The organism is Sphingomonas sp. PAMC 26621, assembly GCF_000251145.1.
Lineage (GTDB): Bacteria > Pseudomonadota > Alphaproteobacteria > Sphingomonadales > Sphingomonadaceae > Sphingomonas.
Window position 1 is genome coordinate 1 of the sequence record NZ_AIDW01000023.1, and the last position, 57,210, is coordinate 57,210.

Annotated in this window: 52 protein-coding genes (1 of these 52 only partly in view); 27 read left to right on the forward strand and 25 right to left on the reverse strand. The window is 64.9% G+C overall.

Annotated features, from left to right (window positions below; all coding sequences use genetic code 11):
* Positions 1–294: helix-turn-helix domain-containing protein (locus RI03_RS13300; protein WP_443208556.1), on the reverse strand; the 294-nt coding region annotated here is incomplete at its 3' end.
* Positions 295–742: 448 nt separating this feature from the next.
* Between RI03_RS13300 and RI03_RS13305 the strand changes: the two genes are divergently transcribed.
* Positions 743–2,623: a methyl-accepting chemotaxis protein gene (locus RI03_RS13305; RefSeq protein WP_026046715.1), complete on the forward strand. Its 1,881-nt coding sequence runs from the start codon at positions 743–745 to the stop codon at positions 2,621–2,623.
* A gap of 311 nt (positions 2,624–2,934) precedes the next feature.
* Here the strand turns inward: RI03_RS13305 and RI03_RS13310 are convergent, their stop codons facing one another.
* From RI03_RS13310 to RI03_RS13320, 3 genes are all read right to left on the reverse strand, one after another.
* Positions 2,935–4,479: an AsmA family protein gene (locus RI03_RS13310; protein ID WP_010217914.1), complete on the reverse strand. Its 1,545-nt coding sequence runs from the start codon at positions 4,477–4,479 to the stop codon at positions 2,935–2,937.
* Positions 4,389–4,808, reverse strand: coding sequence for a hypothetical protein (locus RI03_RS24660; RefSeq protein ID WP_238542363.1), 420 nt, complete (start codon positions 4,806–4,808; stop codon positions 4,389–4,391). The genes RI03_RS13310 and RI03_RS24660 overlap by 91 nt, the downstream gene beginning before the upstream one ends.
* A gap of 159 nt (positions 4,809–4,967) precedes the next feature.
* The gene (locus tag RI03_RS13320) at positions 4,968–6,137 is read right to left on the reverse strand and encodes a pyridoxal phosphate-dependent aminotransferase (RefSeq protein WP_037515304.1); all 1,170 of its coding nucleotides are present in this window, start codon (positions 6,135–6,137) and stop codon (positions 4,968–4,970) included.
* Positions 6,138–6,716: 579 nt separating this feature from the next.
* Between RI03_RS13320 and rplJ the strand changes: the two genes are divergently transcribed.
* The 4 genes from rplJ to RI03_RS13345 all read left to right on the forward strand — a co-directional run bounded on the left by rplJ (position 6,717) and on the right by RI03_RS13345 (position 10,396).
* Entirely contained in the window at positions 6,717–7,250 is a 534-nt protein-coding gene (rplJ, locus tag RI03_RS13325; protein ID WP_010217917.1) for a 50S ribosomal protein L10, read from the forward strand.
* Positions 7,251–7,320: 70 nt separating this feature from the next.
* Complete coding sequence (rplL, locus tag RI03_RS13330; protein WP_010217918.1) at positions 7,321–7,698, forward strand: 50S ribosomal protein L7/L12; 378 nt, start codon at positions 7,321–7,323, stop codon at positions 7,696–7,698.
* Positions 7,699–8,111: 413 nt separating this feature from the next.
* The gene (locus RI03_RS22280) at positions 8,112–10,016 is read left to right on the forward strand and encodes a sensor histidine kinase (protein ID WP_170318379.1); all 1,905 of its coding nucleotides are present in this window, start codon (positions 8,112–8,114) and stop codon (positions 10,014–10,016) included.
* On the forward strand, positions 10,013–10,396 hold the full coding sequence (locus tag RI03_RS13345) for a response regulator (RefSeq protein WP_010217920.1): 384 nt from the start codon (positions 10,013–10,015) through the stop codon (positions 10,394–10,396). Before RI03_RS22280 ends, RI03_RS13345 begins: the two co-directional genes overlap by 4 nt.
* 131 nt (positions 10,397–10,527) lie before the next feature.
* Here the strand turns inward: RI03_RS13345 and RI03_RS13350 are convergent, their stop codons facing one another.
* From RI03_RS13350 to RI03_RS24665, 4 genes are read right to left on the reverse strand one after another with little or no spacing between them, the layout of a single operon-like run.
* On the reverse strand, positions 10,528–11,304 hold the full coding sequence (locus RI03_RS13350) for a hypothetical protein (protein WP_010217921.1): 777 nt from the start codon (positions 11,302–11,304) through the stop codon (positions 10,528–10,530).
* Positions 11,301–11,516, reverse strand: a complete 216-nt coding sequence (locus RI03_RS13355) for a helix-turn-helix domain-containing protein (RefSeq protein WP_010217922.1) — start codon at positions 11,514–11,516, stop codon at positions 11,301–11,303. The genes RI03_RS13350 and RI03_RS13355 overlap by 4 nt, the downstream gene beginning before the upstream one ends.
* Positions 11,516–12,040, reverse strand: coding sequence for a DUF2975 domain-containing protein (locus RI03_RS13360; RefSeq protein ID WP_010217923.1), 525 nt, complete (start codon positions 12,038–12,040; stop codon positions 11,516–11,518). The genes RI03_RS13355 and RI03_RS13360 overlap by 1 nt, the downstream gene beginning before the upstream one ends.
* Before the next feature lie 52 nt (positions 12,041–12,092).
* Entirely contained in the window at positions 12,093–13,304 is a 1,212-nt protein-coding gene (locus RI03_RS24665) for a hypothetical protein (protein WP_238542364.1), read from the reverse strand.
* Between the two features lie 350 nt (positions 13,305–13,654).
* On the opposite strand from RI03_RS24665, the gene rpoB reads away from it, so the two are divergent.
* The 3 genes from rpoB (at position 13,655) to RI03_RS13380 (ending at position 22,952) form a co-directional block, all read left to right on the forward strand.
* On the forward strand, positions 13,655–17,839 hold the full coding sequence (rpoB, locus tag RI03_RS13370; RefSeq protein WP_010160433.1) for a DNA-directed RNA polymerase subunit beta: 4,185 nt from the start codon (positions 13,655–13,657) through the stop codon (positions 17,837–17,839).
* 169 nt (positions 17,840–18,008) lie between these two features.
* On the forward strand, positions 18,009–22,301 hold the full coding sequence (gene rpoC / locus RI03_RS13375) for a DNA-directed RNA polymerase subunit beta' (RefSeq protein ID WP_010217925.1): 4,293 nt from the start codon (positions 18,009–18,011) through the stop codon (positions 22,299–22,301).
* Between the two features lie 102 nt (positions 22,302–22,403).
* Entirely contained in the window at positions 22,404–22,952 is a 549-nt protein-coding gene (locus RI03_RS13380) for a pseudouridine synthase (RefSeq protein WP_010217926.1), read from the forward strand.
* Between the two features lie 155 nt (positions 22,953–23,107).
* Here the strand turns inward: RI03_RS13380 and RI03_RS13385 are convergent, their stop codons facing one another.
* The 3 genes from RI03_RS13385 to ubiA form a co-directional block, all read right to left on the reverse strand.
* The gene (locus RI03_RS13385) at positions 23,108–23,887 is read right to left on the reverse strand and encodes an inositol monophosphatase family protein (RefSeq protein WP_010217927.1); all 780 of its coding nucleotides are present in this window, start codon (positions 23,885–23,887) and stop codon (positions 23,108–23,110) included.
* Entirely contained in the window at positions 23,880–25,235 is a 1,356-nt protein-coding gene (locus RI03_RS13390) for a TldD/PmbA family protein (RefSeq protein WP_010217928.1), read from the reverse strand. The genes RI03_RS13385 and RI03_RS13390 overlap by 8 nt, the downstream gene beginning before the upstream one ends.
* Positions 25,236–25,317: 82 nt before the next feature.
* Positions 25,318–26,244 carry a 4-hydroxybenzoate octaprenyltransferase gene (ubiA, locus tag RI03_RS13395; protein ID WP_026046717.1) on the reverse strand — a complete coding sequence of 309 codons (927 nt, stop codon included), beginning with the start codon at positions 26,242–26,244 and terminating at the stop codon, positions 25,318–25,320.
* A 136-nt stretch (positions 26,245–26,380) separates the two neighbouring features.
* On the opposite strand from ubiA, the gene RI03_RS24090 reads away from it, so the two are divergent.
* Complete coding sequence (locus tag RI03_RS24090; RefSeq protein ID WP_026046718.1) at positions 26,381–26,536, forward strand: hypothetical protein; 156 nt, start codon at positions 26,381–26,383, stop codon at positions 26,534–26,536.
* 30 nt (positions 26,537–26,566) lie between these two features.
* On the opposite strand, the gene RI03_RS13405 is transcribed toward RI03_RS24090, so the two are convergent.
* Together RI03_RS13405 and RI03_RS13410 are read right to left on the reverse strand one after the other, a co-directional pair.
* The gene (locus RI03_RS13405) at positions 26,567–26,791 is read right to left on the reverse strand and encodes a hypothetical protein (RefSeq protein WP_010217930.1); all 225 of its coding nucleotides are present in this window, start codon (positions 26,789–26,791) and stop codon (positions 26,567–26,569) included.
* A gap of 89 nt (positions 26,792–26,880) precedes the next feature.
* Positions 26,881–27,549: a YoaK family protein gene (locus RI03_RS13410; protein ID WP_010217931.1), complete on the reverse strand. Its 669-nt coding sequence runs from the start codon at positions 27,547–27,549 to the stop codon at positions 26,881–26,883.
* Positions 27,550–27,721: 172 nt separating this feature from the next.
* Between RI03_RS13410 and RI03_RS13415 the strand changes: the two genes are divergently transcribed.
* Together RI03_RS13415 and RI03_RS13420 are read left to right on the forward strand one after the other, a co-directional pair.
* Complete coding sequence (locus tag RI03_RS13415) at positions 27,722–28,462, forward strand: 16S rRNA (uracil(1498)-N(3))-methyltransferase (protein ID WP_010217932.1); 741 nt, start codon at positions 27,722–27,724, stop codon at positions 28,460–28,462.
* Positions 28,463–28,516: 54 nt separating this feature from the next.
* Complete coding sequence (locus RI03_RS13420) at positions 28,517–29,890, forward strand: glutamate--cysteine ligase (protein WP_010217933.1); 1,374 nt, start codon at positions 28,517–28,519, stop codon at positions 29,888–29,890.
* A gap of 35 nt (positions 29,891–29,925) precedes the next feature.
* Here the strand turns inward: RI03_RS13420 and RI03_RS13425 are convergent, their stop codons facing one another.
* Positions 29,926–30,141, reverse strand: coding sequence for a hypothetical protein (locus RI03_RS13425; RefSeq protein WP_010217934.1), 216 nt, complete (start codon positions 30,139–30,141; stop codon positions 29,926–29,928).
* Positions 30,142–30,244: 103 nt separating this feature from the next.
* Here RI03_RS13425 and RI03_RS13430 point away from each other — a divergent pair, with 103 nt between their 5' ends.
* The gene (locus RI03_RS13430; RefSeq protein WP_010217935.1) at positions 30,245–30,991 is read left to right on the forward strand and encodes a PAS domain-containing protein; all 747 of its coding nucleotides are present in this window, start codon (positions 30,245–30,247) and stop codon (positions 30,989–30,991) included.
* Positions 30,992–31,234: 243 nt separating this feature from the next.
* Positions 31,235–32,329, forward strand: a complete 1,095-nt coding sequence (gene dinB / locus RI03_RS13435; protein WP_010217936.1) for a DNA polymerase IV — start codon at positions 31,235–31,237, stop codon at positions 32,327–32,329.
* Positions 32,330–32,367: 38 nt separating this feature from the next.
* Here the strand turns inward: dinB and RI03_RS13440 are convergent, their stop codons facing one another.
* On the reverse strand, positions 32,368–32,994 hold the full coding sequence (locus RI03_RS13440) for a hypothetical protein (protein ID WP_010217937.1): 627 nt from the start codon (positions 32,992–32,994) through the stop codon (positions 32,368–32,370).
* Between the two features lie 220 nt (positions 32,995–33,214).
* On the opposite strand from RI03_RS13440, the gene RI03_RS13445 reads away from it, so the two are divergent.
* On the forward strand, positions 33,215–33,898 hold the full coding sequence (locus RI03_RS13445; protein WP_026046719.1) for a PEPxxWA-CTERM sorting domain-containing protein: 684 nt from the start codon (positions 33,215–33,217) through the stop codon (positions 33,896–33,898).
* Between the two features lie 28 nt (positions 33,899–33,926).
* On the opposite strand, the gene RI03_RS13450 is transcribed toward RI03_RS13445, so the two are convergent.
* The 4 genes from RI03_RS13450 to RI03_RS13465 all read right to left on the reverse strand — a co-directional run bounded on the left by RI03_RS13450 (position 33,927) and on the right by RI03_RS13465 (position 38,723).
* Complete coding sequence (locus RI03_RS13450) at positions 33,927–34,466, reverse strand: retropepsin-like aspartic protease family protein (protein ID WP_010217939.1); 540 nt, start codon at positions 34,464–34,466, stop codon at positions 33,927–33,929.
* A gap of 59 nt (positions 34,467–34,525) precedes the next feature.
* A complete protein-coding gene (locus tag RI03_RS13455; protein ID WP_010217940.1) occupies positions 34,526–35,440 on the reverse strand; it encodes a hypothetical protein in 915 nt (304 codons plus the stop codon).
* Between the two features lie 427 nt (positions 35,441–35,867).
* Positions 35,868–36,365 carry a DUF3833 family protein gene (locus RI03_RS13460; RefSeq protein WP_010217941.1) on the reverse strand — a complete coding sequence of 166 codons (498 nt, stop codon included), beginning with the start codon at positions 36,363–36,365 and terminating at the stop codon, positions 35,868–35,870.
* 9 nt (positions 36,366–36,374) lie between these two features.
* Complete coding sequence (locus RI03_RS13465; protein WP_037515308.1) at positions 36,375–38,723, reverse strand: FdhF/YdeP family oxidoreductase; 2,349 nt, start codon at positions 38,721–38,723, stop codon at positions 36,375–36,377.
* 136 nt (positions 38,724–38,859) lie between these two features.
* Between RI03_RS13465 and fdhD the strand changes: the two genes are divergently transcribed.
* Both fdhD and mobA read left to right on the forward strand, forming a co-directional pair.
* Positions 38,860–39,684, forward strand: coding sequence for a formate dehydrogenase accessory sulfurtransferase FdhD (gene fdhD, locus RI03_RS13470; RefSeq protein ID WP_037515310.1), 825 nt, complete (start codon positions 38,860–38,862; stop codon positions 39,682–39,684).
* Positions 39,681–40,211 carry a molybdenum cofactor guanylyltransferase gene (gene mobA, locus RI03_RS13475; RefSeq protein ID WP_010217944.1) on the forward strand — a complete coding sequence of 177 codons (531 nt, stop codon included), beginning with the start codon at positions 39,681–39,683 and terminating at the stop codon, positions 40,209–40,211. The genes fdhD and mobA overlap by 4 nt, the downstream gene beginning before the upstream one ends.
* 53 nt (positions 40,212–40,264) lie before the next feature.
* Here the strand turns inward: mobA and RI03_RS13480 are convergent, their stop codons facing one another.
* Positions 40,265–41,416 (reverse strand): molybdopterin molybdotransferase MoeA, encoded by a 1,152-nt coding sequence (locus RI03_RS13480; protein WP_037515313.1) that lies wholly within the window; start codon positions 41,414–41,416, stop codon positions 40,265–40,267.
* Positions 41,417–42,037: 621 nt separating this feature from the next.
* Between RI03_RS13480 and RI03_RS13485 the strand changes: the two genes are divergently transcribed.
* From RI03_RS13485 to RI03_RS13505, 5 genes are all read left to right on the forward strand, one after another.
* Positions 42,038–43,333, forward strand: coding sequence for a sugar transferase (locus RI03_RS13485; protein WP_232283351.1), 1,296 nt, complete (start codon positions 42,038–42,040; stop codon positions 43,331–43,333).
* A 152-nt stretch (positions 43,334–43,485) separates the two neighbouring features.
* The gene (locus RI03_RS13490) at positions 43,486–43,725 is read left to right on the forward strand and encodes an XrtV sorting system accessory protein (protein WP_010217946.1); all 240 of its coding nucleotides are present in this window, start codon (positions 43,486–43,488) and stop codon (positions 43,723–43,725) included.
* 138 nt (positions 43,726–43,863) lie between these two features.
* The gene (gene xrtV, locus RI03_RS13495; protein ID WP_010217947.1) at positions 43,864–44,757 is read left to right on the forward strand and encodes an exosortase V; all 894 of its coding nucleotides are present in this window, start codon (positions 43,864–43,866) and stop codon (positions 44,755–44,757) included.
* Positions 44,754–45,455 carry an exosortase-associated protein EpsI, V-type gene (gene epsI, locus RI03_RS13500; protein WP_238542365.1) on the forward strand — a complete coding sequence of 234 codons (702 nt, stop codon included), beginning with the start codon at positions 44,754–44,756 and terminating at the stop codon, positions 45,453–45,455. The genes xrtV and epsI overlap by 4 nt, the downstream gene beginning before the upstream one ends.
* A gap of 49 nt (positions 45,456–45,504) precedes the next feature.
* The gene (locus RI03_RS13505; RefSeq protein WP_010160458.1) at positions 45,505–46,362 is read left to right on the forward strand and encodes a SurA N-terminal domain-containing protein; all 858 of its coding nucleotides are present in this window, start codon (positions 45,505–45,507) and stop codon (positions 46,360–46,362) included.
* 40 nt (positions 46,363–46,402) lie between these two features.
* On the opposite strand, the gene RI03_RS13510 is transcribed toward RI03_RS13505, so the two are convergent.
* Entirely contained in the window at positions 46,403–47,884 is a 1,482-nt protein-coding gene (locus tag RI03_RS13510) for a tetratricopeptide repeat protein (RefSeq protein ID WP_010217949.1), read from the reverse strand.
* A gap of 284 nt (positions 47,885–48,168) precedes the next feature.
* On the opposite strand from RI03_RS13510, the gene RI03_RS13515 reads away from it, so the two are divergent.
* From RI03_RS13515 to RI03_RS13535, 5 genes are read left to right on the forward strand one after another with little or no spacing between them, the layout of a single operon-like run.
* Positions 48,169–48,726, forward strand: a complete 558-nt coding sequence (locus RI03_RS13515; RefSeq protein WP_010160460.1) for a polysaccharide biosynthesis/export family protein — start codon at positions 48,169–48,171, stop codon at positions 48,724–48,726.
* Positions 48,723–50,021 carry a hypothetical protein gene (locus tag RI03_RS13520; RefSeq protein ID WP_010217950.1) on the forward strand — a complete coding sequence of 433 codons (1,299 nt, stop codon included), beginning with the start codon at positions 48,723–48,725 and terminating at the stop codon, positions 50,019–50,021. Before RI03_RS13515 ends, RI03_RS13520 begins: the two co-directional genes overlap by 4 nt.
* A complete protein-coding gene (locus tag RI03_RS13525; protein WP_238542366.1) occupies positions 50,018–51,460 on the forward strand; it encodes a Wzz/FepE/Etk N-terminal domain-containing protein in 1,443 nt (480 codons plus the stop codon). The genes RI03_RS13520 and RI03_RS13525 overlap by 4 nt, the downstream gene beginning before the upstream one ends.
* A gap of 24 nt (positions 51,461–51,484) precedes the next feature.
* A complete protein-coding gene (locus tag RI03_RS13530; RefSeq protein WP_010160463.1) occupies positions 51,485–52,282 on the forward strand; it encodes a CpsD/CapB family tyrosine-protein kinase in 798 nt (265 codons plus the stop codon).
* A 38-nt stretch (positions 52,283–52,320) separates the two neighbouring features.
* Entirely contained in the window at positions 52,321–53,502 is a 1,182-nt protein-coding gene (locus RI03_RS13535; protein WP_010217952.1) for a glycosyltransferase family 2 protein, read from the forward strand.
* Positions 53,503–53,520: 18 nt separating this feature from the next.
* On the opposite strand, the gene RI03_RS13540 is transcribed toward RI03_RS13535, so the two are convergent.
* The 3 genes from RI03_RS13540 to RI03_RS13550 are packed head-to-tail and all read right to left on the reverse strand — an operon-like array spanning position 53,521 to position 56,131.
* The gene (locus RI03_RS13540) at positions 53,521–54,570 is read right to left on the reverse strand and encodes a glycosyltransferase (RefSeq protein ID WP_010217953.1); all 1,050 of its coding nucleotides are present in this window, start codon (positions 54,568–54,570) and stop codon (positions 53,521–53,523) included.
* A complete protein-coding gene (locus RI03_RS13545) occupies positions 54,567–55,094 on the reverse strand; it encodes a serine O-acetyltransferase (protein WP_010217954.1) in 528 nt (175 codons plus the stop codon). The genes RI03_RS13540 and RI03_RS13545 overlap by 4 nt, the downstream gene beginning before the upstream one ends.
* On the reverse strand, positions 55,091–56,131 hold the full coding sequence (locus RI03_RS13550; RefSeq protein WP_026046720.1) for a glycosyltransferase: 1,041 nt from the start codon (positions 56,129–56,131) through the stop codon (positions 55,091–55,093). Before RI03_RS13550 ends, RI03_RS13545 begins: the two co-directional genes overlap by 4 nt.
* A gap of 104 nt (positions 56,132–56,235) precedes the next feature.
* On the opposite strand from RI03_RS13550, the gene RI03_RS13555 reads away from it, so the two are divergent.
* The gene (locus tag RI03_RS13555; protein WP_010217956.1) at positions 56,236–57,033 is read left to right on the forward strand and encodes a WecB/TagA/CpsF family glycosyltransferase; all 798 of its coding nucleotides are present in this window, start codon (positions 56,236–56,238) and stop codon (positions 57,031–57,033) included.
* Between the two features lie 49 nt (positions 57,034–57,082).
* Here the strand turns inward: RI03_RS13555 and RI03_RS13560 are convergent, their stop codons facing one another.
* A protein-coding gene (locus tag RI03_RS13560; protein WP_010217957.1) for a beta strand repeat-containing protein crosses the window boundary here: on the reverse strand, positions 57,083–57,210 show its 3' end. Its footprint extends 3,565 nt past the window's final position; the window shows 128 of its 3,693 coding nt (coding positions 3,566–3,693); the start codon falls outside the window, past its right edge — the gene reads right to left on this strand; it ends in the stop codon at positions 57,083–57,085.

Below are 57,210 nucleotides of genomic sequence, written 5' to 3' on the forward strand. Positions count from 1 at the left end.
CTTATGCTCTGGGCCAAGCACTGGACGGGGACCGGGGGCTTTGCCGTCGAGCAAGCCGTCGGGCCCGCTGGTATTGAAGCGCAGCACCCAGTCTCGAACCGTCTGCAAACCAACGCCGCCGACCTGTGCCGCCGCGTGCCGCGCACCACCATCGTAAATCACCGCCAGCGCCAGCAGCCGCCGGACCTGATTGGCGTCACCGCTCAAACGCGCCAACCTTCGAAGACCAGACCCGTCGAAATCGTCCCTTAGCCCAACCGCTGATGCCACCGCCAACCTCCCACCGTTTGCGATGTTGAATCAGATCATGACCGACTTGGGAATCCCCGGCGCTGAGTCAGGCTCCGAGGGACTTGGTATGAGCTTGGTGGTCGGGCCGACACTTCATAGTAGGACAGATATATAGTACACGTGATATTTGCCCATGTATTCACAGTTAAAGAAAGGTAAATTGCAAAATCAGATGGGTAATACCCTCCGTCGTCGCAGCGGATGGGAGAAAGAAGACATCTATTACAACCAAAGCCATGCGGTAGAAACGATACCGACGTTCATGACGCCAACGGCGACTGCGCTACTGACGTCAATGATCTGCACCGTTAGTGTGCGGCCAACCGACCCAGGGTATCGCGCGATTTTCGTGCGCTAACCTCTCCTGCCGCCCAACCGCCTATAAAGCAGGGAGAAGACCTCCTGTGACGCTGGTTTCAGCGCGCCGGCGTCGCCACCTGAAGGTTGCAACATGCCAGTCCTAAGCAATATCTCGATACAATCGAAGATTCTCTCTACGCTGGGACTGTTTGTGCTGCTGTGCGGATTTCTGGTTTGGTTCGGCTCCAGCAGACTTGAGATGGCCTCGGCGCAGACCACCGGCCTTGTCAACAATCAGGCCGAAAGCATGCGCCTCGCCGCGCTTGCGATGGAGCATACGACGAAGCTAAACGCCTTGTATTTTGAAATGCTCTCGCAGCCCGTCGCCGAGCAAGCGGCTTTGCTCGGCGAAGTTGACGAGGAGAGAAAAGCCAGGGACGCTAACTTTTCGCTCATGCGGCCGTTGTTTGACGGACCCGATATCGCGCGCTTTGCTACCATCGAAGCCGGACTGAAGAACATGAAGACGCTCACCGCGACCGTCGTCAATCTGATCAAAGCAGGTGATCACGATGCCGCCAGTACTTTGATGGAAGGCGATTATACACGCGCCTACAACCAAGTTGATGAAGCGTTCAATACCCTCGTCAGGCAGCAAAAGGCGGATCTCGTAGCTGCAACGGTCTCGGTCGAGCAAGACGCGCTATCTTCGATGCGGGCCCTGATCATTGCAGCGGTCACCGGCCTTCTTGCAATCGGCACACTCGCCGTGCTGCTCATCCGCAAGCAGATCGTCAATCCGATCAACGTCATAACAGCGATGATGCGAAAGCTTATCGATGGCAACAACGATATCGTCGTAGTCGGTGTCGAACGTCGCGACGAGGTCGGCGCAATGGCGCGCGCCCTGCTGGTGTTCCGCGACACAGCGGTGGCAAAGGCGACGGCCGATGCCGACAAGGCCGCAGCCGATGCAACGTTGCAGATGGTCGTCGATACGCTCGGTGCCAGTCTGTCGGAGCTTAGCAATCGCGATCTCACCAATCGGGTCACCGCGGATTACCCTGGTGCCTACGGGGTCCTGAAGACCAACTTCAACGACGCCCTCGAAAACGTTCAGACCGCCATGCGGCAGGTTAGCGAAAGCGCCATCAACATCCGCACGGGCTCCGGAGAAATCGCCCAGGCGTCGGAAGATCTGGCACGCCGCACCGAGGGAAATGCAGCCAGTTTGGAGGAGACCAGCGCAGCGCTTGTGCAGATCGACACGCGACTGAAGGCAACCGCACTGTCCTCCGGCCAGACGGTAACGCGCGCCGATCAGGCGATCGCCACGGTTGGGGGCGGTCGCGCTACCGCCGAGCAAGCGGTACAGGCGATGGGGCGCGTCAGCGAAAGCGCCAAGGGCATCGACAGCGTGATTGAGGGGCTCGACAAGATCGCGTTCCAGACGCGCGTGCTGGCGATGAATGCGGCGGTCGAAGCAGGTCGTGCCGGGGACGCGGGCCGCGGCTTTGCTGTAGTTGCCGACCTCGTGTCAGCGCTTGCGATGCGCGCCGAGGAGGAAGCCAAACGCGCACGCGATCAGCTTACTCTGACGCAGACCGACATCGTCACGGCAGTACAGGCGGTGGAAAAGGTGGATGGTGCCCTGATCAACATCTCTGGTGATGTCGACGAGGTCCACAAACTGCTCGGCAAGATGGCTGACGATGCTATCGCGCAATCCTCCGCGATCACGCAGATCACGGCAGCAATCAGCGCGATGGACCAATCGACTCAGCAGAACGCGGCGATGGTGGAAGAGACCTCTGCTGCAGCACGTAACTTGACCGCGGAAGTCACCTCGCTCGCCGAACAGGCTGCAATGTTCAGGACCGGGGGTGGTGCGCAAGGGCGTGTCGCATCAGTTAACCTTGCTCCGGTGGCTCCGGCTAGAACCAAGAAGGCAGCATCAACGCCGTATCGATCGCCCTTGAAACCGCAGTTAGCTATGGCCGGGATTGTTGCCGATGATTGGAATGCCTTTTGACGGCGGCTTTGGCCGTTCTCGTTGTTGAAACCGGACCAGAATTAACCGCCGGTTTTATCCGTTCAGCCTGATGCGTCTATGGCTCACATTTTATAGGTTCATGAGCTAGTCGACGCGGGCGGTGGGCGGGACCGCAAACATACCAGCCCCCTGCTATAGACTCCTTGCCCAACCTTCCCCGTTCTCCCGGCCTTGTGCCGGGATCCACCGCGCAAGCGTACGCGGCGGGTGGGGATGAACTGCACGCTGGCCGCCGGGACGAAACCCCGGGTGACAGCGGTCGAAACCGTCGCCCCCCGCGACCGCCACCCCTATCGCAGCGCCAGCGCCACCGCCGCCGAGCAATTCACCGTCGTCGGCGGACGCCCCGCCGCCGAGGCCGGCGTCTTGGTAATCCCCAGCGCCTGCCCGATCGACCGCCCCAACACCCGCAGCACGCCACCAGCAGACGGCTTCTCCGTCGCCCCAAGACCCGCGACGGTCACCGTCGGCGACCCCAGCGTGCCCCGGACGTGGATCGGGTCCGCGATCCGCAGCAGCGCATTGCTCTTGCTCGCCCCCGCCAGCGTGAGTTCGAGCCGTTCGCCATCGAGCAAAATCCGCCCCGACCCGCGCCCGACCGAAGCCCCCGTATCGATCGCCAGCGGATTGGGCGTCAGCACGCCGCCGCTCGCGCGGAAATTGGCGACGAGGCAGCGCAGCGGCACCGTCTCACTCGGGCCGCCGATCGCATGCGCGACCGCGCCGCTGAGATTCTGCCCGAGCACGTCCGCGACCATCCGCTGGACATGCCCGTCGGTCGCGACGATCGCGGCCTTGCCGCTCGCATGCGCCATCGCCTCGCGGACGGTGTCGCCCTGCCCGGTCATCACGATATGCCCGCGCACCGGCCCCGAGATCATCTTCGGCTGCCCGACCAGCGCATCCAGCGTCAACCCCGAGAGGCGCAGGTCGATCGCGAGCTTGGGGACGCCGCTGCGGTGATCGACCTTGACCGTGCCCGTCATCCGCCCGTTCGCCAGCGTCGCGACGATATCGCGCACCGTGATGACGCGGTGGTCGAGCGTCAACGAACCCGACAGGCTCTTGAACACCGTCCCCCCGCTCGACAGCAGCCGGTGCGCGACGAACACGATCCGCCCGTCGGTCTTGCCCATCTTGGACAGGTTGATCCGCGTTGGCGGGATCACGCGCGGGCCGAGCGCCGCCTTGCGCGCCGCCGATTGCGCGCGCCCCTCGGCATCCGCAAGATCGTCGAAGTCGAACTGCCGCGCATCGACCTTGGCGTCGATGTTGGTCCGCCCGCCATCCTTGTGGATCGTTGCCACGCCGCTGAACAGCGATCGGCCCATGCTCCCGGCGATTCGGTCGACATACCAGTCGCGCCCGTCATGCCGGATCTTCCCCGTGAGGTTGATCGGTTGCGACCCGAACAGCCCCGCCTCGATGATCCGGTCGAGGTTCTTGAGCGTCGGCGCGCGCGCGGTGATGTCCGCGCTGAAGTGTCGCGTGTCGAGCACCCCGCGCATCTGCCCGTTGACCGCCATCCGGAGCGCAGGCGAGGCGAGCGTCGCCTTGAACGGATAAGGCGCGGTCGGGTCGATCCCGGTGATCTTGCCGCCGGTCAGGTTCAGCGTGGCGGGGGTGTCCTGGAACGTCCCCGTCGCGGCATAGCGCAGCCCGTCGCGCGCATCGACGCTGAGCGGCCCGCCGACGATCAGCCCGCGCCTGGCGTCGCGGATGACGACCTGGCTGTTGGTGATCTTCAGGTCGGACAGACTCGGGCGGCTGTCACCGTCGCGCTTGGGCTTCTTGCGCTCGGGCTTCCAGTTCTCGCGCCCCGTCGCGTCGCGCACCAGCGCGATCTTGCGCCGTCGATGCTGACCTTGTCCGGGCGAAACTTGCCGAGCAGCAGCGACAGCACCGGTACGCGCACGCTTGCGGTCTGGACGCGAACGAAATCGCCCGGCCCGACCCAGGCGCGCTGCGCGATCCGCATGTCGCGGACCGACACAACCGGAGTATAGGAAAACACGCTGTCGCGCGTCACCGATCCGACCTGCACCTTCGTATCGAGCGCGGCGGACAGGCGGTTCTCGATCGTCCCGCGGAGCAGACCGAACGGAAACGCCCCCAGCGCGACGACCCCGACCACCACCACCGCACTGCCCACGACGGCGCTCACGAGCAATCGCGATCGCAGGCGCGACCGCGGCTTGGGGGTGAAGGAGATCGCGGGCTGCTCGGACGGGGCCGGAACGGGAGGATTGGTCACGGCCAATCAACCCGAAAACCGGCAGTTGGTTTCACTCGCGTATCATTATGTGTCCGGGCTTACACTGCGTCAGGCGATTACCCGGTCGAGCGCGGTGCAGAACGACTTCATCTCCGCCGCCGACCCCACCGTCACCCGGCTGACCGTCGGCCAGATCGGCCACGACCGCCCGATCTCGACGCTCTCCTTGCGGAACGCGACCTGCATGTCCTTCGCCTGCCGGGTCTTCCAGTCGATCATGAACATGTTGGCGTGCGTCGGCTTGACGCTGATCCCCTTCGCCTTGAGATGATCGAGCGTCAGCCCCCGCGCGGTCTCCATCTGCGCGCGGCGGGCGGCGATCAGCGGCGCCGCGGTCAGGCTCGCGGTCGCGCAGGCGATGCTCGTCACCGGCAGCGCGCCCGATTGCATCCCGCCGTCGTAGCGCATCATCTTGGTGATGTTGGCCGGATTGGTGATGATATAGCCGACGCGCAGTCCCGCCATGCCGAACAGCTTGGAGAAGGTCCGCAGCACGATCACGTCGGGATGCCGGACCGCAAGATAGGACGCGACCGGCACGCCCGCGAAATGCGTGTACGCTTCATCGACCAGCACCATCGACCCGGCGGGCTTGTTCGCGATCAGCCATTCGATGTCGGCGAGCGGGGTGATCGTGCCCGTAGGATTGTTGGGGGTGCAGATGTAATAGAGCCCCGCGTTCGGGTCGGCGGCGAGCATCGCCTTCACGTCGTGGGTATACTCGGCCGTCAGCGGCACCGCCTTGACCGGCGCGCCGAGCCACGCCGCTGTCCGCCCCGCAAGCTCGAAGGTCGGATCGGCGGTCACGAGGCCGCGGGTCGGCGAACAATAGCTCACCACCGCGCGGCACAGCGGGTCGCTCGATCCCGGCCAGGGCGCGACATGGTCGAACGGGACCTGCTCGACCTGCATCACCGCCTTGATGAAATCACCGCGCTGGTCCTGCGGGGAATAGCGGTTGCCCTGCCCGATCATCGTCGCCGCAGCCGTGGCACCGGGGGCGAGCGGGCCGGTCCAGCATTCGTTCGCGCCGATTCGCACCTTCGCGCTCGGGGCGGGATCGGGCACGCCGCCCGACGCCCACGCGGGTCGCCCGATGCTCGCCGCAACCACGCCCGCGCCGAACACCGCCGCGATTCGCGCAAGATCGCGCCGCGCGAACCCGCGCGTCAGCAGGTCGTCGTCGGCTTCCGGGTTCAATAAAATGGTCTGTGTCATCGGTCGGCCCCTGTTGGAGGAAGTCCGTCCACTCCTGCGCGAGCTCATCGGCCCTTGGCGACAGAGTGTTCCGTAAAATGGGCGCAAAGGAAAGGCGGCAAATCGTCACGTGCATAATTTCGCAACATTGTTTCTTCGGCCGCCGTTCACCTCCTAATTCCGTCATCCCCGCGGGGGCGGGGATCCATACGGGCTGACCTGAAATATCAAGCGTAACGCTTATGGATTCCCGCGGTCGCGGGAATGACGGTGGTGGCGACGGCGCAACGCCCCCCGTTGACTTTCCCCCGCATCCAGCTATCAGCGCCGCTCTCCCGACCCGGGTTTGCTCGGGGAAGGACCGTCCGAGACAGCAGGTGGCCGAATTCCGTCGGTCTTAATGCCCTGCCGAGACGGGGACAGGATTTTCGCCGCAACCGGGTTCGCCCGCGTTCCGGCTTGCCGCCCTCCTCCTTGCCCTTGCGGCGATGACGGGCGTCGCTCCCATTCCCCATCGCTGGACACTTCCGGGGTGCATCTGCGCCCTGGTTCGTAACCGGTTGTGTCGTTCGCGGCATGGCCAAAAAAGTGGAGAATGGCATGGATCGTGCTCAAAAGACCGAGCTCGTTGCAGAGCTGAACCGCACTTTTGCCGAAGTCGGCGTGGTGGTCGTCACCCGCAACCTCGGCATGACCGTTGCCCAGTCGACAAAGCTGCGCAATGCGATGCGGGATGCTGGCGCGAGCTACAAGGTCTCGAAGAACAAGCTTGCCAAGATCGCTCTGGACGGCACCGACTACACCCCGCTGGGCGAAATGCTCACGGGTCCGGTCGGTCTCGCCAGTTCCATCGACCCCGTCGCGGCTGCCAAGGTGGCCGTGGAATTCGCGAAGACGAACGACAAGTTCGAAATCGTCGGTGGTGCGATGGGTGCGACCGTCCTCGACGTGGACGGCGTGAAGGCACTCGCGACGATGCCGTCGCTGGACGAACTGCGTGCGAAGATCGTGGGCCTCCTGGTTGCACCTGCAACCAAGCTCGCGACGATCGCCCAGGCGCCTGCGGCTCAGCTCGCTCGTGTGCTTTCGGCCTATGCCGAAAAGGACGCCGAACAGGAAACGGCGGACGCCTGACATCTGTCGGGTTTTCGAGATCTTTTGAACTGAAACCATGGGGCGACGCCCCTGTTACTGGAGACTACACATGGCAGACCTCAACGCGCTGGTTGACCAGCTTTCGGCCCTCACCGTCATCGAAGCAGCAGACCTGTCGAAGATGCTCGAAGAGAAGTGGGGCGTTTCGGCCGCAGCAGCAGTCGCAGCAGCTCCGGCAGCTGGCGGCGGCGCAGCAGCACCGGCTGCTGAAGAGCAGACCGAATTCGACGTCATCCTGACCGGCGACGGTGGCAAGAAGATCAACGTCATCAAGGAAGTCCGCGCGATCACCTCGCTCGGCCTGACCGAAGCCAAGACGCTGGTCGAGTCGGCTCCCAAGGCCGTCAAGGAAGGCGTTTCGAAGGACGAAGCAGCCAAGATCAAGGCCCAGCTCGAAGCAGCTGGCGCGACCGTCGAAGTCAAGTAAGGCAGGCGAAGGGCGGCGGGCAACCGGCGCCCTTCCCTTCCGGACCTTGGTTCGAACCGAAAAGGGCGGCCCCTGCGAGGGGGTCGCCCTTTTTGCGTTTGGCGGGTGGGAGAGTGCCTCGCAAAGCCCAGTGAAAACGTGTCAGCGCGCGGCAGCAAAATGCGCCGGCCGATCGGTAAACGCATGGCCGATCTGGGCGGGACATGGCCCGCGACAGATAGGAGAGGGCTTCTAGGCCGCGCCCATCACGTCGCGCGTACCGTCAATCTGTGCTAGCTTTGGATATCGGCTTCGGTCCAACCTAGCATCCGGCGACTGAGCGACTTCATCGTGTATCCCGCTTTCAAGGGAATTGGCATGTCCCAGTTATCCGGCACAATTTCATGAATTGGCGGTCGCAGTACGAAATGTTCATGCCGCACGGGATGTGCTTTCTTTGGCGCCCCGAGCTGATGACGCTGCATATCGTATCGGATGCCTTCATCGCGCTGGCATATTTTACGATACCATTCGCGATCTTGCGTTTCGTGCGCGGCCGTACCGATCTTGCCGCCAAACACAAACGTATGGCGCTGCTGTTCGCCGCGTTCATCGCTTTTTGCGGTTTGACGCATGTTGTCAGCATCTATGTCCTGTGGGTGCCGATCTACATCTTTGAAGGGTGGCTGAAGGCCGTCACGGCGATCGTTTCAGTTGCGACCGCGATCGGGCTGACGAGGCTCGTTCCGCAGGTGCTCAAGCTACCGTCCGCCGAGGCGATGCGCATTGAAATCGAGGCGCATCGCGAGACGTTGACCGCGCTCGACACCGCGCGGGCGGCGCTTTCGATCAGGGCAGATCGCTCCGAGGAGGCGCTACGGGAAAGCGAAGAAAAGTTCCGGTCAGTCGTCGAGAACATGTCAGAGGGGCTGATCATTTTCGACAAGCAGGGCGAAGTGACCTTCCATAATGCCGCGTCCACCCGGATCCACGGGATCGAGCGCGAGGCGGAAGGGCTGTATCGGCGCGATGTATTGCCCATACACTGGCATGGTCGGGACAGCGAAGGCGCGACGGTGCCCCCGGAGTCATGGCCGATCGCGCGGGTTCTCAGGGGCGATCGCGTTCAGAACCAGTATCTTCACGCCGAGTGCGCGGACACCGCACTGACGATCGACGCCGTGTACAATGGCGCTCCGATCTACGGGCCCGACGGCCATTTCCAGATCGGTTTCATCACGCTTCGGGACGTCCGGGATGAAATTCACGGGCAGCGGGCGCTGGCGCACGCGCATGACTTGCTTCGGGGCTTCACCGATGCGGTCCCGGGCGTGATCTACGCCAAGGATCGCAATGGCCGCATGCTGTTCGCAAACGACGGGTTGGCCGAACTCCTCGGCAAGCCGAAAGGCGATGTCATCGGCAAGACCGATGACGAGTTTCTCAACGATTTCGTGGAAGCCGAAGCTGTGATGGCGAACGACCGCCGCATCATGGAAACAGGCACCCTCGAACATATCGAGGAGCGCGTGAGCTTGGCGAACGGAGCTGCCGCGATCTGGCTCTCGACCAAGGCCCCGCTGCGAGACGCGGAGGGTCTGGTCACGGGTATCATCGGGTTATCTGTCGACATCAGCGCCCAGAAGGAGATCGAGGCCGAGCTGATACTGCTGAACAATCGGCTGGAGAGCCAGGCCGATGCGCTGACCATAGCAAATGGACAGCTCAACGATGCCCTGGCACAACGCAACCTGCTCCTGCGCGAGGTCTATCATCGCGTGAAAAACAACATGCAAATGGTCGACAGCTTCCTGGTGCTGCAGAAAAGTGCGTTTAGTGATCCGATTACGAAAGCCGCTTTAACCGGGCTTCGCAAACGCGTTAACGCACTCGGGCTGGTTCATCACCAGCTCATGCAATCCGACAACCTGCGAACCTTCGATATCGCACCGTTCCTGCGGGAACTCGCTGACAACATTCTGGAAGGCAGCACTTCCAATAGCGTCGACATCAGTGTCCGTGCCGAAACGCTGGTTGTAGATTTGGACTTTGCGATACCGTTGGCGCTTCTTGTAACCGAACTGGTGACCAATGCGTTGAAGCACGCTTTCCCAAGCGGAGATGGGCACATCGATGTCCTGCTATCCCGCAACAGCACGGGCTCTTTTACGTTAGTGGTGTCAGACACCGGAATAGGATACGCTGGTCTGTCAACTGCCTCCTCCGGCGGACTTGGAAGCAAGATTATCATGGCGCTCGTAAGACAACTCAAGGCGACAATGACACTTCATGCCGAACACGGCACTCGCGTCGAGATCCAAATCGCGGCAACGACATGACGGAACTGCAGCGCCAGATCCTCGTGGTGGACGACGAGTTCATCATCGTCTTGGGCCTGATCGACCAGGTCGAGGAAATGGGTTTGACCGTGTGCGGCTCAGCCTCGACGGCTGACGAGGCGATTGCTTTGGCTCGAGAGCATCGGCCGATGGTGGTGCTGATGGACATGCGACTGGACGGGACCAAGGACGGCGTCGACGCGGCCTTGATCATTCACGAAGAGATTGGCTCGAAGGTCATCTTCATCACTGGCTCACAGGAGCCGGACAGCCTCGCCAGGATCCACTCGGATCACCCTCACGCGATCTTGTTCAAGCCTGTGTCAAACCGCCGACTTTGCGATACGATCACCGCCGCGATGCAGATGAGCGACGTTTGAGGACTGCCGCAGCGCTTCGTCCTTTGCCGCTTGAACAAGTTTTCGTTTACAGTCCTCCGCATGGCTCAGCCTGAACTGAGGTCTCTCGACGGTACTCAAAAGGCAGCTTTTATCCCCTCCGGCCAGCCAGCCTATTGCAGCGCCCCGCCGGCCGCCACGGCATGCGGCGCATCGACCGCCCCGGCACCGCTTTCGCCCAGATCCACCCCGTGCCTGGCCGCCGCCCGCGTCGCCATGACGAAGCCGCTCGCCACGATCACCGTGGACAGCCATCCCACCAGCAGCGAATCCACCACCAGGATCGGCCACAGCAGCGGCTTGGGCCCCACGATCGCCAGCACCCCGAACGCTTGATGCGGGATCATCAATGGCAGCATGGCAACCAGCAGGAAGCCGAAGGACCACGGGATGTTTCGCGCCATGATCGCGACCGATCGCCGTGGGCCGATCGCGCGACTGCCCAGCGCAGCGGCGACGAACCATGGGTGCAACGCAACCGAGACGATCGTCAGCACCACGAAGGAGCCCAGCATCACCCGGACATCGTTCGAAAGAACGAACAGCTGGAGCGCCGCCGACACGAGTTGCACCGCCAGCACCACGCCGAACAGCTGCGCCGCGGGGCGCTCGATCCGCGCGGCCCGCGCGGTGTCTCGCCACGCGAGAAACCGTACGACCCAATACCCCGACAGCGCGAGCGCCGTGACCTTGAGCATCCCGAACCCCATCCGCCAGGAATCGTGCTCCAGCGCCTTCGCCGCCGCGACGCTCGCGTAGAGGCCGATCTTAACCTCGACGATATGCTGCAGGATCTCGAACAGTACCGGAACCAGCGTCAGCACCGGGCAGGCGATCATGAAGGCGATGCTGCCGCGATAGGTCTCGGCGAGCGCTTTCCAGACTGTCATACGTCCTCCTCTGCTTCGAACCGCAAGATATCCCCCGGTTGGCAGTCCAGCGCCGTGCAGATCGCTTCCAGCGTCGAGAAGCGGATCGCGCGCGCCTTGCCCGTCTTGAGGATCGACAGATTGACGACGGTCAGGTCGACCGCGGCGGCGAGCTCGGTCAGCGTCATACGCCGGTCGTGGAGCATCGCGTCCAGCGTGACGACGACCGGCATCAGACCGTCATCGCCAGATCGTCGCGCATCTCCGCGCCGCGCTGGAACACGCGCGCAAGCACGAACAGCATCAGCACCACGATCCAGCCGCTGAAGGTCGGGGTCCAGCTCGGCATCTCGAGATGCCGCGCCATCGCCCAGGCGGTAAAGCCTCCGAGCCCGAGGTCGAGCAGCTGGATCACCAGCATCGCCCAGGCGATCGTGTGGAGCCGCCTCGCATTGGCGGCGGTGAACGGGTCGCCCGCGCGCACCGTCGCGACGATCGCGAGCAGGGCTGCGAAGATCTGGTGGAGCGTGACCCCCGAAACGATCCCCGCCAACGCGAGCAACCGAAGACCCCAAATGATCGCGCCGACATCCATCGCCGGCCCGTATTTGCGGGTCAGCTGCGTCGTCAGCGCGCCGTCGAGCGGGAAGGACACGAGGATCGCAATCGCGAACATGACCGCTGCAGCGATGTTCACATAGAGAAAACCGCGCAGCACCAGCCGCGCTGCGCTTAGAACCCGGTCTTGTCCCGCCATGTGCCACCCATATCGTTTATCGATGTCCAACGTATCGATAAACGATATGACGTCAAGTGGTCACGCCATCCGTGTACGCGATGATCGCCACGTTCTGGACCATCCGCGCCCCGGCATCGAGCCGGAACGGCTGCAACCTGCCCCCGGTCCCCGGGTCGACCCCGATGACGAACGGCCGCGCGGTCTGGCCCTCCCCGCCATTCGACCCGTCCCCCGCCAGCCCGTAGCGCAGATTGACCGCGAGCAACGGCACCACCATCGCCCGGCCGCCGATCTCGACCGTCTCGATCGTCTCCTTGGGGTGCATCGCCATCCCGCCGAGATCGACCGCGGTCCCCGGCGGAAGGTCGAACGGCGCGGCAATCGACTTGTCGATCGGCATCGCGAACAGCGCCGCCAGCAGCGCGTCGTGCTGCGTTCCCATCCCGAGCAGGCGGATATCGACCCGGATCCTGGTCGCCAGCGCGTCGCCGACGTTGCGCACGACGATCTTGTAGTCGACCGCCACGCTCAGCAGGTTGGTCCCGCCGCGGGTCGCGACGCACTCGATCTCGATCCGCGCGCGCGCTGCGGTCGCGGCTGGCACCGGTGGCGGAGCGGGTGCGGTCGGGACCGGAGCGACCGCCCGCTGTGGCGCGGCGACAGGAGGTTCGGGAGGCACCCGGTCCTTGGGCGCTTCACCCGCATCACCGCGCTGCCCCCGACGCCACACCAGCAGCGCCACCCCTGCCAACGCCGCAGCCAGGATCGCCAGCGCCACCCAGCCCCAGGACGAGCGCGTCTCGGTCACCGGCGCGGCTTGCGAAGAGGTTTGCGGCGTGGCCGAGACTACGGGCGTCGGTGCGGCGGTTACGGGTGTCGGCGCAACGGTAGCAGGAGTCGGCGACGTCACCGGCTCGGGCAGCGGCCCCGTTGGCGGCGCTGCTGCGGTCGGGGTCGCGACGGGCTCGGGCCGCGCCGGTACGACGACGCGCGGTGCCGGGGTCGGCCGCGCGACCGGGGTAGGGCGAACGGTCGGAACGACCCGCGGCGGTTCGACCGGTGCTGTGACAACAGGCGCGGCGGGGCTCGGCGTCGGGCGCGGCGCAGTAGCGCCCGTCGTCGGCTCGGCATCGGGCGCAACGCGTGGGGTCGGCCGCGACGACGGCAGGTTGAAGCCGCCAAGATCGGGCAAGGGTGGCGCCGGCGCGGAGGTCTGTGCAAACGCCGGAGCCGCTAGCGCGGTGGCGAGGGCGAATGGAACGGAGCGGGAGAGGTTCTTCACAGTCCCGGCCATAGCGACAATATGACGCGCACCAAAGCATACCGTCCGACGCGCGCCACGATCCACCGCGCGCGACAGTCGGCTCGCCCGATCCGACTCCGACCGCGCCGCGTGTCAATCCATGATTTGACACCTCGGACCACCGTCCCTATATGGCGCATTCCACCACAGTCTTCGGGAAATGACGTGCCGTCGCGCAGCTCGTCAATCGTATTGGGATTGTGGTTTCACGAGACGCATGAAAGCTGCTGTCGTTCCACCCCTGTGGAGGACATGCGGCTTTTTGCGTTTTCGGCGTGCCCGCCTGGGCGTTTCCGGGCACGAAATTAGAGCTTGAGGGCAAAAACTCCATGGCGACCAAGGCAACCAACGAGGGCACGGCCAAGCCGCGCGCAGCAGAAAGCGGCACCGCCAAGCGCCGCATCCGCAAGGTTTTCGGCAACATCCACGAAGTCGTGCAGATGCCGAACCTGATCGAGGTCCAGCGCGAGAGCTACGAGCAGTTCCTGCGCTCCGACCCCGCGATCGGGTATGTCTCGGGTCTCGAGAAGACGCTGCGCAGCGTGTTCCCGATCCGCGATTTCGCCGGCACCGCCGAACTCGACTTCGTCAATTACGAGCTCGAGCCCCCCAAGTTCGACACCGACGAATGCCGCCAGCGCGGCATCACCTATGCAGCGCCGATGCGCGTCACGCTGCGCCTGATCGTGTTCGAGGTGGACGCCGACACGGATTCGCGTTCGGTCCTCGATATCAAGGAGCAGGACGTCTACATGGGCGACATGCCCCTGATGACGGGCAACGGCACCTTCATTATCAACGGCACTGAGCGTGTCATCGTCTCGCAGATGCACCGTTCGCCGGGCGTCCTGTTCGATCATGATCGCGGCAAGACCCACGCATCCGGCAAGTATCTGTTCGCCGCGCGCGTCATTCCGTATCGCGGGTCGTGGCTAGATTTCGAGTTCGACGCCAAGGACATCGTCAACGTCCGTATCGATCGCAAGCGCAAGCTGCCGGTGACGGCGCTGCTGTACGCGCTCGGCATGACCGGCGAGGAGATCCTCAACCACTTCTACAACCGCGTGACCTTCGTCCGTGGCCAGGGTGGCTGGATCATCCCGTTCCAGCCCGAGAACTGGCGTGGCCAGAAGCCGATGTACGACATCATCGACGCCAAAACCGGCGAGATCGTGTTCGCCAACGGCCAGAAGATCAGCCCGCGCGCCGCCAACAAGGCAGCCAAGGACGGCCTGACCGACCTGTTGATCCCGACCGAGGAAATCTTCGGCCGCTACAGCGCCTATGACCTGATCAACGACAACACCGGCCAGATCTACATCGAGGCGGGCGACGAAGTATCGGCCGAGAACCTCGAGCTGCTCGACCAGGCCGGCATCGACCGGATCGAACTGCTCGACATCGATCACGTCGCGACGGGTCCGTGGATCCGCAATACGCTTAAGGTCGATAAGGCCGAGGAGCGCGAGCAGGCACTGTCCGACATCTACCGCGTCATGCGCCCGGGCGAGCCGCCCACGCTCGAGACCGCAGAGTCGCTGTTCAGCGGCCTGTTCTTCGATCCCGACCGGTACGACCTGTCGGCAGTCGGTCGCGTCAAGCTCAACATGCGCCTCGACCTCGACGTCGAGGACACCGTCACCACGCTCCGCACCGAGGATATTCTCGAGGTCGTCAAGACGCTCGTGAACCTCAAGGACGGCAAGGGCGACATCGACGATATCGACAATCTCGGTAACCGTCGTGTCCGTTCGGTTGGCGAGCTGCTGGAGAACCAGTATCGCGTCGGCCTGCTCCGCATGGAGCGCGCCGTGAAGGAGCGTATGTCGTCGGTCGACGTGTCGACCGTGATGCCGAACGACCTGATCAACGCAAAGCCTGCAGTTGCCGCGGTCCGCGAATTCTTCGGCTCGTCGCAGCTGTCGCAGTTCATGGATCAGACCAACCCGCTGTCGGAAGTCACCCACAAGCGTCGCGTGTCGGCGCTTGGACCGGGTGGTCTGACGCGCGAGCGCGCCGGCTTCGAAGTCCGCGACGTTCACCCGACGCACTATGGCCGCATCTGCCCGATCGAGACGCCGGAAGGCCCGAACATCGGTCTGATCAACTCGCTCGCGTCGTTCAGCCGCGTCAACAAGTATGGCTTCATCGAGACGCCGTACCGCAAGGTCATCGACCACAAGGTGACCGACGACGTCGTGTACCTGTCGGCGATGGAAGAGGCCAAGCACACGATCGCACAGGCCAACGCTGACCTGAGCGCGGACGGCACCTTCACCGAGGAACTCGTTTCGTCGCGTCAGGCGGGCGAATTCCTGATGGCGATCCCTACCAACATCACGTTGATGGACGTCAGCCCCAAGCAGCTCGTCTCGGTCGCGGCATCGCTCATTCCGTTCCTGGAAAACGATGACGCCAACCGCGCGCTGATGGGCTCGAACATGCAGCGTCAGGCGGTTCCGCTCGTTCAGGCCGAAGCGCCGTTCGTCGGCACCGGCATGGAAGAGACAGTGGCCCGCGATTCGGGTGCGGCGATCTCGGCCAAGCGGGCTGGCATCGTCGACCAGGTCGACGCAGCACGTATCGTCATCCGCGCAACCGGCGAGATCGATGCCGGCCAGTCGGGCGTCGACATCTACACGCTGATGAAGTTCCAGCGTTCGAACCAGAACACCTGCATCAACCAGCGTCCGCTGGTGAAGGTGGGCGACGTGATCACCGCCGGCGACGTTATCGCCGACGGCCCGTCGACTGAGTTCGGTGAGCTCGCATTGGGGCGCAACGCACTCGTCGCGTTCATGCCGTGGAACGGGTATAACTACGAGGATTCGATCCTCATCTCCGAGCGCATCGTCAAGGACGACGTCTTCACTTCGATCCACATCGAGGAGTTCGAAGTCATGGCGCGCGACACCAAGCTCGGGCCGGAAGACATCACGCGCGATATCCCCAACGTCGGCGAGGAAGCGCTTCGCAACCTCGACGAGGCTGGCATCGTGTACATCGGTGCAGAGGTCGAGCCGGGCGATATTCTTGCGGGCAAGATCACGCCGAAGGGCGAAAGCCCGATGACGCCGGAAGAAAAGCTGCTCCGCGCGATCTTCGGTGAGAAGGCGTCGGACGTGCGCGACACGTCGCTCCGCCTGCCGCCGGGTGTTGCCGGTACGGTCGTCGAGGTCCGGGTGTTCAACCGCCACGGCATCGACAAGGACGAGCGCGCGATGGCGATCGAGCGCGAGGAAATCGAGCGCCTGAAAAAGGACTCGGACGACGAGCGCAGCATCCTCAACCGCGCGACCTGGTCGCGTCTGCGCGAGATGCTGATCGGCCAGACGGCAACCGCCGTCCCCAAGAACGGGCCGAAGAAGGGCGTGGTCATCGACCAGGACGTCCTCGACAGCGTCGATCGTCACGAATGGTGGAAGTTCGCGGTTGCCGACGACAAGACCCAGAGCGATCTGGAAGCGGTCAAGACGCAGTATGACGATGCCGCCAAGCTGATCCTCGACAAGTTCCACGATCGTCGCGACAAGCTCGAGCGTGGTGACGAGCTGCCGCCAGGCGTGCTCAAGATGGTCAAGGTCTTCGTCGCGGTGAAGCGCAAGCTGCAGCCGGGCGACAAGATGGCCGGCCGTCACGGGAACAAGGGCGTCATCAGCCGCATCCTGCCGGCGGAGGACATGCCGTTCCTCGCCGACGGCACGCCGGTCGATCTCGTGCTCAACCCGCTGGGCGTGCCGTCGCGCATGAACGTCGGTCAGATCTTCGAGACGCATCTCGGCTGGGCTGCCCGTAACCTCGGTCAGCAGGTCCATCGTGCGCTTGAAGAATGGCGCGATGCCAATCCTGAGCCGAAGCCGGGCGACATGCCCGACGCGGTCAAGGCACGGCTGCTCGAAGTCTACGGCGATCACTATGCCGCGGACATCGAGGCGCGCACCGCCGAGCAGATCATCGAGCTGACCGATAACCTGCGGACCGGTATCCCGATGGGAACGCCCGTGTTCGACGGTGCCCGCGAAGCCGACGTCTCGGCGATGCTGGAACTGGCGGGTCTCGATACATCGGGTCAGTCGGATCTGTTCGACGGACGCACCGGGGATCAGTTCGACCGCAAGGTGACCGTGGGCATCATTTACATGCTCAAGCTCCACCATCTGGTCGACGACAAGATCCACGCCCGGTCGATCGGGCCGTACTCGCTCGTCACGCAGCAGCCGCTGGGTGGTAAGGCGCAGTTCGGTGGCCAGCGCTTCGGCGAGATGGAGGTCTGGGCGCTTCAGGCATATGGTGCTGCGTACACCTTGCAGGAAATGCTCACGGTCAAGTCGGATGACGTCGTCGGGCGCACCAAGGTCTATGAGGCGATCGTCAAGGGTGACGACACGTTCGAGGCCGGGATTCCGGAGAGCTTTAACGTTCTCGTCAAGGAAATGCGCTCACTCGGCCTCAACATCGAGCTGACCACGACCGAGCATTTCGACAGCGACGGCGTCGCGATCGCGGCGGAATAACAAGAGCCTCCCCTCCTGCTTGCGGGAGGGGATTGAGGGATGGGCTCCCGGCCCGCGGCCGACCGCACGGTCGCTACCGGGTGCCCACCCCCTCCCAGCCTGAAGAGGCTGGGTCCCTCCCCCTCCCGCACGCGGGTGGGGGTAAGATTTCGAGGAAAGGTTCATCTCCATGAACGAACTGACCAATTTCGCGAACCCGGTCGTCAAGGCCGAGACCTTCGACCAGATCCAGATCGGCATCGCCAGCCCGGACAAGATCCGCAGCTGGTCGTTCGGTGAGATCAAGAAGCCTGAGACCATCAACTATCGCACGTTCAAGCCTGAGCGTGACGGCCTGTTCTGTGCGCGCATCTTCGGTCCGATCAAGGATTACGAGTGCCTGTGCGGCAAGTACAAGCGCATGAAGTACAAGGGCATCGTCTGCGAGAAGTGCGGCGTCGAAGTCACCGTCTCGAAGGTCCGGCGTGAGCGCATGGGCCATATCGAGCTGGCCGCCCCGGTCGCGCACATCTGGTTCCTGAAGTCGCTGCCGTCGCGCATCGGCCTGCTGCTCGACATGCAGCTCAAGCAGCTCGAGCGCGTGCTGTACTTCGAGGCGTATATCGTGATCGAGCCGGGCCTGACCCCGCTCGAAAAGTACCAGCTGATGACCGAGGACGAGCTCCTCGACGCACAGGACGAGTATGGCGAAGACGCCTTCTCGGCCGGCATCGGCGCGGAAGCCGTCCGCATCATGCTGCAGGACCTCGATCTCGAGGGTGAGCGCAAGGAGCTCCTCGAGGAACTCGCGGTCACCAAGTCCGAGCTCAAGCCCAAGAAGATCATCAAGCGCCTCAAGGTCGTCGAGAGCTTCATTGATTCGGGCAACCGCCCCGAGTGGATGATCCTCGAGGTCGTGCCGGTCATCCCGCCCGAGCTGCGCCCGCTGGTGCCGCTGGACGGTGGTCGTTTCGCGACGTCGGACCTGAACGATCTGTATCGCCGCGTGATCAACCGCAACAACCGCTTGAAGCGCCTGATGGAGCTCCGCGCGCCGGACATCATCGTCCGCAACGAGAAGCGCATGCTGCAGGAGGCCGTCGACGCATTGTTCGATAACGGTCGCCGCGGTCGTACGATCACGGGCGCCAACAAGCGTCCGCTCAAGTCGCTGTCCGACATGCTCAAGGGCAAGCAGGGCCGTTTCCGCCAGAATCTTCTGGGCAAGCGCGTCGACTATTCGGGTCGTTCGGTCATCGTGACCGGGCCTGAGCTGAAGCTGCACCAGTGCGGCCTGCCGAAGAAGATGGCGCTCGAGCTGTTTAAGCCGTTCATCTACGCACGTCTCGATGCCAAGGGTCTGTCGATGACCCTCAAGCAGGCGAAGAAGTGGGTCGAGAAGGAACGCAAGGAAGTCTGGGACATCCTGGACGAGGTGATCCGCGAGCATCCGGTCATGCTCAACCGCGCACCGACGCTTCACCGTCTTGGCATCCAGGCGTTCGAGCCGGTACTGATCGAGGGCAAGGCGATCCAGCTTCACCCGCTTGTCTGCTCGGCCTTCAACGCCGATTTCGACGGCGATCAGATGGCGGTCCACGTACCGCTGTCGCTGGAAGCACAGCTCGAAGCACGCGTGCTGATGATGTCGACCAACAACATCCTGTCGCCAGCGAACGGCAAGCCGATCATCGTGCCGTCGCAGGACATGGTGCTGGGCCTGTACTATTTGTCGATGCTCAAGGAAGGCGAGCCCGGCGAGGGCATGCTGATCTCCGACATGCAGGAGGTTCATCACGCGATCGAGGCTGGCGCGGTCACGCTCCACACCAAGATCATCAGCCGCGTCCCGCAGACCGACGAGGACGGCAAGCAGTATCTCAAGCGCTATGAGACCACCCCTGGTCGCATGCTGCTCGGCGAGTGCCTGCCGCAGAACCACAAGGTGCCGTTCGACATCGTCAACCGCCTTCTGACCAAGAAGGACGTCGGCGACGTGATCGACGAGGTCTATCGTCACGCCGGCCAGAAGGACACGGTGCTGTTCGCTGATGCGATCATGTCGCTGGGCTTCAAGCACGCGTTCAAGGCGGGCATCTCGTTCGGCAAGGACGACATGATCATTCCGGACGCCAAGATCGCACTGGTCGACGAGACCAAGGGTCTGGTGAAGGACTTCGAGCAGCAATATCAGGACGGCCTGATCACGCAGCAGGAGAAGTACAACAAGGTGATCGACGCCTGGAGCCGTTGCGGCGATCAGGTCGCGAACGCGATGATGAACGAGATCAAGGCGGTCAAGCATTACGAAGACGGTCCCAACAAGGGCCGCGAGAAGCCGATCAACTCGATCTACATGATGGCCCACTCGGGTGCTCGTGGTTCGCAGGCGCAGATCAAGCAGCTTGCCGGTATGCGCGGCCTGATGGCCAAGCCGTCGGGCGAGATCATCGAAACGCCGATCATCTCGAACTTTAAGGAAGGCCTGACCGTCCTTGAGTACTTCAACTCCACCCACGGTGCCCGTAAGGGTCTCGCGGATACGGCATTGAAGACCGCCAACTCGGGCTACCTCACCCGCCGCCTCGTCGACGTGTCGCAGGATTGCGTCATCATCGAGGAGGATTGCGGGACGACCCGCGCGCTCGAAATGCGTGCGATCGTTCAGGGCGGTTCGACCATCGCGTCGCTCGGTGAGCGCATCCTCGGTCGTACGACCGCGGAAGACATCGTGGACAGCAAGACCGGCGAGATCGTGATCCCGTCGGGCACGCTGCTCGACGAGCCGATGGTGGCACGGATCGAGGCAGTCGGGACGCAGTCGTGCAAGATTCGCTCGCCGCTGGTCTGCGAGACCAAGATCGGTGTCTGCGGCAAGTGCTACGGGCGTGATCTCGCCCGCGGTACGCCGGTGAACATCGGTGAAGCGGTCGGCGTCATCGCGGCGCAGTCGATCGGTGAGCCAGGCACGCAGCTGACCATGCGTACCTTCCACATCGGTGGTGCGGCGCAGCTCAACGAGCAGTCCAACCTGGAGGCAGTGGCCGACGGCACGATGGAATATCGTGATCTTCGCACCATCACCGACCAGCGTGGCCGCCGCGTCGTGCTCAGCCGCTCGGGTGAAATCGCGATCGTCGACATGGACGGCCGCGAGCGTGCGGTGCACCGCATTCCGTACGGCGCGTACGTGCTGTTCGACGATGGCCACATCGTCGAAAAGGGCGATCGTCTGGCGGAGTGGGATCCCTTCACCATGCCGGTGATCACCGAGAACCCCGGCGTCGTGAAGTACGTCGATCTGATCGAGGGCAAGACGCTCGTCGAGCAGGCCGATGAAGCGACCGGGATCTCGCAGCGGGTCGTGATCGAATATCGCGCGACCACCAAGGCGAAGGAGGATCTCCGTCCGCGCCTCACCCTGACGGGTGAAAGCGCAGAGGAAGCCGGTCGGTACATGCTGGTCGCGGGCGCTACGCTCTCGGTCGAGGATGGGGCGACGGTTTCGGGCGGCGACGTTCTGGCCCGTGTCAGCCGCGAAAGCGCCAAGACGCGCGACATCACCGGCGGTCTGCCGCGTGTTGCCGAGCTGTTCGAGGCCCGCAAGCCGAAGGAGAATGCGATCATCGCAAAGGTCTCCGGCCGCGTCGTGTTCGGCAAGGATTACAAGGCGAAGCGCAAGATCGGTATCCAGCCCGAGGACGGCGGTGATGTCGTGGAGTATCTGGTGCCCAAGTCGAAGGTCATCGACGTGCAGGAAGGCGATTACGTCAAGCGCGGCGACAACCTGATCGGCGGCTCGCCTGATCCGCACGACATTCTCGAAGTGCTCGGCATCGAGCCCTTGGCCGAATATCTCGTGTCGGAAATCCAGGAGGTCTATCGTCTCCAGGGCGTGAAGATCAACGACAAGCACATCGAAACGATCGTTCGGCAGATGCTGCAGAAGGTCGAGATCACCGACGGCGGCGACACCACGCTGCTCGCCGGCGAGCAGGTCGATCGCGACGAGATGGACGAGATCAACTCGAAGATCGACAAGAAGGAGCGTCCGGCACAGGGCAAGCCGGTCCTGCTCGGCATCACCAAGGCGTCGCTGCAGACCCGCAGCTTCATCTCGGCGGCGTCGTTCCAGGAGACCACCCGAGTCCTCACCGAGGCTTCGGTGCAGGGCAAGAAGGACACGCTGACCGGTCTCAAGGAGAACGTGATCGTGGGTCGTCTGATCCCGGCGGGTACAGGTGCGGGGCTCAACCGCCTGCGCGTCACCGCTTCGTCGCGCGATGCGGCGCTGCGGGTCCAGCAGCGGCGTCTCGCCGAGGTTGCGATCGTCGCGCCGAACTCGGCGAAGGAAGAGCATGACGCAGAGCTCGCTCGGTCCGCGCGGGACTCTGCGGGTGCCGGGAGCGATCCGCTCGCAGCCGTCACCACCAGCGGTGATGGCACCGACGCCGATGCGGGCGAGTATCTGAACAAGGAGTAAGCTCCGCGTTCGGGTGATTTGCCTGATCTGAAAAGGGCCGCCGTCCGGGGCCATTCCCGGGCGGCGGTTTTTTTATGCGAGCGGAACGCGTAAGGCACGGCGATGGCGCGCCTGATCCTGCTCAACAAACCCTATGACGTCCTGTCGCAATTCACCGACGCGAAGTCCCCCACCCCGCGCGCGACGCTGTCCGACTATATCGCGGTGCCCGGTATGTATCCGGCGGGCCGGCTCGACCGCGACAGCGAGGGGCTGATGCTGCTGACCGACGACGGCCGGTTGCAGGCGCGGATCGCGGACCCGAAGTTCAAGCTGCCCAAGACGTATCTGATCCAGGTCGAGGGTGATCCCGACGACGCGGCATTGGCGCCGTTGCGGGCGGGGGTGCTGCTCAAGGACGGGATGACGCTGCCCGCCGAGGTTGAGCGGATCGACGACCCTTCGCTGTGGCCGCGCGATCCTCCGGTGCGGTTTCGCAAGAGCGTGCCGGATGGGTGGATCTCGCTGACGATCCGCGAGGGGCGTAACCGCCAAGTGCGGAGAATGACCGCCGCCGTGGGGTTTCCGACGCTCAGGTTGGTGCGGTGGAGGATCGGGGAGTGGACGATCGCGGGGCTGGCGCCGGGGGAGATGCGGGAGGTTTCGGTTTAGCAGGGTCGGGTTCTCGGTGAGACACCGCCCCAACCCCAACCCCTCCCTGAAGGGGAGGGGCTTTTCGCGCGCTTTTCTTTTAGCCCCTCCCCTTCAGGGGAGGGGTTGGGGTGGGGCCGTGCAGCAAAACCAACCGCCGTTGGCCGCCTCACCCATCACCGCGACAAAACCGTCGCCCGCTCCCGCAACCGCTCGATCGCAGCGGCATGGATCCCCGGCACCGACGTCACAACGCCGAACGCCTGCGCGCGCGGCGTATTGAAGGAAAGCCCCTGCCCCAAGGCATCGGAAACGCTAGCCCCCGCCTCGGCGGCGATCAGCACTGCTGCCGCAACATCCCACTCCCAGCCCCAGCGCAGCGTCGCGACCAGATCCGCTTCGTCCGCCGCGACCATCGCGATCCGCAGCGCGATTGAGTTGGGCTTGGCCACCGCGACGAGATCGCGATCGACCTTGGGCAGCGCATCGGTCGGCACCCGCGACCCGCTGAACACCGTCCGGTCGCCGACCCGCAGCCGGACGCCGTTGCCCCACGCCCCGTGCCCCAGCTCGGCGCGGAACACCTGCCCGCGCGCGGCGGCATCGAGCACGCCGATCACCGGCTGCCCCTGGTCCACCAGCGCGACCGAGACCGCCCAGCCGTCGCGTCCGCGGATGTAATCGCGCGTCCCGTCGATCGGATCGACCACCCACAGCCGCGAACACGCCAGCCGGTCGGCATTGTCCGCCGTCTCCTCGGACAGCCACCCCGCTTCAGGCAGAAGCGCGGACAGTCGCTCACGCAAAAGCGCGTTCACTTCCAGATCGACCGCGCACACCGGATCGCCCGGGCTCTTTTCCCAGCGTGCGAAGTCGGTCCGCCACTGGCGCAGTGCCAGTGCTCCCGCTTCCGCCGCAATTGCCGCGACCGCATCCGCCAGGCCGGGTTCAACCACTGGCGATGGTCATCCCCTCGACCCGCAGCGTCGGCACGTTGGTGCCATAACGGAATTCGAGGTCGTCGGCGGGGGTGAGGTTGCGATACATGTCGCGCAGATTGCCCGCGATCGTGAACTCGGCGACCGGCCCCGCGATCTGCCCGTCGACGATCCGGAACCCCGCCGCACCGCGCGAGTAATCGCCCGTCACGCCGTTGACGCCCATGCCGATCAGCTCGGTCACGAACACGCCATTGGCGATGTCTTCGATCAGCGTCGAAACCGGCACCTTGCCCGCGACCATGTGGACGTTGCTCGGCGAGACCCCCGGCGCGCCGGCCACGCCGCGTGCGGCATGCCCGGTCGGCTCCAACCCCAATTGCCGCGCCGAAGCGCTGTCCAGCAGCCATGCCTCGAGCATGCCATGCTCGATGATCGCGGTGGGGCTGACCGGCAGCCCCTCGCCGTCGAACGGACGCGAGCGCAGCCCGTGCGGGCGGTGCGGATCGTCGAGCACGGTGACGCCGTCCGAGAACACCTGCGTCCCCAGCGCCTCGAGCAGAAAGCTCGTCTTGCGCGTGATCGCCGATCCCGAGATCGCGCCCATCAGATGGCCGAGCAGGCTCGACCCGACGCGCGGATCGTACACCACCGACATCGGCCCGCTCGCGAGACGACCAGGATTGACCCGCGCGACCGCACGTTCGCCCGCTTTTGTCCCGATCACCTCGGGCGCTTCGAGCGCCCGGCGATGTCGCGCCGAGCTGAACGCATAATCTCGGACCATTTCGCCACCACCTTCGGTCGCGCCCGCGAGGACGCTTGCCGAGAGGCCATACGCGCTAGTCGCATAGGCTGCGGCGAAGCCGTGGCTCGTCGCCAATGCCCAGATCGACCGGGAGGCGCTTGCCGAGCCGCCCTCGCTGTTGGTGACGCCCGCAACCGCGCGGGCCGCATCCTCGGCAGCGAGCGCGACTTCCCGCAGGCTCTCGGGCGAAGCTTCGCCACCATCGTCGAGGTCGAGCAGCGGCGGCGCGCCGTGCATCAGTCGCTCCTTCGGGGCGAGCCCGGCCCAGGCATCCTCGGGCGCCTCGCGCGCCATTGCGACGGCCCGCTCGACCAGTGCGCCGATCGAGTCGTCGGACAGGTCCGATGTGGACACACTCGCCGACCGCTTACCGACGAAAACGCGCAGGCCGAGGTCGGCGCTTTCCGACCGGCCGACGTCCTCGAGTGCACCAAGCCTGACCGAAATGTCGAGCGACATGTCGGCGGCATAGACGGCATCGGCGGCATCGGCGCCAGCGGCGGTGGCACGGGTGACGATGGCGGCGGCGCGATCCTGCGCCTGATCGGGGGTCAGCATGGCGTGGACTTAAGACGTCGCACCGCTTGATGCTAGAGCGGTTTCGCGGTCTTCGCGGGTGCCACCGCTTTGTACAGTGCCGTCAGAGCGTGGTTCCCACCACGACGCACGCCAGGAACATCAGCAACCCCGCAAACCGGTTCGACCGGAACCGCGCCAGCGCGCCCGCGCCGTCATCGGGGCGAAGCGTCGCCACCTGCCACGTGAAATGCAAGGCGACCGGGAGCAATGCCACGATCGCCAGCCAATCCGGCCGCAAGACCCAGATCGCGCCCGCCCACAGCGCCAGCGCCGCCACATAGAAGGCCGCGACGCCCGATCGCACGCGGCTTCCCATGCGCAACGCCGACGAGCGCACCCCGATCAGGGCGTCGTCTTCCCGGTCCTGTAGCGCGTAGATCGTGTCATAGCCGACCACCCAGCAGATCGACCCCGCGTACAAGAGTAGCCCGGGCCAGGAGAGCGCGCGCGTGATCTCCGCCCAGCCGACCAGCGCCGCCCACGAAAAGACCAGCCCGAGCCAGATCTGCGGCCACCAGGTGATCCGTTTCATGAAAGGATAGGCCGCGACCGGCGCGAGACTGCACAAGGCGACCACCGCAGCGAAGCCGTGCAATTGCAGCAACACCGCCAGCCCGACCAGGCACAGCAGGACCAGCCACACCGCCGCCGCCGTGACCGAGACCGCGCCACTCGCGAGCGGTCGACTGCGTGTCCGCGCGACCTGCCGGTCGAGATCGCGGTCGATGATGTCGTTGAACACGCACCCCGCGCCGCGCATCGCAATGCTGCCCAGCAACAGCCACAGGATGAGATCCCAGCGATCGACCGCGCCCCCGGCCAGCGCCACACTCCACGCGCCGGGCCAGAACAGCAGCCACCACCCAATCGGGCGATCGAACCGCGCAAGCAGCGCGAACGGCCGCGCGGGCGCGGGCAAGAGGCCGATCATCCCGCGATGCTCGGTATCGGGGGTGAGGAGCGGAGCGGAGGGCGGGGTGGCGGACATGCCGCCGCCGTAGCCCAAGAGGCCATGCCGGGGAAACATTGCGCCTCGCTTTTGCCATCCGGGGTCGGCACAGAGGTGTACACACCCGCCCCTCCCGTTCGGCCCTGCTTGGCGAACGCCCCGGAGACCCCCGCTCTTGGTCCATCTTTCCGTCGCGATCGGGCGCTTCTTCGAAGCCTTGCTTTGGGCGGTGGCGCGCAGCGTCGGGATGGTCGCGGGCTGGGTCGTGCTCGGCGCGATCGCGGTCGCGCTGCTCGCGGTGCTGGTCCGTGCGGGGTTCCGGCGGCGATAGGGCGAGACGCCGTTCGCGCTCTTTCCGCATCTAACCGCGCGTCAACAGCAGCTTCACAGATGCCCCCGTGCCCAATGCGAAGAACGCCGTGGCGGCTCCGCGGACCAGGAGCGCGACGCAGAACCATGCGGGCTCGCGCGATATCGAAAACATCGCTTGGGGGTGTCGGTCGAAGTCGGGCGCAAAGCCGGTCGTCATCGCATCCCAGATCATCAGGCCGCCGCCGATCGTTAGGAGTTGGCTAATGATCGCCATCAGTGCGTACCCGAGCCGTGTGAAACGCGGCAGGTGGCTGCGGAACGGAGAGTGGTGTCCGGGCATATCGCTCGCCTAACCCGCACAGTTTACGGACTGGTGAACGCTTTGCCGCGCGACGGCTCGGTGGGCCCTAGGAACAGCGCGTAAATCGCCAGTACGCCCGCCATCCCCGCGGCACCCCAGATGCTCTTTATACCGAAGCTGCGGTACAGCAGGCTGCCCGCCACCGCGCCACCGACCAACCCGAGCCACAGCGCGAGATACGGCACCCACGCCCAGCGCGCGCCGCCCAACACCGCATCTGCCAGTCGCTGCCCGAACTTGACGAGCGTGCCGGTCATGTACGTGACGCCGATACTCACCTCGCCCGCGCGCTGGAAGGTGGTGTTCACGCAGCCCATCGCCGCCGCCATCAGCGGCGTCGCCCATCCCACCGCGCCCTGCGTATCGAGCCAGCCCGCCATCGCAAGCAGTGCGCCTACCACCAGCAGGATCACGGGCTTGCGCCACCGCCCTGCCGCCGCCGCGATCAGCGTGCCGAGCACGACGCCCCCGACGAACGCACCGAGCAGCCCGATCGCGACCCGCGCGACATAGGGATCGACGACCAGGCCAACCGCAAGCCGGGTCGAATTGCCGCTCATGAACGACACGAACAGCCCCCCGAGCTTGAGGAAACCGATCGCGTCGACATAGCCCGCCATGCTCGACGTTCCCGCCGCGAGCAGCCAGACGCGCGCGCTGTATCGTGTCATGGTCGAGTCCTTAGCTTCTTCCCCGGCGAAGGCCGGGGCCAGTGGCGCAGAGTCCTCAATAGGGCATTCCGTCCAAACGCCTGCACTTCGACTGGGTCCCCGCCTTTGCCGGGGAAGCAGGGTTCGAATGCGAACGATTGTGCAGCGGCGGCAATACGCCCTAGGAGGTGCCATGCCCGCAACCCCCGCATGGCCCCCACAATCAACCCCGCGCCTGTTCGTCGAGCATCGCCTCGCGCGCGGCCCGCTGCGCGTCGAGGGCGCGCAGGCGCATTATCTCGCGACCGTGATGCGAATGAAACCGGGGGACCCGGTCAAGCTGTTCGATGGCGAGTCGGGCGAATGGCTCGGCGTCGCCGCGAGCGTCGGCAAGCGTGACCTGATGCTCGACGTTACTGACCAGTTGCGCGCGCGCGAGCATGTCCCCGACCTGTGGCTGTGCGCCGCGCCGATCAAGAAGGGCCGGATCGACTGGGTCGCGGAAAAGGCGTGCGAGCTCGGGGTTTCGCGCCTCGTGCCTGTCCTCACGCGCCGGACGATCGTCGACCGGCTGAATGGCGAGCGGCTTCGCGCGCACATGATCGAAGCGGCCGAACAATGCGGCCGGACCGCAGTTCCCGAGCTTTCCGAACCGGTGAAGCTCAACAACCTGCTGCGGGATTGGCCTGCCGGACGCGCGCTGTATTTCGCGGACGAAACGGGCGGCACCCCCGCCGCCGCCGCGATGCGCGACGGGCCGCCATGCGCTGCAATCCTGATCGGTCCAGAAGGCGGATTCGATGATGCCGAACGCGACGCGATCCGCGCCGTGCCGGGCGCAACGGCGATCACGCTGGGCCCGCGCATCCTCCGCGCGGATACCGCAGCGGCGGCGGCGACCGCGCTGTGGATGGCCGCGCGCGGCGATTGGTAGGTAGCGGATCGAAACCCGCTGGCGGGCGACGCATCGCGGCGCTAAGGCGCGACGATGACGACCCGCTCCGACACCATCAAGACCTCGCCCCTGATCGAGTCGCGCGACCAGCTCGTCGCCAGTTTCGCCAGTGGGGAAAAGCCCCCCGAGCGCTGGCGGATCGGCACGGAGCATGAGAAGTTCGTCTATGCTGACAGCGACCATCACGCGCCGAGCTACACCGAAAAGGGCGGCATTCGAGACCTGCTCGACGCGCTGACTGCGTATGGCTGGCAGCCGGTTGAAGAGAATGGCAACGTCATCGCGATGACCGGGAGTGACGGTTCGATCAGCCTCGAACCCGCCGGCCAGTTCGAACTGTCGGGCGCCCCGCTCGAAAACCTGCACCAGACCTGCGCCGAGACCGGCCGGCATCTGGAACAGGTCAAGGCGATCGGCGAGAAGTTCGGGATCGGTTTCCTCGGCCTCGGCATGTGGCCCGACAAGACCCGCGCCGAATTGCCGATCATGCCCAAGGGGCGCTATGCGATCATGCTGCGGCACATGCCGCGCGTGGGCACGATGGGCCTCGACATGATGCTGCGCACCTGCACGATCCAGGTGAACCTCGATTACCAGTCGGAAGCCGACATGGTGCAGAAGTTCCGCGTCGGGCTCGCGCTGCAGCCGCTCGCGACTGCGTTGTTCGCCAATTCGCCGTTCACCGAGGGCAAGCCCAACGGCATGCTTTCGTATCGCAGCCACATCTGGTCCGACACCGACCCGGCGCGGACGGGCATGCTGCCGTTCGTCTTCGAGGACGGGTTCGGCTACGACCGCTACACCGAGTATGCGCTCGATGTGCCGATGTATTTCGTCTATCGCGAAGGTCGGTATATCGATGCGGCGGGGCTGTCGTTCCGCGACTTCCTCAAGGGCGAACTGTCGGTGCTGCCGGGCGAGAAGCCGACGCTCGACGACTGGAACGACCATCTCTCGACCGCCTTCCCCGAGGTGCGGCTCAAGACGTTTCTCGAGATGCGCGGTGCCGACGGTGGTCCGTGGGGACGGATCTGCGCGTTGCCCGCGCTGTGGGTCGGGTTGCTCTACGACAATCAGGCGCTCGATGCGGCGTGGGACCTCGTCAAGCACTGGACGATCGAGGAACGTCAGGCATTGCGCGACTCGGTGCCGAAGCTCGGCCTTGATGGGCCGATTGCCGGAGGGCGTACGCTGCGCGCCATTGCCGGCGAAGTGCTCGACATCGCCCATGCCGGCCTTGTCGCGCGCGGGCGGCTTGATGCGGGCGGGAGCAACGAAACCGGTTTCCTCGACCCGCTCCGCGAAGTCGTCCGCAGCGGAAAGGTGCCCGCCGAGGTTCTGCTGGAAAAATATCACGGCGCCTGGGGTGGCGATGTGTCGAAGGTTTACGACGAACTGCGCTTCTAGTCTGACCGCAACGCGCATGCAGCGCTTCGGGGCGGTCAGGCGCTCGGCCCGCCACCCTTCGCCTGCGCGACGCTTTGTTCGATCAAAACACCGATCCGTCGCCACGTCTCCGCGACCGGAGGCTGGTCGGTAGCGGCGGCTTTCGCCTGCGCCTGCGCGACGACGACCGCGCGTGCGCCAAAGGTATCGACCATCACCTTCGCCATCGCTGCGATCTTGTCGTCAGTCTCGGACAGGACGGTCGTCATCATGCAACGCTCCCAGAGAGGTCTGCACTGCCGGATACGCGCCGGGTCGACGGTGTTCCATAGCGCATATCGCTCTAATATGGCATTGATTCTGCACCTTAGGTTTATGCGAGCGCCAATTCTGCACGATTTCGTTCATCCGGCGCGCCCGATCGCGCATGTCCTGACCGACCTCGCCGGTACGTATCTGGCGGTGGACGATGCCTATTGCGAAATCCTCGGGCGCGAGCGGGGCGCCTTGATCGGTGAAGGCGCGGTGCAATTCACCAATCCGGTCGAACAAGCGGAGCATGTCGCGGTCATCGCGCAATTGTGCAGCACCGGGATCCCGCTCACGATCAGCAAGAGCTACATGCGCCCGGACGGCAAATTGCTGCGCGTTCAGAACCATGCCTCGGTCATTACCGACGGCATTGGCCCGCGACGACTTGTCGCGACGGTCATGCCGCTTGCTGACCTGACACCCGTCACTGCGCTGGAAAGCAATTTCGCGACCGTGACGCGCATGCTCCGCGCGCGGCGTGGCCGTGCGCTGGCCTTTGGGGAGGATCGGTTCGCCGGGCACAAATGGGATATCGCACTCGCCTGCTACAAGCTGGAATGCAGCGGCCCGCGGCTGACGATCGCGGATCTTTGCCGCGAAGTCGGGCTCGATCCCGCGGGCGGCGCGCTGACTGTGGTGGAAATGGTGGCGCGTGGCGATCTCGAGATCGAACATGCCGGACGCGGGCTCGCGGATTCGGCGATCCGCAGCTCGGTCGCGCTACAGCACGAACTGACGCGGTATTTGTCGTCTTATGGCGGGGTGCCGGGTAGCATTGCAGAAGCAGACGCGCTTTCGCCTGGTCCTTGAGCCGACCCCGGCGACCGACGTTTTCAGACGGGACGTGACTGCCCGCACGGGATTGCAGCAGACACGATCAGTCTCCTCTTTTTCAAGCAAAACCGGCGTTCTGGCGCACCGAACGCGCCTTTCCGTTCCCCCCATGTTCTCACTCTTCGCTGGTCTTTGGGGCAATCGCCAGCTATCTTCCGTGTCTGAAACCCCGTCGATCCGGGCGTGGCGGGGTCAGCGGTGCAAAGTGCCAAATCTCTGATGAGTAAGCAGGATAAGCCGTCGACCATCCGCAAGATCATTCACGTCGACATGGACGCCTTCTTCGCCTCGGTCGAGCAGCGCGATGATCCGGCGCTGCGCGGCAAGCCGATCGCGGTCGGGCATGCCGCTGCGCGCGGCGTGGTGGCGGCGGCAAGCTACGAGGCGCGGGTGTTCGGCGTTCGCTCCGCCCTGCCCTCGGTTACCGCTTTGCGACGCTGCCCCGATCTGGTGTTCGTCCCGCCACGCTTCGATGTCTACAAGGCGGTGTCGCGCCAGATCCAGGCGATCTTCCGGGACTATACCCCGCTCGTCCAGCCGCTGTCGCTCGACGAGGCATATCTCGACGTGACGGCGAACCTGCAGGACCTCCCGACCGCCTGGGCGACCGCCAAGGCGATCCGTGCGCGGATCCTCGAAGAAACCGGGCTGACGGCTTCGGCCGGGATCTCGTACAACAAGTTCCTCGCCAAGCTCGCCTCAGACCAGCGGAAGCCCAACGGCCAGTTCGCGGTAACCCCGGACATGGGGGCGGCCTGGGTCGAGACACTTCCGGTGTCGCGCTTCCACGGCGTCGGGCCGGTCACCGCGAAAAAGATGCACCGCCTCGGCATCACGACCGGCGCCGACCTGCGCGCGAAGTCGATCGATTTCCTGCGCGCCAATTTCGGCAACGCGGCGGACTGGTATCACGCGATCGCGCGGGGCGAGGATCACCGTCCGGTCGACCCCGACCGAATCCGCAAGTCCTCGGGATCGGAAACCACGTTCAATCGCGACCTGCTCGACCCCGTGGAAATCGCAACGGGGGTACAACAGATGGCGGACGATGTCTGGGCATGGTGCGCCAAGGCGGAGGCGTATGGCCGGACCGTGACGGTCAAGGTCAAATACAATGATTTCCAGCAGATCACCCGCAGCCGAACCTATCCGGGTCCGATCGACACCGCCGCGAAGCTGAGCGCGGCGAGTGCCGAGTTGATCCGGTCGGTCCTGCCCCCGACCAAGGGAATCCGGTTGGTCGGGGTTACGGTGTCGACGTTCGATACGCTGGGCGACGGGGCTGCTGCATTGCCGCTGTTCGAAACGGACTAGCAGGAGACGGGATTCCAAGGACCGTCACCGCTCCCCGCCTAGAACAGCCAGTTGCTCCACTGGCCGATCGCGATCCAATCATCGTTGCGGCGCTGGAACGCATAAGTCGTTCCCCAATGCTCGATGTTCACCGTGACGAAGGCAGTCGTGTCCGACCAGACCGGATCCGAGACGACATATTTGTAATTGCACTTCCGCGACAGGCGGACGAACGGCCACCACCGCGCATCGACGCCCGCGACGCCGAACCCGCCGACGAAATCGACGATCTTGGTCTGGCCGGTTCGCGACAATACCATCGCGGCGTTGTTCAACCGTTGCTGCTCCAGGAAGCCGAGCGAGGCGGTCGTGTTCCCGGGGTCGGGGATATGCGACGGTCGATTGACGATCGTGTCCTGATAGAGTTGCTGCGTCGTCAGCGCTTCCTTCGAGCGTAGCGGCGCAACGACGTGCCACGCCAGCAGACGCCGCGAGGGTGCGGGTGCGATTGCCATCGTCGCAAAGATCGCCAGCGGCCTGCCGTTGGTACGATTGTCGACGCAGATCGCGTTGCCGTCGTTGGTCAGCACCTTGAGCGTCGCGCGCACGAGCTTTTGCGAGTCATCGAACGGCGGCTTCGGCGCTGCGGCGCAGGCGGAAACCGACAGCGTTGCCAGCGTCACCATGACCCTAGGGATCGACCGGGATGGCCGGTGCTGGCGTTCACCCATGGTTCCGTCGCCACATTGGTATCACTCCCCCTATTTACACGACCCACACCCCCGAGTGGAAAGTGCGGCGACTTTGCGCGCCGGTCCTCATGAATAGGTCGTAGCCGGTCCCGTCGGGGGATTCCACCCGTTCAAATGTATCGCTATTTTCATGCCGACGGCATATCAGCCAGTCATGGCTACTGAGACATTCGATTTCAAAAGCGGTGAAAACAAAGCCCGCTCGCTGATCGTTGGTTCGCTTGGCGCGACCCTCCTGCTGGCGGCACTGGCGCCGCAAAATACACGCGCAGTCTTCATCGTCGATGGCGGTCTGCCGGGCGCAAAGGCGTTTACGGCAACCGTCGGCGCTGACGGGACAGGGCCACGACCTGCAAGTTTCCTTTCCGGCCTGGCCGGTCCGCGTCGCCCCGCGGGAGTGCGGTCGCGCGGCATCCCGGGCGTCGGTCGTCCTGGTCCGGTTGGCGCAGGTGTACCGAACGGCGGTCCCGTCGGACCACAGGGCGCAAGCGGTGCCATTCCGCCGGTTGCGCTCGCGGACAACGCCTTCACGCCCGCCGGTCGCGATGCGGCAGTCGATGCTGGTGTCGGATCAGGCCCGGCTGGTGGCGGCCAGCCATTCGCGCCGTTCATCTCGCAGCCGGTCGCTGGTTCGGGCTTTGGCGGGACGACGCCGCGCAATGTCGGAACGCCGTCCACGCCGGGTACGCCAGGCACCCCAGGCACGCCCGGAACGACGACGCCAACACCCGTGTCGGCGGTGCCGGAACCATCGACCTGGGCCATGCTGGTGGGTGGGTTTATGCTGATCGGACTCGCGCTTCGTCAGCGTCGACGGGGTGCAACCCACCTCGCCTGACCACGCGTACTGCGACCGCAGACACCGTTCACTTCAGTTCGAGGGAATCCCCGGAGATCGTGACCGGGCCAAGGCGTGACAGCAGGTCCTGACCAAGCAACGACACCTTCAGGCCCTGGCGGACGACCGCGGCATCGACTTCGACGACGTGATGCCCTGCAATCGCGACATGGTTCAGCCTGACACGATCGATCGCCGAGGGCCCCGAGGCCGTTTCCATCATCACCGCACCGCCATGCCGCGCTGCCCCGACCCGCGCCGCGTCCGCCTTCGTCAGCACGACCATCGTTGCCCCGGTATCGATCAGGAATTTGACCCTGACACCATTTACGCGCGCCGTAACGTAGAACAGCCCGTCCGCGGCGCGCCGGAACCGGCTTTGCGGGTCGGCGAGCGCGCCCTCGGCTGGATCCGGGGCCGCTGGAACGGTGACCATGCGGGAGACCGGGGGGGCCGGGATCGCCGCTATCGATCGCGCCGCCGGTACGTGCGCGCTGAGTGAAAGGCCGGCAAAGGCCGCCATTCCGACTAGGCCGGGGGTCGCCAGGAGGAGCTTGACCGCGAACATGCCGCAACCCTGCGGGTCACGGCATAAAGATCGCGTACCCTTAAGTAGTTAACGTCCAATCAAGCGTCTGCTTCCGCGACCGGTCGCCCGTCGCGCGCGATGAGCCGACGACGGCGAAACCATTGCACCAGCGCCCCTAGCGCAATCAGGAAAGCTCCCACCGCGAATTCGGACGCCCAGACCCAATACGGCCAGCGCATCGTGGCGGCCGATCGGAAAAGGACGTAATGCGTCGGCGTGACGCGAAAGCCCGCGTAGCGATACAGTCGGAACAGCTCTCCCGGCAGCGCATCCTTGACCAGGATGCCTTGGCGCGCGCTGATCGTTTCCGCCCGTTGTGACCCGTCGGTGGGCGACAGCTCGATGAAGTAGCGGACTGCCGACGGGTCCGCGCCGGCATCGACCATCGGTGCGAAGCGGATGTTACGCCGCGTCAACCAGAGATCCTCGTCGAACGCCGAAGTCCGGGTGTAGAGGATCGCGCCGCGGAGCTCGGTCAGTCCTTGCGACGGCGTTTCGGGGAGAGTTGCGCTTGCGGAGATCCGCTGGATCGGCCCGGCAGCCGTCGGCAGCATCAGGATCATCCCGCACGCCAGCAACGCTGCAGCAAGGCACCCCACCGCAGCCACCAGCAGGACATTGAGAAACCGGGTCGCCTCCCCGATGGCGCGGGACAGGTCGCTGCGTACCGGAAGAACGTCGCTGGCGGGGACCGCGGCGGAGGACGCCGCCGGCGACTTGCGGTGGCGGCGCGTAAACAGGAACGGCAGGGGTGCCAGGATCAGGACGAACAGCAGGAACGTCAACAGCGGGTGATAGACACCGAATTCATTGAACTGCCATTCGGCCAGCAGCGCGATCAGCCCCCGATATGTCCCAGCCTGCCATGTGAAGAACGCGACGACGAGGACGATCCAGAGCGGCAGAAGCACCTGCGACGGGTGCTGGCGCACCGAACGAAACCGTACGCGCATTCGACTTCCTACTCATGTCACAACAAAACGCTTAATTTCCAGTTCATAAAGCGGCAAACGGGGGTGTCAAAACTGATTAACGCAATTCGCGCAGCCCCCTGGCGTCCGGTGGACCCGACATTTTCTCTCCGAGTTTTGAACATCTTACGGTTCGGGAGAATGGTAACGGGGCAAAACGCGACTTCGGCTGACCGCATCCGTACCAGAGAATCGGTAAAGATCGCGTCGCTGCGGTATCGCAATAGCGGCCGAGACTGCCTCGACGGGTGTATTGAAAAACCTCTGACGGGCGAACGCTAGGAAATTGTCGTTCAATAACAACGACGAAGCGCACCGGCCGGGACGTTGACCGGACGCGGAGGCTGGACGCCGCTCATCCGAAGTATCGAATGACGAGGTGCTCGGCCATTACTGGTCGACCGCGGCGTCAGGAAAGCTTGCGGATCGTCTCGTCGAGCACTGCGACACGGATCCCGAACTTGCGAACGACGAGGTGGTTCAGCACCGTACGGCCGTCGGGCTGCAGGCGCATCGTTTGCTGGATCCTGAAACCGCCCTTGGCGTGGAAGGAGATCCTGAACACCGCGCCCTGCACTTCGCCCGACACCGGACCGACCGCCTCGCTCAGCACCCCCGTGTATCGGCCGTCGCCAAGCGCGTGCAGCGTCCACCGCCGGTCGGTCGGCGGTTTGCCCGCAACCTCTACCCGTTGCTCGAGCAGGATCGTATCCCCGCCACGTACGGTGCCTCGGCCGCGGACATGAACCGCGCGGTGTCGCGCGGCGATGCGGCGAAAGTTGCCGTCCCCGACGGTTTCACCGGAAAAGAACGCCAGCGGCGAGAACGGCGCCGCCCTCGTCCCTTCCCCTGTATTGGGGGCCGAGACGCTCGACAGAGTCAGGGCGAGGAGAAGTGCGCCGTTCATCGCTTCGTCCTAAGCGGAAGTCGCCGTCGCGACAGTATCCGCGACGATCCGCACGGGAACCGACTTGCTCGCGGGCGTCTTGGACAATTCGTCATGATGCGCGACCGGCACCAGCACGTTGCATTCGGGGTAATAGCCCGCGATCGTCCCGCGTGGCAGCTTGTAAGCCGTCAACGTCAGCCCGCCAAGCTGGCGATCATGACCGTCGTCGACATCGGTGATGAGCCGGATCTTCTGGCCGTCCTCGAGACCTGCCTCGGCGATGTCGTCCGGGTTCATCAGCAGCACCTCCCGCGTTCCCTCGATCCCGCGGAAACGATCGGAATAGCCGTAGATCGTCGTGTTGAACTGGTCGTTCGACCGCATCGTGATCAGGCGAAAGCGTCCCGGCGCGTCCTGGAACCCGATCGACGTCAGCTCGCCCGGGGTCGTGAAGATCGCCTTGCCCGATTCCGTCTTCCAGATCCGCTCGTGCGCCGCATTGCCCCGCCAGAACCCGCCCGCCTGATACATCCGCTTGTTATAATCGCGGAACGCATCGGGATAGGTCCGCTCGATCAGGTCGCGCACCAGCCCGTAGTCCGCGGTCCAAGCATCCCACTTCAGATGCGCGCTCGGCGGAAGCGTCGCCTTGGCGATCCCGGTCACGATCGCGAGTTCGCTCATCACCTGATCCGAAACGGGGGTGCGATAGCCGATCGATGCGTTGATCATCGAGAAACTGTCTTCGGACGTGATCGTCTGTGGCCCGCCCGCCTGCTCGTCCTCCTCGAACCGGCCGAGGCACGGGAGAATATAGGCAAGCTTGCCCGGGAACAGGTGACTGCGGTTGAGCTTGGTCGAGACCATCACGGTGAGGTCCTGCGCGGCCCACGCCTGCTCCATCCGTTCCTGATCGGGAACCGCGCGCAACAGGTTGCCGCCCAGCGAGATGAAGGCGCGCACCTTGCCGGCGAACAGACCCTCGGCTGCCTCGACGATGTTCATGCCGTCCTTCGCCGGAGGATCGAAATCGAACAACATCTTGATCTTGTCGACCGGGATCAGATGGATCTTCTCCGCGATGCCGACGGTGCGCTGCCCCTGCACGTTGCTGTGCCCGCGAACCGGGCAGCAGCCTGCGCCGGAACGCCCGATGTTTCCGCGCAGCATCAGCAGGTTGACCAGCATCGCGACATTGACTGACCCATGCGCATGCTGGGTCAGCCCCATGCCGTAGACACCGATCACCTTCTCCGCGGCAATATAGACGTTGCCCGCCTCGCGCAGCGCCTGCTCGGTCAGGCCGCTTTCCTGCACGATCTCCGCCCAGCTGACATCGCGGCACTTCTGCAGGAATTCATCGAACCCGATGGTATGCTGTGCGATGAACGCATGGTCGATCACCTCGGCCTTGCCCGCCGCCTTGGCGGCGTCATCCGCCTCGACCACCACCTTGCACATGCCAAGCATCGCGGCGATGTCGCCGCCCGCCTTGAGCTGGTGATACTGGTCGGAAATCTTGGTTTCCTTGCCGGTCAGCATCGCCACCGGGCTTTGCGGATCGACGAACGAGACCAGACCCTGCTCGATGACGGGGTTGAAGGTGACGATCTTGGCGCCACGATCCTTCGCGTCCTTGAGCGGATGGAGGAAGCGCGGGCTGTTGGTGCCCGGATTCTGCCCGAAGAAGAAGAAGGCGTCCGCCTCGGCGAGATCGTCCCACACGATTGTTCCGACCGGCGATCCGATGACCTTGGTCAAGCCGACCGACGTTGTCTCGTGACACATGTTCGAGCTCTGCGGCAGGTTGTTGGTGCCATACACCCGCGCCAGCAGCGCGTAGAGGTACGACGCCTCGAGGCCCGCATGGCCCGAGGCATAAAACACCGCACTGTCCGGATCGAGCGGCTTGAGTGCGCCGGCGATCCCGGCGAAGGCTTCGTCCCACGTCGTTTCGACATAACGATCGGTCGCGGCATCGAAGCGCAACGGGTGCGTCAGACGGCCTGTCTTTTCGAGATCATGGTCGCGCCACTGCCGCAGTTCGGTGACGCTGTGGCCGTCCTTCGCCCAAAACGCCGGGGTGCAGCGCGCGCTGGTCGATTCCCACAGCGTCGCTTTCGCGCCATTCTCGCAGAATTCGAACGCGGAATAGTTGACCGGCTTGGGCCATGCGCACGACGCGCACATCACGCCCTTCGGCTTGTTCATCTTGCCGAGGCTGGCGAGCGACGCCGGGCTGGACCACGTCTCACCGAAGATGCTGGCGATCCCGCGCATCGATCCCCAGCCACCCGCCGGACCCGGCGAATGCGGCAGGTCATCGGGGAGTTTGGAGAGGTCTGCGGGCGCTTGGGCCTGGTCTTCGTTCGACATTTTCAATCCCATCTCACGCGTCATCGTCCGGAGCTTCTGTCGAAGCGTGCGGCGCGGCGCTAGGTTCCAACCCGATGCGCCAGCGGGCACGATTAACGATGCTTCCACCGCCTGTCTCCGTGCGTTAGGCGGAACGATGCCTTTCCCTGCCCCTGCTAGCGACCCGATCCGCCCTGTGCTCGAAACGATCTCGACCGACGGTGTTCGACTCGGATCGCCGCGCCCGATTGCGCAGGAGGTCGCCGTCGCGATCGAACTCGACGGTGTCGGTTTCGCGGTGATGATGGCGACTCCGCATGATCTCGAAGACTTCGTTGTCGGCCTGCTGCTCGCGGAGAACGAGATCGCATCCGCCGACGACCTGGCGAGCATCGATGTCGCGACCGTCGACGTCGGCGTGATCGTTCGTGCCGACCGACGGAATCCGGATCCGGTCGCTGTGCTGGAACGGATGCGCCCGCGCACCACCGATTCCGCCTGCGGTCTGTGCGGGCGCGACAGCCTCGACCGCGCATTGTTGCCCCTGCCCGCCGTCACTGCGCAAAGCCGCGCCGACGCCGCCGCGGTGTTCGCGGCAGCGAGTGCGTTACGCGATCACCAGCCGCTCAACCGCGCGACCGGCGCGGTGCACGCGGCGGCGCTGGTGGACGCTGACGGCGCGATCCTGCTGGTTCGCGAGGATGTCGGGCGGCATAACGCCTTCGACAAGCTGATCGGCGCGATGGCACGCGACGGGCGCGGCTGGGACGGCGGGTTCGCGCTGCTCAGTTCGCGCTGTTCGTTCGAGCTTGTCGACAAGGCGGTGCGTGCCGGTTGCCCCCTGCTCGCGACGATCTCCGCTCCGACCTCGCTCGCGCTCGATCGCGCGGCGGATGCCGGGCTGACGCTGGCGACGCTGGTGCGCTCGGATACGTTGACGTTGCAGCTTTGCCCGGCGTCCGCGCCAGGTCTGATCGCGTGACGGTGCTCGGCGCGGTTCTCGCGGGAGGCGAATCGCGACGGTTCGGGAGCGACAAGCTCGCCGCGCGGCTTGGCGACCAGTCCCTGCTCGACCATGCGCTTGCGTGGGTGCGGTCCCGGACCGACGCGGTCGTCCTGTGCGGACGCGACGTGCCCGGGATCGCATCCGTCGCAGACTGGCCGACTCCCGGGCTGGGACCGCTCGGGGGGCTGGCGGCGGCGCTGCGTTTTGCCGTCGAACACGGACATGACGCGGTCTTGTCGATCCCCGGCGATACGCCCGTCCTCCCCGATTCTTTGTACGACCAGCTCCGCGCGATCGGCGCGCCTGCGTTCGTGCGGGGATGCCCGGTGATCGGCTTATGGCCCGCGTCGGCGGCGGCCGGACTGAGCGCCTGGATTCAGCACAGCCCGGACCGGTCGATGCGCGGCTGGGCGCGAACGATCGAAGCGCGCGCGCTGGAACTTGCCGAACCGATCCCGAACGTCAATTTCGTGGCCGATCTGGCAACGTTGAACCGCGGATAAGGCAGCCGGACGGCCCCGAAGGCCGCTTCTGCGTTCGACCACCCTAGTTAGCCTCAGAAGCGCAATGTCGGCACGAGCGTTCCGGCGGCGAGCGCGGGTCCGTGGGCGGGTCGGGCCACAAGCCGATCCGCCGCGGCCAGCATCACCTGCCCCGAGACGACCGTGCGATCGAGCAGGCGCACGGTGTCGCCCTCCGCCATCGCACAGAGGAAGGAGTCGCGATCGCCGGTCGCGGCGGCCGGTCCCGCCAGCGGCAGGTCTTCCCATGCCAGCGCGGTATCCGCGTCGCCCCCGCCAAGCGAGACCAGAAGCGGCGCGAGCAGAAGCCGGGCAAGCGTCATCGCAGCCGTGGGATTGCCGGGCAAGGCAAGCACCTGCATCGCACCGATAGTCCCGTACCACGTCGGTCGTCCCGGCCGGACCGCCAAACCGTCAAAGCCAGGCACGAGCCCGAGCGGTGAAAGCGCCTGACGGGTTGCCGCCCGCGCACCATGCGCAGCCCCGCCAACCAGCACGATGACGTCCGCAACATCCCGAAGGGCGTCGACGGCGCCGACGAGGGCCACCGTATCGTCCCCGACGCGGATCGATCGGACCGGCATTCCGCCCCAGACGGACGCGAACAGCAAAAGCGCCTCGCCCAGGCTTTCGGGCACCTCCGCATCCGCCGCCGCCGCAGTGCCGGGTTCGACCTGTCGACTGCCGAGGACCACGATCGCAACGCGCGGCGCGCGCAGCACGGAAACCCGTCCGACATCCGCCGCCGCAATCGCGACGAGCGCGCGCGGGTCGATCCTGCGTCCCGCGGCCAGAACCATCGCTCCCTGCAGAAAGTCCGACCCGGACCGCCGGACATGCCGGCGCGCGCCTTGCGCGCGGTCGACCGACACGTGATCCCCTGTCTGGAGGGCGTCTTCGATCGGCAGGACGCGGACCGTCCCCCGCGGCAGCGGCGCGCCCGTGGTGATTCGGATCGCGCATCCTGCCGCAAGCGCCGAGTCGCCCGTCCCGTCCAGCACGATCAGCCGCCAGCGCTGATCGGAACCCGGCACGAGCGCTTCCCCCAAGGCGAAACCGTCCATCGCGGCCGCGTCCCGTCGGGGCGAGTCGATCCTTGCGTACACCGGTTCCGCGAGAGTTCTGCCCCCCGCCTGTGCCAGGCTGACACATTCGATCCCAAGCGGCGGCGCGGTCCGACGCAGCATGGCGGATGCCGAGGCAAAGGTTTCAAGCGCCCGCAAGACACCAGGCGGATCGGGACGGTCGGACGATGGCATCGCGGCGCTATACCGAACGTCCTGCGCTGCGACGAGCGCAGAGCAGCCTTGCGATGTCATGGGATCGGATGACTTCATCCCATGTTAAGGCGCGATTGCGATATTAAGCATCGTTCGCACTGCGGTGATGCCGTCGTACGACCGTATGATGGTGGTTCCGGGAATTCGCACATGCAATACGAACGACGATCGGTTACAATACGTATCATCGCGGGACTGTCGTCCCCGATTTAGTACGTGCGTGAACGATCATCGGTCCTGAGGGACAAGCTGGAATGAACAACCTGCAGGGTCGCGATATCGCTGTTGAATATCATACCCCAAACCCTTAGTCCCCATGCCCGCCTGCCCAGAGGGTTGCGCGTGGTGTAGAGGAATTTCCGCGAAGCCATTCGAATTGCGGGAATACCGATAACCATCCACGCCTAACTTGCACCGGAGTCTGCCAGAGACATGCTGCAAAAAGCAGACGGCGAAACAGAATTCCAACGCCTTCATGCCGGGGCGAAACCCATTTCGAAGCAGACCCGTCGGTTTCAGCTTTATGCCTTGCTGACGGTCTTCGACGTCAGTGCGATTCTGCTCGCGTTCCTCGCCGCCGGCCTGTTGCGGTCCGAACCGACGTTTGGCGCCAACGGTCTGCGCCTCGCCTTGCTGATTTCGCCCATCTACGTGCTGGTCGCGTCCAATGGTCAGGCATTCGGCTATCAGGCACTGCTCAACTGGAAGCGCGGCCTGGGCAAGGCGCTCGGGGCGCTTGCCTTCGCGATGGCCGCGGTCCTGTTCGTCGCCTTCTTCTCGCGCGCCACGCTCGAGTTCTCGCGTCTGGTGTTCGGCACCGGCGCGGCTTGTGCCTTCGTGCTGATCGGGCTTGGCCGCTATGCCTTCAATAGCGTGGTCGAGCGCACGCTTGGGTCGGTCTTGCGAACCGAATTGATCATCCTCGACAATTGCGACCTCCCGCCGCTTGGCGACGTCCGCGTGATCGACGCGGCGGCCTATGGCTTGCGACCCAATTTGCGCGACCCGAACATGCTCGACAGACTCGGGACCGCGGTGCACGGTGCCGACTTCGTCCTGGTGTGCTGCGCGATCGAGGATCGGGCCGCCTGGTCGCTGCTGCTCAAGGGGACCGACGTCCAGGGCTTCGTGCTCGCCCCGGAATTCGACGAGGCCGGCGCGAACCGGATCATGCGCTATGAGGGGCAGAGCGTGATGCAGGTCGCGTCGGGCCCGCTCGACGTGCGCAGTCGCGCGGTCAAGCGCGCGATGGATCTCGCCGTTACGCTCCCCGCGATCATCGCGCTTTCTCCGTTATTGCTGACGGTCGCGCTGGCGATCAAACTCGACAGCAAGGGGCCGATCCTGTTCCGGCAGCAGCGGCTTGGCCGGTCGAACCGTCTGTTCTCCGTCTTCAAGTTTCGGTCGATGCACGTCGAGGATTGCGACGCCGACGGCAATCGATCGACGACGCGTGGAGACCGTCGCGTGACGCGAGTCGGCGCACTGATCCGCGCGGTCAGCATCGACGAACTTCCCCAGCTGTTCAACGTGCTGCGCGGTGAAATGAGTCTGGTCGGGCCGCGGCCGCATGCGCTTGGGTCGCTCGCCGGGGCCGAACGCTTCTGGGAAGTCGATCAACGCTATTGGCACCGCCACGCGCTCAAGCCGGGGATCACCGGGCTCGCGCAGGTCCGCGGTCTGCGGGGCGAAACGCGCGAGCGCGACGATCTGGTCAAGCGCCTGCAAGCCGATCTCGAATATCTCAATGACTGGTCGCTCGGACGCGATATCGCGATCATGCTCGCGACCTTCCGGGTCATCGTTCATGACAAGGCCTATTAGCCGTTGCGGTATCGCAACCGTTCGCTTGCACGATAAATTACCGATGTATTCGTCGCGGTTATGACGCTATTTACCTCATGCGTCGTAACTAGACAAAATCTGCTGACGTCCTCTCCGCGGCTCTCATGTCCCGGGGATTGGGAGGGAAAACTTTGGAAACGCCGTACGACTGGCTTACGCTGGCGATCTTCGCAGGGTTGATCATACTGTTCCTGCAGCGCTCGACCGCCGAGACGCCGAGCGATCGAATGATCGAATACGCGCCGCCGGCGATCGGCTGCGCGGTCGCGAATTATCTGGGCAACCACGATCAGCACGCGCTCGCGGTCATCGCGATCGTCGCGATCGTGGTGTACATCTGGTTCGTGCTCAAACCTTTGCAGCGGACCTGATGACACCAGACCGCCCCCGGCCTGTCTCGGCTTGCCGGCCCAACGAGGGATTCTTGCGATAGAAATGATCCCGTTTCTGACGGGTCCGTCCGGGCCCGTTTCGTCGTTCTTCCACCGCTCGCGCCAAGGCAAAGTGTGATGCTGACTACCCTATCCGCACCCGAGGTGCGGCAAACGCGGACCTGGTCCTGGACGCCGGCGACGATTCTGCTGGTCGTGGCGGCGCTTGCCTTCACCGTGCCGACGATGCTCGATGTCGCCCGCGAGAGTTGGGGGACGGAACAGGGCGCGCATGGTCCGCTGGTACTGGCGACGGGGATCTGGCTGATCGTGCGCGAGCGGGAACGGATCACCGCGGTGGCGCGGCCCGGTTCCGCGCTGCTGAGCTTCGTTCTTCTCGTGCCGCTCGCCATCGTGTTTGCGGTCGCCCGGATCACCTCGATCATCGAGATTGAGTCGATCACGATGTACCTGAGCCTGATCGTCGTGTTTTACGCTCTGTGCGGCGGGGCCGCGGTACGGACGATCTGGTTCCCGTTGGTGTACCTGCTGTTCGTCTTCCCGCCCCCGGACTCGCTGTTCGCCGCGCTGACTCAGCCGCTCAAGATCGCGATCTCCGAATGGTCGGTCGATATCCTGTACCTGCTGGGGTATCCGGTCGCCGGATCGGGCGTGACGATCCAGATCGGCCAGTATGAAATGCTGGTGGCCGCCGCCTGCGCCGGACTCAATTCGCTGATCAGCCTTACCGCGCTGGGGCTGTTCTACACCTATCTGCGGCACAGCTCGAACTGGCGGTTCATGCTGCTGCTGGTGTGCTGTATCGTCCCGATCGCGATCCTCGCCAATCTGGTGCGCGTCTTGATGCTGCTGCTGATCACCTATCATTTCGGGGAAGCGGCCGGTCAGGGCTTCTTCCACGAACTCGCGGGCATGACGATGTTCATAACGGCCTTGCTCGGGATCTTCCTGATCGACTGGATCTTCACGCCGCTCCGGCAACGCTGGGCACCGGCAGGACAGGACGCATGAGCAAGCCCATTCCACACACGTCGACCCACGCCACTGCCGTTTCCCGCCGTCAGGTGGCTGCGGGCGTGACACTGCTGGCGGCGGCCGGCGCGGCCTATGCCTTCACCCCGCGGACGGTGCTTCGCACGCTCGGCACCGCCAAGCTCGACACCCTCGTACCGCACGCCTTCGGCGGCTGGCGCTTCGAGGCCAATAGCGGGCTGGTCCTGCCACCCGCCGATCAGCTGCGCGACCGGATCTACAGCGAGTTGCTGACGCGCGTATACCGCCATACCGACGGTAGCGTGATGATGCTGCTGATCGCCTATGCGGGTACGCAGGACGGGTCGATCCAGGTCCATCGCCCGGAAGTCTGCTATCCCGCGAGCGGCTTCCGGCTGACCGATATCGAGGATCACGACGTAAAGCTGGCCCCGGGTGTCGACGTGCCGTCGCGCTACATCGTCGCCGAGACCGAATTGCGCAGCGAGAAGATGATCTACTGGACCCGGTTGGGCCATCTCTTTCCACGCAAATGGTCCGCACAGCGGCTCGCGGTGATGGAAGAGAATCTCAAGGGCATCATACCCGACGGGGTTCTCGTCCGGATCTCGACACTCGGGCAGGGAGACGGCCGGCCCGGCCTGGATCGCTTTGCCAGCGCCATGTTCGGCGCGGTCGGCGCGCAGATGAAGTCGGTGCTCGTCGGCCCCGCCTGACACCCGCATCGAACGACCAGACATCCTACATTCAACAAGGGGTACCAGAATGACGATCAAGAAGACGATGCTGCTGACGGGCGCGAGTGCCCTGCTTCTGCTGGCTGCAGGCTGCGAGAAGAAGGTCGGCGGTCAGGTCGTTGCCGTGGTCAACGGCGAGGAAATCACCCAGCAGGAAGTGAATGCCGAACTCCAGGGCGCCAACATCCCGCCGAGCGCGGACAAGAAGGCGATCATGGCGCAGGTCGTCCAGCAGATCGTCGATCGCAAGTTGCTGGTGCAGAAGGCCAAGGCAGAAGGCCTCGACAAGTCGCCGAGCTACATCGAGCAGCTTCGCCGCGGTGAAGACGCGCTGATCATCAACCTGTTGACGACCAAGGCTGCGAAGGGCGTATCGCTGCCCGACGCGAGCGCGGTCGACAAATTCATCGCGAGCAACCCGACGCTGTTCAGCGCACGCAAGCGCTACACGCTCGATCAGATCACTTTCTCGCAGCCGAATGACACGGCGGTATTGCGCCAGCTCGAACCCGCCCACTCGCTCGAAGCGGTCGCGGCAACGCTGTCGGCGGCCGGCGTCCAGTTCACGCGCGGGACCAACACGCTCGACACCGCGATGCTTCCCCCCCCGGTCGCTGCCAAGATCGCAGCGCTTCCGGCCGGCGAACCGTTCATCACGCCCGACAAGGGCCGTTTCATCGCCAGCGTGATCACGTCGAGCACAGCGGCCCCCACCCCCGAGGCGCAGGCTCGCCCTGCCGCGCTCGAACTGCTGCGCCGCCAGGCGCTTGGCGACACGATGCAGAAGCAGTTGCAGGCAGCACGGTCGGCGGCGAAGATCACCTACCAACCCGGCTTCTCGCCGCCCAAGACGCCGGCCGCTGCCCCGCCGGCGATCGCACCCTGAGGCGACGAACCGCTGATCCGGGCGGATTCGTCCGCCCGGATCAGTCGGTTACGGTATTGTCACGAAGGTGGAAGGTGGCCAGCACCGCCTGCGCGCGCGGGCTGATCTTGGCGGCCTTCGCCATATCGCGCAGGACCGTCGCAGCCTCGTCCTTCTGCCCCTTGGCGATCAACATCTGCGCGAGACGAGTCGCTGCCCGCGGTGAATCGGGAACGATCCGCAGCGCTTCGCGCATGTTGCTCTCGGCAAGTTCGGGCTGATTCTGTGCCACCAGGATATCGGTCAACGCCAACCGCGCCGTGATGTTGGCGGGGTCGTCGGTAACGAGCTGTCGCCCGTCCGACAGCGCCCCCTCGAAATTGCGGGTCGCCGCACGCAACCGCGCGCGCGTCAGCAAGGCTCTCGGCTGTGCGGAATCGACGTCGAGGATCAACTCGGTGCGCGACAAGGCATCGAGCATGCGTCCCTTCAACCCGAGCGCAAACGCGTAGGCCGCCTTGGCGTTGGAATTGGCGGGGTCCGGCGCAGCGCCGGGTTCGTCACTCCCCAGCACCTGGAGCGCAAGATCGGGCTGCCCGGTTTCGTTGGCGAATTGCGCGAACAGCGCCTTAGTTTCGAGCGAAGCCCCGGTACTGCCGCGCACGATCTGATCGCGGGTGACCGCATCCCGCCCTTCATCGAGCCACATTTCGAGAATCGTCGATGCGAGCGCAATATTTTTCGGATTTTTATCCAGCACCTGCCGGACGATCCCGAACGCCTGATCGGCGCGGTCGGTCTGATACAACCAGTCGGCATAATCGAGCTGCATCCGCGTATCGCCAGCGTTGCGTTCCGCCAGCCGCGCAAGCGTGCGCTGATAGCCGGCGCTGTCACCCGACTTCAGATACAGGTCGCGCAGGAACACCAGTCGCGAGGTCGGGTCGCTCTGCTGGTCGAGCGACTCCTCGATCAACTTCGCCGCGGCCGGGTTTTCGCCTCGATACGCCAGCGTCTGGCCCTTGAGGATCAAAGCGCTGACGTCCCGCGGATTGCCGACCAGAACCTTGTCCGCGAAGGCCAGGGCCGTCTTGGAATCGCCACGCTGCAGCGCGGCTCCGCCCTTCATCGTGATCGGCATCGGGTCACCCGGATTGATGACGAGCAACTGATCGGCGTAGCGATCGACCTTGTCGGCCTGCCGGACGTTGAGGCCGAGCTGGCACAATTGCCGAAGTGCCTCGATATTGCCGCGGTCGAGCTGGTAGACGTTTTCGTAAGCATCGAACGCGCCACCGAAATTCTTTGCGGCCAGCTGGATCCGGGCCAGGGTCAGCCAGTAGTCGCTGACGTCGTCGCGCGCATCGATCGCCTTCTGGATGTTCTGGCGGGCGCCCTGCAGGTCGCCTTGCTGGAAGGCCGTCTCCGCCAGGGCCGCAGCTGCGGCGGCGCGATCGTCCTTCGAGGCGCATCCCGCCACCCCGCCCATCAACAGAAGTGGCGCAGCCCAGACCGTTGCGAACCGTAGCGACAAGCATTTCATGAAACGACGCAATCCAATACCATGAAGGGATGAGACGGACCGGCTGAGACGGACGGGATCAGAGGAGGCGACCGTGCCGGGCCGTGACGCGGCTTGTCAACGGCTTCATCCCGCAAAGCCAGAAGCGGTATAGTGTCAGCAACGCTTAATCCGGCCGGCGTTACCGGTGCTTTAACCTAGCGTCGGCTAGGACAGTTGCGCTAGGGACCGGAAAACCGGTCAGCAGGGAAAATTCTATGATGTTTTCGGTACAATCCGTGCGGTGTTGTGTAGCGTTCGGACTTATGGCGCTCTCGGTCCCCGTCATGGCGCAGGGTGCGTCCAGTGCGCCGGCCCAGTTGCGTCCGTACCGGATCAACCCAGGCGACGAGCTCGAGGTTTACGTGTGGGGCGAGGAGCGCCTGCAGCGCGCCGTCAAGGTTCTTCCGGACGGTACCTTCGCCTTCCCGCTCGTCGGCCAGGTCGATGCGAACAATAAATTGCCCGCCGATATCGAAGCCGCAATAACGAAGGGGCTTCGCTCGCAGTATCGCGAGGCGGTGCCGCAGGTGACGGTGTCGGTTCGCACCCCGATGGGGCTCCAGTTCAGCGTCGCGGGCAAGGTCAAGACGCCTGGGGCGCTGACGGCTGGTCGCTATATCAACGTGCTCGACGCAATCGTCATGGCGGGCGGCCCGGCCGATTTCGCCGACGTCGGCAATGTCACGATCCTGCGCAAATCGGGCTCGGGCCTGAATGTGATCAAGGTCCGCCTGACCGATATCCTGAAGGGGAACCCGAACGCGCGGGACCTCGCCGGTCTGCCGCAGCTGGAAAGCGGCGACACGGTGATCGTACCGTGAGGGCGCGCGCGTACCTCGCCTTGTGCGCCGCGACCGTGGCGATGCCTGCGTTCGCGCAGACGACCGAAACGCGGCTGAGCACGGACGTGTCGAGCACGCTTGGCTATTCGAACAATCCGTTCTCGGTGAACGGATCGAACACGGGCGCGGGCTTCGTATCGGTCGATATCCGGCCACAGCTCCGGTTATTGCGTGAGCGCAGCAGCCTGACGATCAGCGCCGACGCGAACGTCCAGCAGTATGTCAACAAATACAACCGTTCGGACAATTACTCGGGGGGCGCCGTCTATGCCTTCACCCCGTCCGAGCATATCAATGCCAGCCTGAGCGCGGCGTTCCAGAGCTCGCTGATCGGGTCGACGAACGCACCGTCAAACCAGTTCGCGGTCGTAACCCCGATCGATCCGACCGCACCCGTCTCTCCGGGGACCGGCGCGGGTACGGGCGCCATCGTCACCAACCCGGTCGACACTTCGCCGATCTACAACGGCACCGACATCGGTCTCTTCGGAACCGGCGCACGCCGGCGTACGATCAACGGCGGTGGTACCGTCTCGGCCATCTTGTCCGCCCACGACATCGTGAACGCCAGCGCGTTCATCATCGACTCGCGCTATTCGAACGGTGCCAACACAGCCAATGTCGGCGGCCTGCTCGGCAACCGCGACAATTACACCGGCTACGGCGGCACGGTCGGCTACAGCCGACAGTTCACCGCGAATATCCAGGCAGGTCTTCAGGGGTCTGCGTCGAAGTACAATTACGACACAACCAACGGCGATACGACCGTCTATTCGGTTCAGGCGACCACCACGGCGCGGGTCAATGCCTATTGGACGGTCAACGGCGCGATCGGCGTGTCGTTCATCGAACGCCAGACCGGCAAGTCCGACCCGGCACTCTCAGGGAGCCTGGCGTTGTGTCGGCGCGGTGTCCGTTCGGCCTATTGCCTGAACGCCAATCGCTCCGTTCAGCCGACCGGGATCCTCGGCACGCAGATCTCAACAACGGTCGGCGGCAATTACACCTATCGCCTGACGGAACGAAGCAATATCGGCGCAACGGCAGACTATAGCAGGAATACAACCCCGCCCGGTCTCAATGGTCCGATCAATACGCTTGGCATCGGGAACGAATATGGCCGGGCAATGGTCAATTACGATCGTCAGCTACGACAGCGGTTGCGGTTCATTGCCTCGGCAAACTACCGTCAGATCTTCGGCGGAAACCTGAACCGGCCGAGCGATTTCGGCGGGCAGGTTGGCCTTGCATTGCGCCTCGGGGATTATCGATGAATGATATGACGACCCTGGCGCATGACCAGGAACCGGATACCTCTTCGAACTTCATCGGCAGCCTTCCCGTGATTCTGTGGGAACGGCGCTGGTTGATCATCGTGCCGTTCATCCTCCTGAGCATCGCCGGGGTGGCTGCGGCATTGCTTCTGCCGCGTTCCTATCGCTCGAGCGCGACCTTGCTGGTCGAATCCCAGAACCTGCCGACCGACGGGGCGGCGTCCGGCCCGGGCGATACCGTCATCGATCGGCGCATGGCGAAGATCCGACAGCAGATCCTCAGCCGCCCGGACCTGGTTGGCCTGATCCAGGCGAACAACCTGTATGACGCCTCGGCTCGCCGCGAACCGCTGTCGAAGCTGGTCGATCGGATGCGCAGCGCAACCAACATTTCGGCGGTCGACGCCGATATTTCGCGTGGCGGCAATGCGGGGTCGATCGCGTTCGCGCTGACCTTCGATTATCCGACGGCACCGCAGGCGCAGCTCGTCGCGCAGACCTTCGTCGATCGCCTCCTGAAGCTGGACGCCTCCGAAACCCAGGCGCAGGCGCAGACCAACGCCCGCTTCCTGGAGGACCAGGAATCCAACCTGCAGACCCAGGTCAACGCGATCGAGACGCAGATCAACCGCATCACCGGCCAGAACGGCGCCGCGCTCGCGGCGGGCACCGCGGGCATGACGGTGATGACGGGCGGTGGCGATTATGACGGCCAGATCGCCGGCCTCGAGCGGCAGAACGCCGAGCTGCAGGCGCAGACCGGTCGGCCAGCGGTCGGTCGCGACCCCAACGTCATCGCTGCCGAAGCGCAACTTGCCGCGGCACGGGCACAATATTCCGATGACCATCCCGACGTGAAGCTCGCCGAAAGCCGGCTTGCGGCGGCGAAGTCGACTGCGTCTGCGTTCCAGACCAACAGCGTCTCCTCGGTCGTGCAGCGCCAGGTCGCTGCCAACAACGCGGCGATCGGCCGGTTGCGCAACGCCAAGTCGATGGAAACCAGCCGCGCGACGACGATGGCGGCGGCGCAGGCCCGCGGGCCGTTGGTCGCGCAGCAGGTCGCCCAGTTGCAGTCGCGTGCGGACGTGCTGCGGGCCAACCTCGCCCGTATCCAGAGCAGCCTGCTTAACGCGCGGTCGGTCGTGAAGATCTCCGACGAGCAACGCGGCGAGCGGCTGACGCTGATCGATCCGCCGGTCACGCCCGATACCCCCACCCAGCCCAACCGGCCGATGCTGATTCTCGGCGGAGTCCTGGGTGGCCTTGCGGTCGGGCTTGGTCTCGCCCTGCTGCTCGAGCTGATCGCACGGCCGATCCGCAGCGTGGGAACGCTCACGCAGTTGACCGGTGCCCCGCCGCTCGCCGTCATCCCGGTGATTTCGAAGAAGAAGGTGCGACGCCGTTCGGGCGCCGCCAAGACTCCCGAAATCAGCGCCTGACCTCCTGACGATCTAAGGTAAGCCATGCCCAGTTCCTGGAACTCCTCCGCCGGCGACGCTCCTGCGCCCAAGCTGGTGCTGTCGCCTGACAGCATCGCCGAACCGCTCGACCGGTACGATTCGCCGCGTCGGGGGATCTTCGGCTTCAACAGCCGCGATCGCCGCTCGCGGCCGTTCAACCTGCTCCGCTCGCAGGTCGTCAAGATCATGCAGGCGAACAAGTGGAAAGTGATCGGCATCACCTCGGCCACGCCGCGGGTCGGCAAGTCGTTCATGGCGGCCAACCTCGCGGCGTCGCTGTCGCGCATCCCCGGGACGCACACGTTGCTGTTCGATCTCGACCTGCGGCGCGGGTCGATCGCGGACATTTTCGACATTCCCGAAGGCGTGGGGATCAACACCTTCCTCGCGGGCGAAGTCGATTCGCTCGACGCGGCGTCGCGGGAGATCACCGGCACCGGGCTGACCGTCTTCCCGTCCTTCCCGACCGATCACAGTTCGGCCGAATTGCTTGCCGGCGAGCGGTTGCGGACGCTGGTGCAGGCGATGCGCAATCTGCCCGATGACGTGATCTGCATCTGCGACCTGCCCCCCGCGTTCGCCAATGACGATGCATCGATCGTCCTGCGCGAGATCGACGCCTATCTGATGATCGTCGAAGAGGGCAAGACGACCGCACGCCAGGTCAAGGACACGCTCGAGATCCTCCGCCCGGCCCCGTGCATGGGCACCGTGCTCAACCGCTACAAGGGCGGTATCGGCGGGGACGACTACGGGTTCGGCTACGGCACGCAGCGCTATTACGACGCCTATTACTCCTGATCGCTCCGGCCGGACCGGCGATCTGACAGGGAATTGAGATGGGACCCTTCGATGTGGTCGCGGGCCTCGCGCTTGCCCCGATCGCGCTGGTCGATGCAGCGTTCCTGCTCGAAACCGGGCTCGGGCTGTTCCCCGGTCGCGCCCCGCCGCCGCCCTCCCGCGACAAGCGGGTCGTCGTGCTCGTTCCGGCGCATGACGAGGAACTGACGCTCGCGGCATCGGGTGCCGGCCTCGTTCGCCTGCTCGGGCCGTCGACGCGGGTCGTCCTCGTCGCGGACAATTGCACCGATGGTACTGCGGACGTTACGCGCGCACTCGGGCTGGAGGTGGTCGAACGATCCGATCCGGTCCGGCGCGGCAAGGGGTATGCGCTGGCGTTCGGGCGCGACCACATCGCCGCTTCTCCACCGGATGTCGTGGTGGTGGTGGATGCCGATTGCGAGATCGACCCGGCCGGACTCGCGCGGCTGACCGACTCGGTCATCGCGACCGGACAGGCGGCGCAGTCGGCCTATCTGTTCCGCCCTGCCCCGGACGCGCCGCCCGTGGTGCAGATTTCGAACTTCGCCTTCTTCGTCAAGAACCGGATCCGCCAGCGCGGGATCGCGCGGCTCGGCGGCGCTGCGATCCTGACCGGATCGGGAATGGCGTTTCCGTGGTCCGCCTATCGCGCGCTCGATCTCGCGACCGGGAATGTCGTCGAGGATCTCGCGATCGGGATCGGGCTGATCGAACTCGGCCAGCCCGCGCGCTATTTCGACGGGGCGACGGTCCGGTCGGACTGCAGCAGCGATTCCGGGTCGAGCACCCAGCGCGCGCGCTGGGAAGGCGGCTTCCTTGCGATGGCGCGGCGGCACGGCTTCGGGCTGCTGCGCTCAGGGATCGCGCGGGGCAATTGGCGGCGGTTCTGGATGGGGGTGCACCTGTGCGTGCCGCCCCTGTCGATGCTGCTCGCCGCCAACATTGCGGTCACGGGGCTGCTGGCGGTTGCCGCGCTGCTCGGGGTTTCGCCGCTTCCGCTGGCGGTCGCGGTGGTTCTGCTTGGGTTGCTCGGGCTCGTCGTGACGCTGGCCTGGACCGGCGAGGGTCGGATGCATCTGCACCCCGCCGCCGCGGCACGGCTCCCGCGGTACCTTGCCTGGAAGCTTGCCATGTATGCCCGGTTGCTTACTGGCCGCCAGAAGGTCGCGTGGACCCGCACGGAGCGGATCGACCCCTGACGACGTCCCTCGAGGAAGCTACCGGGACGCCATCCAGGCAGGCGGCTGATCGATCGGATCGTCCCATCGCGCGACATGCGGTTGCAGATCCTGCACCGTCGGGAGGATCCCGTGGCGCAACAGATCGCGCGCCTCATTCGCGATTGGAAGGTGCTTGCCCCCGAGCCCGACGGCACGGCGCGCGACAAACAGGCCGTGGCCTGCCATCCACAAGCCCCCCGCCAGAATCGCCCCGGTGCGCCCGCGGGTCCGCGCGTACATCCGTCGGCGCGCCTCGAACCAGTAGCGCGGCAGCGGCGGAAGCGCGCGCTTGACCTTGCGGTCGTAGTTGATCCCGGTCGATGCCCCGCCGATATGCCGGACCCGGCTCGCGGGCTCGTGGCGCATGCTCCAGCCCGCGTTGGCGAGCCGCCACATCAACTCGACCTCTTCGAAATAGAGGAAGAAGCCGGTGTCGAACAAGCCTGCCTGCTTGAGCGCGGCCGCGCGGAACATGACGCTTGCGCCGGTCACCCACGCCGCCTCGCTCGCTTCGGTGACGAGCATCGGCTTGATCCCGAGCATCCGGCGCATCACGTCGAGCCGCGCACCCCGCACGAGTTCGCGCAGCGGCGACATCTCGGCGAAGGCGGAACCGGAAAGGCTGCCGTCCTCGTTGAGCAAAAGGCTGCCCACCGCCGCGCAGCGCGGATATTGGTCGAGCACCCGGCGCAAAGCGGTGACCGCACCGGGCTCGATCTCGGTATCGGGGTTGAGCACGTGGATATAATCGGGCGCATTGCTTGACTGGAGCAGCCGCTGGATCGCCTGATTGTTCGCCCAGCCGAAACCGCCGTTGATCGGCAGCGCGAGGACCTCGACCCAGTCCGCGAGCGCGGGATCGGCCACCCCGGCGTGCAATACGTCCGCCGACGTGTCGCCCGATCCGCCATCGACGATGACGACGCGCAAACCCGAATTGTCCGCGCGCTCGGGAATCAGCGCACGCGCGGCCGACAGGGCAAGCGCCGGGGTCCGGTAATTGACGATGATCACCGCAACCTTGGCGGGGTCGGCGGCACCGGTCATCGACTGTCCTTTGGCATTCTGCTTTTTGCGGGGATGCCGACCGCAATTGCCCCCGGCGCGACATCGTCGAGCACGACCGCATTCGCACCGATCGCGGCCCCGGCACCGATCTCCACCCGCCCGAGAATCACCGCCCCCGCCCCCACGTCGACGCGCGCGCCGAGGATCGGTGCGTCGGCCGGCGCATCGATGCGACGGATCCCGAGGGTACAATTCTGACGGATCACGCAATCATCACCGATCACGCTGTTGCCGTGGATCACGATCCCGCCCTGATGCTCGATCACGACGCGGCGACCAAGTTGGACCGAATACGGCAGTTCGATCCCATAATGGTTGCGGCACCGCCGGAACAGCAGGCGATACATCAGGCTGAACGGGATGCGCAGCGGCTTCGGGCGAACCGCCATGCGCCACACGCCGAACCGATGCACCGCGACCGCGCGGAACCCGGGACGAGTCCAGTCGCGCCCGTGCGCCACCCAATCCTCGCGGATTTGCGTCCATAGGGGCAGCGCCGTCATCCGCGCGCGGGGCCGCGATGATATTCAATCAGGTCGGACCGGCGGCCGGTCAGCTGCCCCAGTTTATACCGGGCCAGACCGATGGTTTCGGCGACCTTCCCGATGACCAGGAATATGCCCGTCAACATCGCCTGCCGCGGCGGCAGCGTCGCGCGACGCTGTTTCGCGATCCGCAGCATCTGCACCGGCCACAGCAACGCCAGCGCAATCGCGGGAACGAGCCAGATCGCGCCAAACGCCATCGCCGCGATGAGCAATACCACCACGGCTGCGGGAAGAATGCCGCCCCACAAAGCGATGCTGCGACACTGCCGCCGGTAATCGGGCGCGCGCAGCCCGGGGTGCCGGTCGGCAAGCTCGCCAAAGGCGTGGCCCGCCCGCTCGGTCCGGCGCCACCACTGCCCGAACCGCAGGATCGCCGCGTCGTGGATCGTCATCGCATGGTCGATCCGGAACAACCGCCATCCCGCCTTGCGCAGCCGGACCGCCATATCGGGATCCTCGCCAGCGATCATCAGAGAATCATAACCACCAACCGCCTTGAGCGCATCGACCCGCACCATCACGTCCCCGCCGGCGGCCATCGCCTCACCGACCGGGCTGTTCCATTCGTCATCGCAAAAGGCGTTGTAGATCGACCGCTCGGGAAACCGTTCGCGCCGACGACCGAACACCAGCGCAAGCGTCGGATCGGCTTGCAGCGCCGCACTGGCGGCATCGAGCCAGCCGCTGGCCAGTTCGCAATCGCCGTCGACCATCTGGACGCGCTCGAGCTGCGGATAATCCTGCAGCAGTCGCTCGAGACCCGCGTTGCGCGCGCGCGCCGCGGTGAATTTGGGCGGGACTGCAAGTTCCACGACCAATACCCCTTGCGACCTAGCCCAGGCCACGCTGTCGTCGGTCGACCCCGAGTCGACATAGACCCGCGCCGCGACGGTGCTGGTCGATGCGATACATCGCCGCAATCGCTCGCCTTCGTTGCGACCGATCATCACGACGCCCACCAGCGCCGCGCGCGATTCCGTCTGGGGCGACACGATTCGATCCATACCGTCCGCTAGCCTTACCCAACGCATGGTTGTCAACCGCTTGACGTCGCGGCGTGCAAGCTGTCACGCGCATCGCAGAGCAGCAAAAGGGAATGATTGCGGTGACTCCGACGCGACAGGCGCCCGACCGAAAACGCTCGCCGTTTCCGAGGACGAATTTTCTCGGGCTCGATTTCGATACGCCCGACGCAGCGGCCGTCGTCGCCTTCCTGCAGGGCCGACGGGCAGACGATTCGTTCGGCTATATCGTCACGCCCAATGTCGATCACATGGTCCAGATCGACACGCATCCGGATCTGCGCCCGGTCTACCAGGGTGCGTTGTTGTGTCTCAATGACAGTCGCGTACTGGCGCGGCTCGCGCGCTTTCATGGTGTCTCGCTCAGCGTGGTGCCGGGGAGCGACCTGATCGTCGCATTGTTCGGATCGGTGCTGCAGGATGGCGACCGGCTGTGCCTGATCGGCGGAAGCGATTCGCTCGCGAACGAATTAAAGGCGCGGTATCCCCGCATTACGCTCGTGCATCATGTCCCACCGATGGGGTTGCGCCGCAACGCCGCCGCGCGTGCCGAAGCGATCGCTGCCGCCGCTTGCGCCGATGCGCGCTTCACGCTGCTCGCGGTCGGCGCACCGCAACAGGAGATCCTGGCTGCGGAGATGACGGCTGCGGGAACGGTCCGGGGAACTGCCTTCTGCATCGGTGCGGCGGTCGACTTCATCGTCGGCGCGCAGGTCCGTGCGCCGCGGATCGTCCAGCGGGCCGGCATGGAATGGTTCTGGAGACTGGCCGGAAGCCCGCGCCGGCTCGGGCGGCGTTATCTGGTCGAGGGACCCAGGATCTTCCGGATCGCGATGCGGTGGAAGCGCGATCGAGACCGCTCGGCTGGCTGAGCCAGGCTGCACTGCCGGAGACGCTTGGCCCCCGGCAGTGCATGCCCGATCAGAACACGAAGTCGGTCGCGCGGATCCCGTTGGACGATTGGACGGTCAGCACGATGTCCGCGATGCCGTCGCCATTGGTATCGGCCAATACGGTCCAGTTGCTGCCGCTGCCCTGAACCCGCAGTT

Bases quoted from the DNA above. Each gene is read 5' to 3' on its own strand.
- RI03_RS13440 (WP_010217937.1), bottom strand. From the start codon at position 32,994: ATGGTGACGCTGGCAACGCTGTCGGTTTCCGCCTGCGCCGCAGCGCCG.
- RI03_RS13465 (WP_037515308.1), bottom strand. From the start codon at position 38,723: ATGTCGAACGAAGACCAGGCCCAAGCGCCCGCAGACCTCTCCAAACTC.
- RI03_RS13380 (WP_010217926.1), top strand. From the start codon at position 22,404: ATGGCGCGCCTGATCCTGCTCAACAAACCCTATGACGTCCTGTCGCAA.
- RI03_RS13390 (WP_010217928.1), bottom strand. From the start codon at position 25,235: ATGCTGACCCCCGATCAGGCGCAGGATCGCGCCGCCGCCATCGTCACC.
- RI03_RS13455 (WP_010217940.1), bottom strand. From the start codon at position 35,440: ATGCGCGTACGGTTTCGTTCGGTGCGCCAGCACCCGTCGCAGGTGCTT.
- xrtV (WP_010217947.1), top strand. From the start codon at position 43,864: ATGCTGACTACCCTATCCGCACCCGAGGTGCGGCAAACGCGGACCTGG.
- RI03_RS13350 (WP_010217921.1), bottom strand. From the start codon at position 11,304: ATGACAGTCTGGAAAGCGCTCGCCGAGACCTATCGCGGCAGCATCGCC.
- fdhD (WP_037515310.1), top strand. From the start codon at position 38,860: ATGCCTTTCCCTGCCCCTGCTAGCGACCCGATCCGCCCTGTGCTCGAA.
- RI03_RS13425 (WP_010217934.1), bottom strand. From the start codon at position 30,141: ATGATGACGACCGTCCTGTCCGAGACTGACGACAAGATCGCAGCGATG.
- RI03_RS13415 (WP_010217932.1), top strand. From the start codon at position 27,722: ATGCCCGCAACCCCCGCATGGCCCCCACAATCAACCCCGCGCCTGTTC.
- rplL (WP_010217918.1), top strand. From the start codon at position 7,321: ATGGCAGACCTCAACGCGCTGGTTGACCAGCTTTCGGCCCTCACCGTC.
- RI03_RS13355 (WP_010217922.1), bottom strand. From the start codon at position 11,516: ATGCCGGTCGTCGTCACGCTGGACGCGATGCTCCACGACCGGCGTATG.
- RI03_RS13510 (WP_010217949.1), bottom strand. From the start codon at position 47,884: ATGAAATGCTTGTCGCTACGGTTCGCAACGGTCTGGGCTGCGCCACTT.
- RI03_RS13405 (WP_010217930.1), bottom strand. From the start codon at position 26,791: ATGGCGATCATTAGCCAACTCCTAACGATCGGCGGCGGCCTGATGATC.
- ubiA (WP_026046717.1), bottom strand. From the start codon at position 26,244: ATGTCCGCCACCCCGCCCTCCGCTCCGCTCCTCACCCCCGATACCGAG.
- RI03_RS13540 (WP_010217953.1), bottom strand. From the start codon at position 54,570: ATGACCGGTGCCGCCGACCCCGCCAAGGTTGCGGTGATCATCGTCAAT.
- rpoC (WP_010217925.1), top strand. From the start codon at position 18,009: ATGAACGAACTGACCAATTTCGCGAACCCGGTCGTCAAGGCCGAGACC.
- RI03_RS13320 (WP_037515304.1), bottom strand. From the start codon at position 6,137: ATGACACAGACCATTTTATTGAACCCGGAAGCCGACGACGACCTGCTG.
- RI03_RS22280 (WP_170318379.1), top strand. From the start codon at position 8,112: ATGCCGCACGGGATGTGCTTTCTTTGGCGCCCCGAGCTGATGACGCTG.
- RI03_RS13360 (WP_010217923.1), bottom strand. From the start codon at position 12,040: ATGGCGGGACAAGACCGGGTTCTAAGCGCAGCGCGGCTGGTGCTGCGC.
- RI03_RS13525 (WP_238542366.1), top strand. From the start codon at position 50,018: ATGAATGATATGACGACCCTGGCGCATGACCAGGAACCGGATACCTCT.
- dinB (WP_010217936.1), top strand. From the start codon at position 31,235: ATGAGTAAGCAGGATAAGCCGTCGACCATCCGCAAGATCATTCACGTC.
- RI03_RS13305 (WP_026046715.1), top strand. From the start codon at position 743: ATGCCAGTCCTAAGCAATATCTCGATACAATCGAAGATTCTCTCTACG.
- RI03_RS13450 (WP_010217939.1), bottom strand. From the start codon at position 34,466: ATGTTCGCGGTCAAGCTCCTCCTGGCGACCCCCGGCCTAGTCGGAATG.
- rpoB (WP_010160433.1), top strand. From the start codon at position 13,655: ATGGCGACCAAGGCAACCAACGAGGGCACGGCCAAGCCGCGCGCAGCA.
- RI03_RS13460 (WP_010217941.1), bottom strand. From the start codon at position 36,365: ATGAACGGCGCACTTCTCCTCGCCCTGACTCTGTCGAGCGTCTCGGCC.
- RI03_RS13420 (WP_010217933.1), top strand. From the start codon at position 28,517: ATGACGACCCGCTCCGACACCATCAAGACCTCGCCCCTGATCGAGTCG.
- rplJ (WP_010217917.1), top strand. From the start codon at position 6,717: ATGGATCGTGCTCAAAAGACCGAGCTCGTTGCAGAGCTGAACCGCACT.
- RI03_RS13430 (WP_010217935.1), top strand. From the start codon at position 30,245: ATGCGAGCGCCAATTCTGCACGATTTCGTTCATCCGGCGCGCCCGATC.
- RI03_RS13530 (WP_010160463.1), top strand. From the start codon at position 51,485: ATGCCCAGTTCCTGGAACTCCTCCGCCGGCGACGCTCCTGCGCCCAAG.
- RI03_RS13535 (WP_010217952.1), top strand. From the start codon at position 52,321: ATGGGACCCTTCGATGTGGTCGCGGGCCTCGCGCTTGCCCCGATCGCG.
- RI03_RS13505 (WP_010160458.1), top strand. From the start codon at position 45,505: ATGACGATCAAGAAGACGATGCTGCTGACGGGCGCGAGTGCCCTGCTT.
- RI03_RS13515 (WP_010160460.1), top strand. From the start codon at position 48,169: ATGGCGCTCTCGGTCCCCGTCATGGCGCAGGGTGCGTCCAGTGCGCCG.
- RI03_RS13410 (WP_010217931.1), bottom strand. From the start codon at position 27,549: ATGACACGATACAGCGCGCGCGTCTGGCTGCTCGCGGCGGGAACGTCG.
- epsI (WP_238542365.1), top strand. From the start codon at position 44,754: ATGAGCAAGCCCATTCCACACACGTCGACCCACGCCACTGCCGTTTCC.
- RI03_RS13480 (WP_037515313.1), bottom strand. From the start codon at position 41,416: ATGCTGCGTCGGACCGCGCCGCCGCTTGGGATCGAATGTGTCAGCCTG.
- RI03_RS13445 (WP_026046719.1), top strand. From the start codon at position 33,215: ATGGCTACTGAGACATTCGATTTCAAAAGCGGTGAAAACAAAGCCCGC.
- RI03_RS13345 (WP_010217920.1), top strand. From the start codon at position 10,013: ATGACGGAACTGCAGCGCCAGATCCTCGTGGTGGACGACGAGTTCATC.
- RI03_RS13545 (WP_010217954.1), bottom strand. From the start codon at position 55,094: ATGACGGCGCTGCCCCTATGGACGCAAATCCGCGAGGATTGGGTGGCG.
- RI03_RS13555 (WP_010217956.1), top strand. From the start codon at position 56,236: ATGATTGCGGTGACTCCGACGCGACAGGCGCCCGACCGAAAACGCTCG.